Annotated in this window: 46 protein-coding genes, 1 tRNA gene and 4 pseudogenes (1 of these 51 cut by a window edge); 44 read left to right on the forward strand and 7 right to left on the reverse strand. The window is 40.8% G+C overall.

All coding sequences use genetic code 11. The annotated features are described in order from the left end of the window. The first annotated feature begins 100 nt into the window (after positions 1 to 100). The 13 genes and pseudogenes from CSV67_RS00825 (at position 101) to CSV67_RS00890 (ending at position 15,673) form a co-directional block, all read left to right on the forward strand. Complete coding sequence (locus CSV67_RS00825) at positions 101 to 973, forward strand: sensor histidine kinase (protein ID WP_233192513.1); 873 nt, start codon at positions 101 to 103, stop codon at positions 971 to 973. Between the two features lie 37 nt (positions 974 to 1,010). Next, a complete protein-coding gene (locus tag CSV67_RS16595; protein ID WP_099629737.1) occupies positions 1,011 to 1,217 on the forward strand; it encodes a hypothetical protein in 207 nt (68 codons plus the stop codon). Between the two features lie 779 nt (positions 1,218 to 1,996). Continuing rightward, a pseudogene (locus tag CSV67_RS16505) lies at positions 1,997 to 2,708 on the forward strand (HAD-IC family P-type ATPase); the annotation flags it as partial. A 378-nt stretch (positions 2,709 to 3,086) separates the two neighbouring features. Beyond that, positions 3,087 to 4,253 (forward strand): CaiB/BaiF CoA transferase family protein, encoded by a 1,167-nt coding sequence (locus CSV67_RS00845; protein ID WP_199173109.1) that lies wholly within the window; start codon positions 3,087 to 3,089, stop codon positions 4,251 to 4,253. A 65-nt stretch (positions 4,254 to 4,318) separates the two neighbouring features. Beyond that, positions 4,319 to 5,497, forward strand: a complete 1,179-nt coding sequence (locus CSV67_RS00850) for a lipid-transfer protein (RefSeq protein WP_099629740.1) — start codon at positions 4,319 to 4,321, stop codon at positions 5,495 to 5,497. 162 nt (positions 5,498 to 5,659) lie between these two features. Beyond that, positions 5,660 to 7,735, forward strand: a complete 2,076-nt coding sequence (locus CSV67_RS00855; RefSeq protein ID WP_099629741.1) for a sigma-54-dependent Fis family transcriptional regulator — start codon at positions 5,660 to 5,662, stop codon at positions 7,733 to 7,735. Positions 7,736 to 7,760: 25 nt separating this feature from the next. Further along, entirely contained in the window at positions 7,761 to 8,213 is a 453-nt protein-coding gene (locus CSV67_RS00860) for a MaoC/PaaZ C-terminal domain-containing protein (protein WP_158232852.1), read from the forward strand. 125 nt (positions 8,214 to 8,338) lie between these two features. Then, a complete protein-coding gene (locus tag CSV67_RS00865) occupies positions 8,339 to 9,922 on the forward strand; it encodes a long-chain-fatty-acid--CoA ligase (RefSeq protein ID WP_099629743.1) in 1,584 nt (527 codons plus the stop codon). 539 nt (positions 9,923 to 10,461) lie between these two features. Continuing rightward, the gene (locus CSV67_RS00870) at positions 10,462 to 11,991 is read left to right on the forward strand and encodes a class I adenylate-forming enzyme family protein (protein WP_099629744.1); all 1,530 of its coding nucleotides are present in this window, start codon (positions 10,462 to 10,464) and stop codon (positions 11,989 to 11,991) included. A gap of 8 nt (positions 11,992 to 11,999) precedes the next feature. Continuing rightward, on the forward strand, positions 12,000 to 12,809 hold the full coding sequence (locus CSV67_RS00875; protein ID WP_099629745.1) for an enoyl-CoA hydratase: 810 nt from the start codon (positions 12,000 to 12,002) through the stop codon (positions 12,807 to 12,809). Between the two features lie 118 nt (positions 12,810 to 12,927). After that, positions 12,928 to 14,038, forward strand: a pseudogene (locus CSV67_RS00880) (acyl-CoA dehydrogenase family protein). 38 nt (positions 14,039 to 14,076) lie between these two features. Further along, a complete protein-coding gene (locus CSV67_RS00885; RefSeq protein WP_099629746.1) occupies positions 14,077 to 14,847 on the forward strand; it encodes a 3-hydroxyacyl-CoA dehydrogenase in 771 nt (256 codons plus the stop codon). A 49-nt stretch (positions 14,848 to 14,896) separates the two neighbouring features. Further along, entirely contained in the window at positions 14,897 to 15,673 is a 777-nt protein-coding gene (locus CSV67_RS00890; protein ID WP_099629747.1) for an enoyl-CoA hydratase/isomerase family protein, read from the forward strand. Positions 15,674 to 16,080: 407 nt separating this feature from the next. Here the strand turns inward: CSV67_RS00890 and CSV67_RS00895 are convergent. Beyond that, positions 16,081 to 17,119, reverse strand: a pseudogene (locus CSV67_RS00895) (IS630 family transposase). A gap of 338 nt (positions 17,120 to 17,457) precedes the next feature. On the opposite strand from CSV67_RS00895, the gene CSV67_RS00900 reads away from it, so the two are divergent. Together CSV67_RS00900 and CSV67_RS00905 are read left to right on the forward strand one after the other, a co-directional pair. Next, on the forward strand, positions 17,458 to 17,637 hold the full coding sequence (locus CSV67_RS00900) for a hypothetical protein (RefSeq protein ID WP_099629748.1): 180 nt from the start codon (positions 17,458 to 17,460) through the stop codon (positions 17,635 to 17,637). Positions 17,638 to 17,664: 27 nt separating this feature from the next. Beyond that, positions 17,665 to 17,955 carry a MerR family transcriptional regulator gene (locus tag CSV67_RS00905; RefSeq protein ID WP_158232853.1) on the forward strand — a complete coding sequence of 97 codons (291 nt, stop codon included), beginning with the start codon at positions 17,665 to 17,667 and terminating at the stop codon, positions 17,953 to 17,955. A gap of 432 nt (positions 17,956 to 18,387) precedes the next feature. On the opposite strand, the gene CSV67_RS00910 is transcribed toward CSV67_RS00905, so the two are convergent. Together CSV67_RS00910 and CSV67_RS00915 are read right to left on the reverse strand one after the other, a co-directional pair. Further along, complete coding sequence (locus CSV67_RS00910; RefSeq protein ID WP_099629750.1) at positions 18,388 to 19,701, reverse strand: sigma-54 interaction domain-containing protein; 1,314 nt, start codon at positions 19,699 to 19,701, stop codon at positions 18,388 to 18,390. Beyond that, positions 19,702 to 20,121 (reverse strand): transcriptional regulator, encoded by a 420-nt coding sequence (locus CSV67_RS00915; protein ID WP_143560668.1) that lies wholly within the window; start codon positions 20,119 to 20,121, stop codon positions 19,702 to 19,704. A gap of 109 nt (positions 20,122 to 20,230) precedes the next feature. On the opposite strand from CSV67_RS00915, the pseudogene CSV67_RS00920 reads away from it, so the two are divergent. Further along, positions 20,231 to 20,584 (forward strand): annotated as a pseudogene (locus CSV67_RS00920) (steroid 3-ketoacyl-CoA thiolase); the annotation flags it as partial. Positions 20,585 to 20,882: 298 nt separating this feature from the next. Here CSV67_RS00920 and CSV67_RS00925 read toward each other — a convergent pair. After that, a complete protein-coding gene (locus CSV67_RS00925; RefSeq protein ID WP_099629752.1) occupies positions 20,883 to 22,691 on the reverse strand; it encodes a helix-turn-helix domain-containing protein in 1,809 nt (602 codons plus the stop codon). 272 nt (positions 22,692 to 22,963) lie between these two features. On the opposite strand from CSV67_RS00925, the gene CSV67_RS00930 reads away from it, so the two are divergent. The 14 genes from CSV67_RS00930 (at position 22,964) to CSV67_RS00995 (ending at position 36,864) form a co-directional block, all read left to right on the forward strand. Beyond that, the gene (locus CSV67_RS00930) at positions 22,964 to 24,103 is read left to right on the forward strand and encodes an acyl-CoA dehydrogenase (protein WP_099629753.1); all 1,140 of its coding nucleotides are present in this window, start codon (positions 22,964 to 22,966) and stop codon (positions 24,101 to 24,103) included. A 40-nt stretch (positions 24,104 to 24,143) separates the two neighbouring features. Continuing rightward, on the forward strand, positions 24,144 to 26,111 hold the full coding sequence (locus CSV67_RS00935) for an acetate--CoA ligase (protein WP_099629754.1): 1,968 nt from the start codon (positions 24,144 to 24,146) through the stop codon (positions 26,109 to 26,111). A gap of 98 nt (positions 26,112 to 26,209) precedes the next feature. After that, entirely contained in the window at positions 26,210 to 27,577 is a 1,368-nt protein-coding gene (locus CSV67_RS00940) for an acetyl-CoA carboxylase biotin carboxylase subunit (protein ID WP_099629755.1), read from the forward strand. Positions 27,578 to 27,593: 16 nt separating this feature from the next. Beyond that, complete coding sequence (locus CSV67_RS00945) at positions 27,594 to 27,806, forward strand: acetyl-CoA carboxylase biotin carboxyl carrier protein subunit (protein ID WP_099629756.1); 213 nt, start codon at positions 27,594 to 27,596, stop codon at positions 27,804 to 27,806. A 23-nt stretch (positions 27,807 to 27,829) separates the two neighbouring features. Further along, positions 27,830 to 28,735, forward strand: coding sequence for a hydroxymethylglutaryl-CoA lyase (locus CSV67_RS00950; protein WP_099629757.1), 906 nt, complete (start codon positions 27,830 to 27,832; stop codon positions 28,733 to 28,735). Between the two features lie 13 nt (positions 28,736 to 28,748). Further along, positions 28,749 to 29,531: an enoyl-CoA hydratase gene (locus CSV67_RS00955; RefSeq protein ID WP_099629758.1), complete on the forward strand. Its 783-nt coding sequence runs from the start codon at positions 28,749 to 28,751 to the stop codon at positions 29,529 to 29,531. 26 nt (positions 29,532 to 29,557) lie between these two features. Continuing rightward, positions 29,558 to 31,102, forward strand: coding sequence for an acyl-CoA carboxylase subunit beta (locus CSV67_RS00960; RefSeq protein ID WP_099629759.1), 1,545 nt, complete (start codon positions 29,558 to 29,560; stop codon positions 31,100 to 31,102). A gap of 531 nt (positions 31,103 to 31,633) precedes the next feature. Next, positions 31,634 to 32,026: a VOC family protein gene (locus CSV67_RS00965; protein WP_099629760.1), complete on the forward strand. Its 393-nt coding sequence runs from the start codon at positions 31,634 to 31,636 to the stop codon at positions 32,024 to 32,026. A gap of 97 nt (positions 32,027 to 32,123) precedes the next feature. Continuing rightward, positions 32,124 to 32,552 (forward strand): VOC family protein, encoded by a 429-nt coding sequence (locus tag CSV67_RS00970; protein ID WP_099629761.1) that lies wholly within the window; start codon positions 32,124 to 32,126, stop codon positions 32,550 to 32,552. A gap of 73 nt (positions 32,553 to 32,625) precedes the next feature. After that, positions 32,626 to 33,123 carry an SRPBCC family protein gene (locus CSV67_RS00975; protein ID WP_099629762.1) on the forward strand — a complete coding sequence of 166 codons (498 nt, stop codon included), beginning with the start codon at positions 32,626 to 32,628 and terminating at the stop codon, positions 33,121 to 33,123. A gap of 31 nt (positions 33,124 to 33,154) precedes the next feature. Further along, positions 33,155 to 33,553 carry a VOC family protein gene (locus CSV67_RS00980; RefSeq protein WP_099629763.1) on the forward strand — a complete coding sequence of 133 codons (399 nt, stop codon included), beginning with the start codon at positions 33,155 to 33,157 and terminating at the stop codon, positions 33,551 to 33,553. Positions 33,554 to 33,893: 340 nt separating this feature from the next. Next, entirely contained in the window at positions 33,894 to 34,385 is a 492-nt protein-coding gene (locus tag CSV67_RS00985; RefSeq protein WP_099630008.1) for a DUF2975 domain-containing protein, read from the forward strand. A gap of 15 nt (positions 34,386 to 34,400) precedes the next feature. Further along, positions 34,401 to 34,631 (forward strand): helix-turn-helix domain-containing protein, encoded by a 231-nt coding sequence (locus tag CSV67_RS00990; RefSeq protein WP_099629764.1) that lies wholly within the window; start codon positions 34,401 to 34,403, stop codon positions 34,629 to 34,631. 280 nt (positions 34,632 to 34,911) lie between these two features. Continuing rightward, positions 34,912 to 36,864, forward strand: coding sequence for a hypothetical protein (locus CSV67_RS00995; RefSeq protein ID WP_099629765.1), 1,953 nt, complete (start codon positions 34,912 to 34,914; stop codon positions 36,862 to 36,864). Between the two features lie 195 nt (positions 36,865 to 37,059). Here CSV67_RS00995 and CSV67_RS01000 read toward each other — a convergent pair whose 3' ends face one another. After that, complete coding sequence (locus tag CSV67_RS01000; protein ID WP_099629766.1) at positions 37,060 to 37,914, reverse strand: hypothetical protein; 855 nt, start codon at positions 37,912 to 37,914, stop codon at positions 37,060 to 37,062. Positions 37,915 to 38,307: 393 nt separating this feature from the next. Between CSV67_RS01000 and CSV67_RS01005 the strand changes: the two genes are divergently transcribed. The 6 genes from CSV67_RS01005 to CSV67_RS01030 all read left to right on the forward strand — a co-directional run bounded on the left by CSV67_RS01005 (position 38,308) and on the right by CSV67_RS01030 (position 45,647). Beyond that, positions 38,308 to 39,066, forward strand: coding sequence for a TerC family protein (locus CSV67_RS01005; RefSeq protein WP_099629767.1), 759 nt, complete (start codon positions 38,308 to 38,310; stop codon positions 39,064 to 39,066). A gap of 203 nt (positions 39,067 to 39,269) precedes the next feature. Next, positions 39,270 to 41,030, forward strand: coding sequence for a choline/carnitine O-acyltransferase (locus CSV67_RS01010; protein ID WP_099629768.1), 1,761 nt, complete (start codon positions 39,270 to 39,272; stop codon positions 41,028 to 41,030). Positions 41,031 to 41,055: 25 nt separating this feature from the next. Then, a complete protein-coding gene (locus CSV67_RS01015; RefSeq protein WP_233192515.1) occupies positions 41,056 to 41,706 on the forward strand; it encodes a DUF3885 domain-containing protein in 651 nt (216 codons plus the stop codon). 121 nt (positions 41,707 to 41,827) lie between these two features. Next, complete coding sequence (locus CSV67_RS01020) at positions 41,828 to 42,226, forward strand: SET domain-containing protein (protein ID WP_099629770.1); 399 nt, start codon at positions 41,828 to 41,830, stop codon at positions 42,224 to 42,226. 61 nt (positions 42,227 to 42,287) lie between these two features. After that, positions 42,288 to 42,361, forward strand: a tRNA-Arg gene (locus tag CSV67_RS01025). 829 nt (positions 42,362 to 43,190) lie between these two features. Beyond that, entirely contained in the window at positions 43,191 to 45,647 is a 2,457-nt protein-coding gene (locus CSV67_RS01030) for a penicillin acylase family protein (RefSeq protein WP_099629771.1), read from the forward strand. 307 nt (positions 45,648 to 45,954) lie between these two features. Here the strand turns inward: CSV67_RS01030 and CSV67_RS01035 are convergent, their stop codons facing one another. Further along, positions 45,955 to 47,031, reverse strand: coding sequence for an LCP family protein (locus tag CSV67_RS01035; RefSeq protein ID WP_099629772.1), 1,077 nt, complete (start codon positions 47,029 to 47,031; stop codon positions 45,955 to 45,957). Positions 47,032 to 47,054: 23 nt separating this feature from the next. Further along, on the reverse strand, positions 47,055 to 47,690 hold the full coding sequence (locus tag CSV67_RS01040; RefSeq protein WP_099629773.1) for a DUF1232 domain-containing protein: 636 nt from the start codon (positions 47,688 to 47,690) through the stop codon (positions 47,055 to 47,057). A 228-nt stretch (positions 47,691 to 47,918) separates the two neighbouring features. Here CSV67_RS01040 and CSV67_RS01045 point away from each other — a divergent pair, with 228 nt between their 5' ends. The 8 genes from CSV67_RS01045 to lon form a co-directional block, all read left to right on the forward strand. Then, entirely contained in the window at positions 47,919 to 48,119 is a 201-nt protein-coding gene (locus tag CSV67_RS01045) for a peptide-methionine (R)-S-oxide reductase (RefSeq protein WP_233192534.1), read from the forward strand. 438 nt (positions 48,120 to 48,557) lie between these two features. Continuing rightward, complete coding sequence (locus CSV67_RS01050; protein WP_099629775.1) at positions 48,558 to 49,184, forward strand: HD domain-containing protein; 627 nt, start codon at positions 48,558 to 48,560, stop codon at positions 49,182 to 49,184. A gap of 411 nt (positions 49,185 to 49,595) precedes the next feature. After that, a complete protein-coding gene (locus tag CSV67_RS01055) occupies positions 49,596 to 50,225 on the forward strand; it encodes an SIMPL domain-containing protein (RefSeq protein ID WP_099629776.1) in 630 nt (209 codons plus the stop codon). 35 nt (positions 50,226 to 50,260) lie between these two features. Next, on the forward strand, positions 50,261 to 51,220 hold the full coding sequence (locus CSV67_RS01060; RefSeq protein ID WP_099629777.1) for a diacylglycerol/lipid kinase family protein: 960 nt from the start codon (positions 50,261 to 50,263) through the stop codon (positions 51,218 to 51,220). A gap of 78 nt (positions 51,221 to 51,298) precedes the next feature. Continuing rightward, a complete protein-coding gene (locus CSV67_RS01065; RefSeq protein ID WP_099629778.1) occupies positions 51,299 to 52,264 on the forward strand; it encodes a tetratricopeptide repeat protein in 966 nt (321 codons plus the stop codon). A 244-nt stretch (positions 52,265 to 52,508) separates the two neighbouring features. Continuing rightward, positions 52,509 to 53,795: a trigger factor gene (gene tig / locus CSV67_RS01070; protein WP_099629779.1), complete on the forward strand. Its 1,287-nt coding sequence runs from the start codon at positions 52,509 to 52,511 to the stop codon at positions 53,793 to 53,795. 209 nt (positions 53,796 to 54,004) lie between these two features. Then, complete coding sequence (gene clpX, locus CSV67_RS01075) at positions 54,005 to 55,273, forward strand: ATP-dependent protease ATP-binding subunit ClpX (protein ID WP_099629780.1); 1,269 nt, start codon at positions 54,005 to 54,007, stop codon at positions 55,271 to 55,273. A gap of 130 nt (positions 55,274 to 55,403) precedes the next feature. After that, positions 55,404 to 57,671, forward strand: partial view of an endopeptidase La gene (lon, locus tag CSV67_RS01080; RefSeq protein ID WP_099629781.1) — the 5' portion only. The gene runs 54 nt beyond the window's last position; 2,268 of the gene's 2,322 nt are visible here — the first part of the coding sequence; its start codon is at positions 55,404 to 55,406; its stop codon lies beyond the right edge, outside the window.

Consider the following 57,671-nt stretch of genomic DNA (forward strand, 5'->3'; position numbering starts at 1 on the left):
CTATAATACAGCCTGTTCTCTGGTAGCTGGAGTGGGAGATCTAGATGGCAGGACCCAACAGCGATTTAACAGTACACTTCTAAATTACTTATGGATATTCATGATTGCTGCTGCTTTTGTGGGAAGTTTACTACATTTTTATTTAATAAAACGCTTAATCAAACCAATCCGAAGCTTGATTCAATCTACAGAAAAGCTGAAGCTCGGAGATTACCCGGAACCCGTGCAAGTTAATAAACAAGATGAAATTGGTCAATTGGTTACACAATATAATGGGCTTATTGCACAGTTACAAACGAATGAACAACAACGAAAAAAACTAGTCTCCGATCTATCCCACGAAATAAGAACTCCTTTGTCAAACTTAAATGGTTATCTGCAAGCATTGAAGGATGGAGATATAGTCGGCGATAAAGTCCTGTTTGCATCCCTTCATCAGGAATCAAACCGATTATCACAAATGATTGAGCAACTTGAACAATTAAAGGAATGGGATTACTTATCCACCCAATCGGTTGTAAAAAAAGAAATGTATGAAATAGAAAGCCAATTAACTCAATGTGTTGCAATGTTTGATAGGGCTTTGATGCAGAAAAATATACCGATACAAGTAGAAGTTGAATCATGTAAACTATATATTAATATTGAAGGTATACAACAAGTCATCAGCAACTTGCTGGAAAATGCTATGCGATATTATGAAGGAATCGGGCCAATTTTAGTAACAGGGAAAAAACAAGGAAAAGGTTATTGTATTTCCATAACAGGACCCAGTAATCCTATACCAGTTAACGAAAGGGAAAAGGTATTCATGCGGTTCTACCGACTTGATTCTTCTCGTAGCCGATTGACTGGTGGTTCAGGATTAGGACTTGCGATTTCAAAGGAAATCGTAGAACGCCATCATCAAGGCGAGATAGGAATTGAAACGACTGATAATAGTAATACATTTTGGATTGTTTTACCGAGATGATAAAGTGAAATAGAAGGAATAGAACAAATCAATAGAGGTGGCGAACATCGCGATAATAATTCCATCCAAAACGAAACACCAATTGGAAACAGAAAAGGCAGGAAGAGTTATGCGCGAGTGGAAATCCTACTTAGAATGGGAAGAAGCAAATAGGCACCACATAATAGAAAGAGAAACAGAAGAACAGAGCTTGTCACGGGGCGAATTCGAATGGCTGAATGAATGGATGAGCGAAGAAAAATGATTAACATAGAAGTTGATCAAAAAAAGCTAAAAGAGCTTTACTTTCAGAAAATAGATGATATTGAAGAAGAAGGGTGGAAGTAGTCATACTTTCCTCTCTTCTTTTTGATTAAAAATAGGTAACTAAATATGATGAATGATAAAAGAACAATTGAAATGTTACTACAAGTACTTTCAGTTTTTTGAAAAAGTAGTGAATAAAGAAATTGATTATATCTACTTCAAAGATGGTTCTTACCATGAACTTGTTTTTAAATCGCAAATGTTTAATATTATGCACTTGTGTGGTATGGAATACCAAGATCCAAAGAGTAAGAATATGGTGAAGCCATCGCAGATTTATGTAGCTCTCAAAGCAAATTAGATATCAACGGAAGGAATTTTATGGAAATCATTCACTGTTCAGAAGTTGCAGATTATCAATTGTCTAGAGGATCTTACAAAATACACTGTTAGTATAAGCGATGGGAGTACTGTTTATTTGAATCTGTCATTCGAAAAAAGTAAGTCATTATAACAATGCTCGTCAAGAAAAGACTTTACACATATTATACACATTGAATAGAAGAAACGCAGGTGTTTTAGGGTTTAAAGACTCGTAAAAACGTCCTCCTGGGACGTTGGCAAGAATATGTTAATGGAATAAGAAATAAAAAAAGACCGTAAACATTGAAATATAATGTTTACGGTCTTTTTTTAGTATTGAAGCAAAAATTATTCACAGCGAATATATGTATTTGGCTTTGTCTAGGTTTCATTGAACTGGAGAGGCCCTTAAATCTTCAGGCGGTTGTCAGTGGAAGAGTAGTGTTAGTTGGAACGAGAAAACCGATGAACGAACATAAGGTTTCGATTTTGGATTCAGTATCGTCTATGGAAAGTCTAGAAAGAGATGGAAAAATCAGCAATGCTAATTGCTGTAGATCAAAAGCTTGCTGGTGTCGTCGCAATAGCCGATATGGTGAAAGAAACTTCCAGAGAAGCGATTGCCAGAATGCAAGATTTGGGTCTTGAAGTGATTATGCTGACAGGTGATAACTAACGCACTGCGGAGGCCATTGTTCGTCAAGTCGGTTTATCTTATGTCATTCCGGAAGTGGTACTAGAACAAAAAAGCGATGAAATTAAAAAATACAAGACCAAGGTAAGAAATTCGCTATGGTCAGGGACGGGATCAATGATGCACCCGCCCTTGCAATGGCAAACATTGGATGGCGGTTGGAACAGGTATGGATATCGCTATTGAAGTGGCAGATATTACATTGATGAGTGGAGACTTAAATAGCGTTGCAGATGCCATTTTATAAGCCGTGAAACGATGTGCAATATTAAACAAAACTTGTTTTTTGCTTTCTTCTACAACACGGTCGGAATTCCAATTGCGACAATCGGTCTATTAGCCCCTTAGGTTGCCGGTGCAGCAATGGCGTTCAGTTCGGTATCGCTCGTATTGAATGCATTGCGCCTCCAAAAAATAAATTTAAAAAATTAATGAGAAAAGCCTGTGGCAACTCCTTTATGGGTTGTCAGAGGCTCTTTTATTTAGTACATAGGTACGATTTGGACTCTGAAGAAGTAAAAGAAGAAAGAAATGTTCATTTGCATAAATTCATATAAATAGTGTCCGAAATAAAGACGCTGTCTTCTAATAGTGTGTGAAGTACATACACATAATGCTTCCATGTAAGTGAAGTACGACCTTTTGAGCAGCGCTTGCTAAAATATTTACAAGATAAGTATTGGTATATGTACGAAAAAGGGTAGATGCTACTAGAATTACTAGTAATATCGACCTTTTTTCTATAATTTTGATTGATGGCATGAATATTGCATTATGTAATAGGTGTAAAGAAAAAGTAAAAGGGGTGTGATTGATTTGTTACGTAATTTGAAGATATTAGATTTCTCAGGATTACTACCTGGACCTTATGCGACGATGATGCTCGCTGACTTGGGGGCAGAAGTCTTGCGGGTAGAGTCACCAACGAGGCCCGATTTAATTCGAACATTTGGAGGAAAGAATTTTGCGGCACATGGTTTCCTAAATCGTTCCAAACGTTCAATCGCACTCGATTTAAAGAAAGTGGAGTCTATCGAAATCGTCAAGAATTTGGTGAAGGAATATGACATTGTGTTAGAACAATTTCGCCCCGGCGTTATGGAGCGACTAGGGTTAGGTTATGAAGTACTGAAAGAAGCGAACCCACAACTAATCTATTGTTCACTTACAGGGTTTGGTCAGACGGGTCCATATCGTAATCGTCCGGGACATGACATTAATTATTTATCGATTGCCGGATTGGCAGATTACTCTCGACGCAAAGGGGAGCGTCCAACCCCTCAAGCTGTACAAATTGCGGATGTAGCTGGGGGCTCTCTACATACTGTCATTGGAATATTGACAGCTGTATTGCACCGAGCGCAGACGGGAGAAGGGCAATCTATCGATGTTAGTATGACGGATGCCGCATTTGCGCTCAATGCTCTTTTTGGACCGGGTTATCTTGTTGATGGAGTGGAACCCAAGGCAGAACGAATGATGCTGAATGGCGGAAGTTATTATGACTATTTCGAAACAAAAGATGGTCGCTATTTTTCAGTTGGGAGTGTTGAGCCTGCATTTAGAAAGCAGCTATGTGAGGCGATTGGTCACCCCGAGTTACTTTCGGTTGCGATGAGTCAAGCACCTGCTGATATGCATTCGTTTACGGAGAGATTAAAAAAAGCTTTCCTAAGCAAAACCTATGATGAATGGTTACCCATTTTCGAAGAATTTCAAGCGTGTGTAGAACCCGTATTACCGTTTAGCGAAGCGTGTGGGCATCCACAAATTAAGGCAAGGGAAATGGTGATCGAAGTACCTAAGTCTGATGGAACTTCACAATCGCAAATCGCTCACCCGATTAAATTCTCAAAAGGAAGTCCGAGCTATAAACACGTGGGTGGGAAGCTCGGGGAAGATACAGTCGATGTATTTGAAGCATTGGGTTACAGTGAGGAACAAATTGCAGAATTGAAAGAAAAGGGTGTCTTCTAAAAGACTGAAAATATCAATTTGGAGTAGTGCAATGCTAGATGGATAGCTAACTAGAAGGGAGAAATATGACGATGAAAGCGAAAGTACTTGGCGTAAATATGGTGAAATTTAAAAAGCCTGGGTTGAGTGATCCATATGAAATGATGGCAGCAAAAGCGGTTCAAGGTGCATTAGAAGATGCAGGAATTGAGTATCACGATATTGAACAAGCATATGCAAGTTACGTTTTTGGGGACAGTACTTGTGGTCAAACTGCATTATACCAAGTAGGGATGACAGGAATTCCAATTATTAATGTTAATAATAATTGTTCATCGGGCTCCACTGCTTTGTACATGGCTCGCCAGGCAGTCGAATCCGGTGAAGTAGATTGTGCTTTGTCAGTTGGCTTCGAAGAAATGAAACCTGGTGCTTTAGGAAGTATCTGGAATGATCGCACGCCCCCAATGGGGTGGGCAGTAGAGCGATTGATTGAATTGAATCCTGACTTACCGGAGGCTCCTCTTGCTTTGAAAATGTTTGGAGCGGGTGGAAAAGCATATTTGGAAAAGTACGGAGCCAATCCGAATATTTTTGCCAAAGTAGCAGTGAAATCCAGAAGTCATGCTGTGAAAAATCCGTATTCAATGTTCAATCAGACATTAACGGTTGAGGAAGTAATGAATGCGCCGACGCTATTTCCAACGCTCACTCGTTTGATGGCGTGCCCACCAACTTGTGGAGCCGCCGCAGTCATTGTATGTAGTGACAGTTTTGCTAAAAAGCATGGGATATCCAACGCAGTAGAGATCCTGGGTCAGGCAATGACTACGGATACAAACGTTAGTTACGATGATCCGATGACCCTTATTGGAACTGAAATGACGAAATGTGCCGCACAACAAGTGTACGAAAAAGCGGGGATAGGTCCTGAAGACGTGGATGTTGTTGAACTTCATGATTGCTTTACCCCCAATGAAGTGGTTACTTACGAAGGATTAGGACTTTGCGGTGAAGGGGAAGCAGAACAGTTTATCAATGATGGAGATAATACGTATGGCGGGAAGTATGTCATCAATCCTTCAGGCGGATTAATGTCGAAAGGACATCCCCTTGGTGCAACTGGTCTTGCCCAATGTACAGAGCTTGTATGGCAATTACGTGGTCAAGCAAATCAGCGTCAAGTTGAAGGTGCGAAAATTGCACTCCAGCATAATCTCGGTCTTGGAGGAGCCTGTGTCACAACGATGTATCGCTTAAACTAATGGATGGCAATTTCACTCGAAATGTATTGGTAGGCATTCATTTTCTATCTAAATATTCACAAGAAAAAGTTAACTCAGGTTTCCTTTGCTATAATAGAAGTAAGTTATTTTTTATGAATAGAAAATAGCACTTCAATAGTAGAGTAGAAGGAGCCGAAAATCATGTTCGAATTGCAGAATCTGATAACCCCAGTAAGGCACTATCTTTTACCAGAAAGTACACTCCAACAAGCAATAGAATCAATGAAGCAAGCGCAGTGGAACACGATTCCTGTTATTAATGACTCCGATCAAGTTGTCGGTGTGTTTACGAGAACTAGCCTCTATGATGCACTGCTTGAAGGAAAACCAATGGATACAATGGTTCGTACTTTGATGAAAAAAGACGTAATTACGTTCCTTTATGACTCGAGTAACGAACTAATGCAAAATAAGCTTCAAAATTCGAAGGTAGGTATGGCAATTGTTGTCGATGAAGAAGGAAAAGTAGTTGGTCAGGTCACTAAAACTGACATTATCTTTTCATTGCTGGAAACAACTAAATCGCTTCAAAAGCGACAGGAGGAAATCCTGGATATTTCAGGGTTAGGTGCACTCGTTATCGATCGACATCATCGAATTATTTATAGCAACCCTAAGTTTTGTCTGATGAGTAATTATAAAGAATCCGAACTACTTCACACGGACATTACGACAGTCATTTCCAAAATTCAATTGGAAAGCATGCTCCAATCCAAGCATTATCGGCTACGCATTGGAGAATTTAACACGTTAGCCCGTATTTCTGTACACGAGATGTCTCAAGATGAAACGGGGCATATTATTCTTTTTCAAGACATTACGGATGTAGAGAAAATGGCTCAGGAGTTACAGACTGTATTGAAATTGAAAAGTATTATGCAAACTGTTATTAATAACACCTACGATGGGCTCATTATGATTGATGAATTTGAATTGATAACGTTTATTAGCCCGTCTTTGCAAGAACTATTTGAATTGGAAGAGGAACAAATACTCCATCGGTCAGTGAATGATATCTTTCCTCAATTGGAATTATCAAAGGCAATAAAATCAGGTATCTCTGAATTTAGCGACATGATGGAGATAAATGGGATTCGTTATACAGTGCATCGCATTCCAGTTTACCAGGATGACGAGATGATTGGTGTCATTGGAAAGATTTCATTTCGTGGATTAAATGAAATGGAAGAAGTGTTTAAGCGATTTGAGAAAAGTGAAATGAGTAAGCAGAAAGTAGCAACAAAACAACGAGAAACAACAAAGTTTACGGTTGACCAAATTATTACACAGGACGAGCAGATGGAAAAAATCATTCGCTCCATTTTTAAAATGGCGAAAGGAACGTCTACAGTCCTTATCCGCGGAGATAGCGGGACAGGAAAAGAACTGTTTGCTCATTCTGTTCATAGTAGCAGCGCAAGAAAAGACAAGCCATTTGTCATTGTGAATTGTGCTGCCATTCCAGAACATCTACTGGAGTCTGAATTTTTTGGATATGAAGAAGGTGCTTTTACTGGGGCGAAACAAAAAGGGCAAAAGGGGAAGTTCGAGCTAGCAAACGGCGGTACTTTGTTTCTGGATGAAGTGGGTGATATGTCATTGCAACTCCAAACAAAGATGCTTCGAGTCCTACAAGATAAAGAATTTTACCGAGTAGGTGGAGTGGAGCAGATTCAAGTAGATGTAAGAATAATCGCGGCAACAAATCGTCCTCTTGAAGAAATGGTGGCAAGTGGTGAATTTCGAGAGGATTTATTTTATCGTTTAAATGTTATTTCATTTGAGATTCCTCCATTGAGACAACGGAAAAATGATGTTTTATTGCTAAGTAAATCGTTTATCAAAGATTTAAATCGTTTAAATGGGGTCAGCATTACTGGCATTGATCCGTTGGCTGAACAAGTGATGATGGATTATGATTGGCCTGGAAATGTTCGTGAACTTCGCAATGTACTAGAACGAGCAACGATTTTTGCAGACCATGGAAAAATTGAACTCGAGGACTTACCACAATATGTTGTGAATAAAGTCGGGATGCCAGCAGGAATTGAACATGAAGAAACAAAAATATCGTTATTAGAAACGGCCGAAAGAAAAACGATTGTAGAGGCGCTAGAAAAAACAAACGGTAATAAATCACAAGCTGCAATCCTTTTAGGTATGAGTCGATCCGTCCTTTATAATCGAATAAAAAAGTATCAACTTGATGGTTCTTAATCTTTTCGGAGGAGGGGATGAAAGTATGTATTTCGATGAGTTTACAGTCGGGTATGTGTACACGACAGATTCCTATTTAGTATCAAAAGAAGAAATTATAGCTTTCGCGTCTCGCTATGATCCACAGGATAACCATATGAATGAGCAGAAGGAAAAAAATGGCCCTTTTAAAGGAATTATTGCATCAGGTCTTCTTACATTAGGTATTGCTACAAAATTGGGCATTAAATTACGGAGCATGACGGAGAATTTCATTTGTGGTGTTGGGTGTGATGATGTTCGATTTTTACAACCGGTTTATCCTTCTGATATGTTGACAGCACATATTGAAGTCGTCGAATGTACCCCTCACAGCCCAAAAAATGATAGAGGATTTGTTTCATTTTTGTATAAGATTAAAAATCAACGTGGAAAAGTAGTCCTGACCTTTCGTTTAACAGGTTTACATGAGCGTGATCAATCTTTATTGCATGCCTAAATAACAGTCTAGCAATCAATTTCTCTATCTACATTACTTGAAGAATTTAAAAATGTTGCTAAGCCGGTCGGTGCTAGCAAGGAATATTTTTAAAAAATGTATTCAAATATGAGGAGGGTGTAAAGATGATATTCACTAAAAGTTTACTATATGCGGCCAGGACGTATCCAGAAAAGTTAGCTATTATTGACGGTAAACATAAATTTTCCTACCGTGAATTGATTAATCGAACGGCAAAACTTAAACAATCACTTCAAGGGAAGGGTATAAAAAAAGGAGATCGTGTAGGCATGTTGATGCTGAATGATTTTCGCTATATCGAGTTAATGTATGGGGTAACTGCACTTGGCGCAATTGTAGTACCACTTAATATTAGATCGAATCCCGAGGAACTTGCATTTATCTTAAATAATGCGGGTGTAACTATTTTATATATCCATAAAGAATTTCTACCCGTTGTTCCTTATTTGAAAGGAAATGTATCTGGAGTTCGCCATTTCATTCTTGCTGAAGATGCCAAACTGATGGAATCGATTGAGTCTGATGACATTGAATCCTATGAAAAGTTAATCGATGCACAGCCCGATGGAAAGTTAGCGTATGAAGGAGTCGATGACGAGGACATTGTTGGTATTTTCTATACAGGTGGAACGACGGGACGACCTAAAGGAGTTATGCTTACGCATAAAAATTTAACGGTCAATTCCTACCATATGCTGGCTAATATAAAATGTGCCGAAGATGATGTTTATCTTCATGCTGCGCCTATGTTCCACTTAGCAGATCAAGCTTCAACAAATCTATTTACGATGTTAGGGGCAACGCATGCAATCATTCGTATGTTTACACCACAAGGCGTACTTCAAGCGATTCAAGATGCAAAAGTAACTGTTTGTACGCTTGTGCCAACGATGCTAAATTTTCTTTTTCATGATCCTGAATTTCAAAACTACAATCTTAGCTCACTTCGAAGATTGACTTATGGCGCGTCTCCGATGTCGATTGCTTTGCTAAAAAAGTCACAAACCATGATGCCACACGTAAAATTTAACCAAGCATTTGGAATGACGGAAACAGCTCCAGTTCTCACGATATTGAAAGAAAAGGATCATATTATAGGCGGTACAGAGAAAGAAGAGAAACGACTCACTTCCTGTGGGCAAGCGGTGCAAGGCGTCGAAATAAAAGTAGTGAATCCCGAGGGAAATGAAGTCCCAAATCATCAAGTCGGAGAGCTTATCGCAAGAGGTGCGAATATTATGAAAGGGTATTGGGATTTACCAGAAGAAACAGCACATGCGATACGAGCCGGTTGGTATTATACGGGGGATCTCGGTTACAAGGATGAAGACGAATATTATTATATTGTGGATCGGGCAAAAGACATGATTATTACAGGTGGCGAAAACGTGTATTCGATTGAAGTAGAAGAAGTGCTATCGAGCCATCCGGCTATATTAGAGTGCGCAGTGTTCGGTATTCCAGATGAACGTTGGGGGGAAACTGTAAAAGCTTGTGTCGTCTTAAAAACGCCTGATTTAGTTACAGAAGAAGATATTATTTCATTTGCCAAACAACATTTGGCAACTTATAAAGTTCCGAAAACAGTTGTTTTGTTAGATGAACTGCCGAAGAGTGGTGCGGGTAAGATTTTGAAACGAACATTGCGTGACCAATTCTGGAAGGGTTCTAGGAAACTTGTCAACTAATTTTGGCAACGTAAAGGGCATTTACAGTGGCAAAAAACATATATGAAGCGGGAGCATCCTATCTTCCCGCACGGCTAAGTAGCGCCTCCAACATAAGTGATTGTTGGTAGGTGTTTTTTTGCGTAAAAACTTATGTGTAAATGTAATATTCATATGTAAGTGAGCGACTTTATTAATCAGCTGATACCTAATCAATCATATTGTATGAAATTCAAACACTGTCTTTTCATATTGCACGAAATTCAAACGCATTTTATAAATATTGAAAAAGAAATATCTGAAAATACATAAAACAATTAGGTGGTAATAAAATATGATTTTGGACTAGCTGCTAGTAATCAATAGTTTCTAGCCTTTATTTTGATCGATTCTATCAATAGTGTTTTTTATGGCACGAATATTGCATTATGTATTAGGTGTAAATAAAAATAATAACTGTGAAGGGGGCATAAAAAAGTTTTGAATATCTAATGAGAAATATGCCAGCATTTACGTGAATCACGGGAAAACGACAATTAACGAAAAGGACGGTGTGCGTAATGAAGGTTAAAAATATGCAGATGGGTTTACAAGTGTTTGCTGACGAAAAACCTCATGAAGTCGCTATTGTCTGTTATGAGCAAGCATTAACATTTCTAGACTTGTATCACCGTGTAAATGCTATAGCAAATTCTCTATTGGAATTAGGGGTAACAAAGGGAGATCATATCGCTGTCTATATGCGAAACCGACTGGAAATGCCAGAGATTTACTACGCAATTTCAGTTGTAGGTGCTGTATGTCTACCCATTAACTACATGCTAGAAGGAGATTCTCTATCAGGTCTGCTGAATGGATCCGATGCTAGATACGTTTTTGTAGAAGGAGAGTTACTTCCAAAAATTGAGGTCGTTAAAGACCAGCTATCGTACGTATCCAATAAAACAATTATCGTACTAGATGCGAAGCCGGAAACACCCTTTAGCAATTACGAATCAATGCTTCAGCATGGTTCTACAGAGGACCCGACTGTCTTGGTAAATCCGGATGACACATTTAACATTATGTTTACCTCAGGGACAACTTCTTTGCCGAAGGGAATCGTAATCGATGGCGGAACAACATTTAAGCGTGTGCATTGTTTCACAGAAGAATGGGAAATGAATTCTTCGTCGGTCACATTGATAACGGTTCCCCTCTATCACAGTGTAGGTCTTACCTTCAGTTGGCTCTTACCTTTGTTGGGTTCCAGACTTATCATTATGCGTGAATTTAACCCTAAACTTACGCTGCAATGGATAGAAGATCACCAAATTACACATGCCTTTTTTGTACCGACGCAATATCATTACTTACTACAAGTGCCAGAATTAGAAAAATTCCAATTCTCATCCTTGCAATTATTAATCGCAGCTGCCGCACCTTTATCCGCAGAAATGAAAAAGCAGATTGTTGGCAAATTCAGATGTGACTTGACTGAGTTCTTCGGAAGCTCGGAGACATCGGCTTATATTACTCTAAGACCTGAAGATGTCATAAATAAAGCAACAAGCATTGGGAGGAAATTAAAGGAAAAGGAAGTGGAAGTCAGGCTGATTGATGCGGATGGCAACGATGTTGGTCTAGGGGAAGATGGCGAATTTGCGATTCGCAGCCCGTATCTATTTAGTGAATATTATAAATCTCCTGAGCAAACCGAAGAGACCTTCCTTCCAGGCGGTTGGTATTGCACGGGAGACATGGGCAGAATAGATTGCGATGGCTTCTATTATCTTCTTGACCGGAAAAAAGACATGCTGATTAGCGGTGGCGTGAATATCTATCCAAAAGATATCGAAGAGGTTGTACAAAGGCATCCAGCTGTAGAAGAAGTGGCTGTTATAGGGATTCCAAATGAACGATGGGGAGAGGCAGTTAAAGCCTATATCGTGTTGAAAAAGGATCAGTCATGTAGCGCAGAAGATATGATGCTCTTTAGCAATGAGAAATTGGCCAACTTCCAAAGAGTTAAAGAGGTGGAATTTATTGATGCATTGCCGCGTAATCCATCGGGCAAAATACTCAAGCGTCAGTTGAGAGAAAGAAAGTAACTTTTTAGATGGGATATAGGGAGGGGAATTTCTTGTCAATCACACCGTTGTCGAAAACAAAGTACATGACGGTAGCTGTTAAAGGCAGAGTAGCAACGGTTTCTTTTAACAGACCTAAATCGATGAATGCTTTTACCCTGGATATGTTTGTGGAATTTCATCAGTTATTAAAAGAACTGCGCGTTACTAAATCAATTCATATTATTATTTTCAAAGGAAATGGAAATGCTTTTTCTTCGGGTGCGGATATTAAAAGTATGTCCCCGGACTTGGATCTTGAAACAATGATGGATTTGGTTAGTGAAATTGCTGTAGCCTTATACACGCTTCCGAAAGTGACAATTGCAGCGATTCATGGTGCTGCTGCCGGCGGCGGGTTAAGTTTGGCACTGGCTACCGACTATACAATCGCCCAAACAGACAGTAAAATAGCAATGAATTTTAACGGCATTGGATTAATACCTGATGTTGGGGCTCATTACTTTTTACTTAAAAAACTGGGAGAAGCGAAGGCGAAACAAGTCATTTGGAATGCGAGCGTACTTTCCGCCAGCGAGGCTTTTGACATTGGGATGATTGATGAGCTCGCGGATGATTTGCAAGGAGCTGTCGAAAGGCAAGTAGAAAAATGGCTAGCAAGTCCTATACAACCTCTAATTCAGTCAAAACAAATTTTCACTGAAGTGAACTGTGAAGAGTTGATTCACATTTTGAAACTTGAAAAAAATGGTCAGATTAAAATGAGACAAACATCTGATCACTTAGAGGGCATACAAGCATTTATAGAAAAAAGGAAACCAATATTTAAGGGTGAATGAATTCTTGGGAAATAGGAAGGGGAGATGAGCGGTGTCTACTAAAAAGGCTATTAAATTTAAACCAGCTTCTTTTAATCTATTTAGAAAAGAAAGGCCTTTTTACAATGAAGAGCAAGAGATGTTTCGGATTTCCCTACGTAATTTTATCGAGCAAGAAGTTACGCCTTATTTTAAACGATGGGAAGAAGATTGCATTGTGTCTCGTGAATTGTATAAAAAATGGGCGAACAAGGTTTTCTTTGTCCACAAGTAGATCCTAAGTACGGCGGGTTAGGACTTGATTTTGGATTTAACTTGATTTTATCGGAAGAGTTGAGTCGAATCGGGGGAGGGACTGCTGGGGCAATTTACATAGCTCCATTGTCGTTCCTTACTTGGAAAGATACGGTACGGAAGAACAGAAAAACAAGTATTTGCCGAAATGTGTGAGTGGCGATCTAATTACCGCCGTTGCCATGTCAGAACCAGCCGTGGGATCTGACTTGTCAGGTATAAGTACAAAAGCGGTACGGGATGGAAATGACTACGTTATTAATGGGCAAAAAACATTTATTACAAATGGTATTAACGCGGACTTAATTTTCCTTGCTGTCAAGACGGATCCAAAAGCAATTCTTGCTCATAAAGGCATAAGCATGATACTTATTGAAGGAGATACACCCGGCTTTTAACGCGGACGCAATTTGAAAAAGATGGGTGCATATTCTCAAGATACGGCGGAACTGACTTTTGAAGATGCTCGTGTCCCTGTTGCCAATCTACTCGGTGAAGAAGGTAAAGGGTTCTATTATTTGATGGATAAGCTACAACAAGAGAGATTGATGTGTTCGAATGGAGCATTAGTCGTCGCACAAGAAATGCTGCAGACAACGATGAATTATGTGAAGGAAAGGCATGCTTTTGGGCAGCCGATTAGTTCATTCCAAAACACGCAATTTGAAATTGCAGAAATGGCAACAGAGCTAACTGTGGCACGAACGTTCTTGGATGACTTATCAACCCGGCATATGAACGGGGAAGCAATCGTAACGGAAGTTTCTATGGCGAAATGGTGGGTTACGGATATGGCCAGACGAATGTCCGCAAGGTGCCTGCAACTTCACGGTGGCTATGGATATATGGAGGAATCCGACATTGCTCGTCGTTATCGCGAAGTGGCAGTCATGCCGATTTATGCAGGTTCAAATGAAATCATGAAAAATAGCATTGCAAGAAATCTTGGACTGTAACTTATTTTTAGTAAACTTATACTAGGGAGAGATGAAAAATGGAAATTACAAACAGTGTTGCTGTCGTTTCAGGTGGATCTTCAGGTTTAGGAGAAGCTACGGTAAGAGGTATTGTTGGACAGGGTGGAAAAGCAGTTATTCTTGATTTAAACGAGGAACGCGGAAAGAACTTAGTTGAAGAACTAGGAGAAGACAATGTACATTATGTACAAACAAACGTAGCAGACGAGGAATCGGTCCAATCGGCTTTAAATCAAGCGGTGGAACAGTTCGGGAAAATCACTGCGACCATTAACTGTGCAGGAATTGGCAGTGCTCAAAAAACATATGGTCGAAAAGGTCCGTTCGCATTGGATGTTTTCAAGAAAACGGTTGAAGTGAATTTGATTGGCACATTCAATGTCATTCGTTTAGCAGCAGAAAAAATGGCTCAAAACGAACCGAACGAAAATGGAGAGCGAGGCGTCATTGTCAATACAGCTTCCGTCGCTGCATTTGAAGGGCAAATTGGGCAAGCGGCATACAGTGCGTCGAAAGGAGGAATCGTTGGGATGACGCTTCCGATTGCAAGAGATCTAGCAGAATACGGCATTCGTGTCTTGACGATAGCACCGGGTTTATTCGATACACCATTACTTGGCAGTGCTCCTGAACCAATGAAAGAAGCTTTAGGAGCAATGGTTCCATTCCCGAGTCGCTTAGGTCACCCAAGTGAATACGCTCGTCTTGTTAACAGTATTATTGAAAATCCGATGTTAAACGGTGAAGTCATTCGTTTAGACGGCGCGATTCGCATGCAACCCAAGTAATTAGATGAAAAGATGCGTAGACCAACAAAAAAAGATGGGGTGATTAGTAATGTCTGTTGTAAAAGTTGAAAAGCAAGACAAGATAGCGATTGTAACAATTGACAATCCGCCGATGAATACAATGAGCGAAGAAGTGATACAAGCACTAGGAGAAACATTCGCTAAACTGAACGCGGATAGTGAAGTACTAGCCATTATTATTACAGGTGCTGGAGAACGAGCATTTATGGCTGGGGGAGAGATCAAAGATTTCCCAGAAAAAATGGGTAATTCGAATTTAGTACCAGAATTTTTAAAAACACATAAGATCTTAAATAGCATTGATTTCTCACCAAAACCAACGATTGCCGTCTTAAACGGGTACGCACTGGGGGGCGGCTGCGAACTTGCACTAACTTGTGATTTACGCATTTCGGAAGAGCAAGCATTACTTGGCGTACCGGAATCGACGCTTGGCTTGCTCCCTGGTGGAGGTGGAACACAACGTTTACCTCGACTCATTGGAGAAGCAAGAGCTAAAGAGTTAATGTTTACGGGAGAACATATTACGGCGGAAGAAGCTTTACGCATTGGATTGGTCAATCGAGTTGTTCCAAAAGGTGAAGGATTGGACGCAGGGCTCAAATTGGCGAAAAAAATCTGTCGGAACTCACCTACTGCGGTGAGAAATATTAAAAAGGCGGTAGATGAAGGTCTTGAATTACCGTTTAACAAAGCAATCGAAAGAGAAGCTGAACTGTTTCAAGAATTGTTTCTCACAGAAGATGTAAAAGAAGGCGTGCAAGCATTTTTAGAAAAGAGACGACCTGAATTTCTAGGGAAATAAAGCATCATAAAAAATGGATTGACAAACATATCTTATAGTATTTTGTCACTAAGTATAAGGCAATTCCAATCGTAGCGATGGCGTTCAGTATCAGTCGTATTGAATGCATCACGCCTTCAAAAAGTAAATTTGGGAAATTAACGAAAAGAGCCCGTGGCAACTCCTTTATGGATTGCTACAGGCTCCTTTTTATGGAGTTTTGTTATTTAAAATCTCGTGGAATATGTAAAATTTTCTTGCCAAGTAGATTTATTATTCATGGAATCGAACTAACTTATGTACATCAATACGAACCCCTGTGTGTCATTATTCTGGAGTAACCCTTCGTATATTGTTTAAAAGATATCGATAAATCCTCAACTTAGGAAAATAAATTTAGTATATAAGTTGAATATATGAATCCGGTTTTATAATCTCACACAAAGACGAATAATAACATCGTCGTGTCGTTGGTTGACATCACGAATAAATTCCCAAACCTTTAAAGTGATTTTTTGAACACTTGGGAAAAAGATATTATTAAAAACAGATTCCTTCAACCATTTCCATAAGCCCTCTACAAGATTTAGTTGCGGGCTATAGGGAGGCAGAAAAACAAGTTCAAGTCGAGATTGATTCTCTTTGAGAAAAGGTTGCAGGTACTTCGCATGATGAATGCGTGCATTGTCCAGAGTCATAACGATTTTTCCTGAAGGATAATGCTCAAGAACTTTAGTTAGGAAGCCTAGAAAAGCGACTGCGTCATACTTTTCTTCCTCGATGCAAAATATTTCACCGGTTTCATAATCTAATGTGCCAATCAATTTCACGCCTTTATGCTGCCCATATGTTGGGATCAGTCGTTGCTTTCCTTTTAAGAACCAGGTCCGCTGAATCGCTTGGTAATCACGAATCATTGATTCGTCATCAAAAAGAAGGTGGTCAATTTCTTCATTTATAAGTTTTTTTTAGCGCAGGGAATGTTTCTTCTACAAATAGCCTCTGCTTTTCCGAATCTGCCTTTTTGAGGGTATAGGTAGGACGTGTATAGCTGAGTTCAAGCTGATGTAAATCGCCGGACATCCCGCGTAATGAGTAGGAAATACTCCATTCATTTTTAACAAATTCAACGATGAGCGCAAGCGTCCAGTTATATCAGGCTGTAAAACCAACATCCATAGGGACTTGAGTCGATACAATTTTTATTAGAATGGTCTTTTGTTCCTCCGATAAATTTGATGGTTTGCCGGTGGAATGTCCAAGGTTAAGTCCATCAATCCCACTTTCTTTATAATTCGCAATATAGATCCCAACGGTTTCGAAAATTCGGCCGATTAATCTGGCAATCTCTTTCATTTTATAACCGCTTAAATAAAGAAAGATTGTTTGGTAGCGCTCAAAATGGCCACGATCCTTAGTGGTTCGCATAGCTTCTTTAATTTCTACAATTTGATTTTGGACATTCATAAGTCATCAATCCCTTCAGGGTGTTTTTATCCCTATACCCGTTTAGGAGATGTAGGAATCTTTAATTCAACTTATATAGTCGGATAAAATATGTACATAGACTCTAAAGTAATTATGGCAAATAATTTTGCAAAGATTGCAGTTATAATAGCCAAAGTTATTTTTGAATCGAATACAGGAATAGTTATTTTCCAAAAGGTGCTACGGCTGCAATAAATCATAATAAATATATATGCTCTCCCGTTAATTATTGTAAAATTTTAGTGAGGACCTTTTGATTCTTTCGATTTGAAATTTTATAATAGAAGAAACAGATCTCATCGGAAGAGGTGGCATATATGGCGATAATAATACCTTTCCAAACTAGGCAGCAACTAGAAACAGAAAAGGCAGTTAAGGTTATGCGTGAGTGGGAAACCTACTTAGAACGGGAAGAAGCGAATTGGCACCAAGTAATAGAGAGGGGAAACAGAAGAAAAAGACAGCTTGTTACAGGAAGACATCAAGTGGCTGAATGAATGGATGGTCGAAGAAAAATGATTACCATGAAAGTTGATCAAGAAAAGCTAAAAGGGCTTTATCTTCAGAAAATAGATGAGCATTTAAAAGAACTTGAATCAGTAGTATTTTTCGTGAATTCAAAGCAACTAGCTACATATTTAAACATGTCTTGGAATACGATTGTAACCCACATTTTATACGATGAAGAATTTCCGAAGATACGCCTAGGGAGCAAGTGGCTGTTCTATAAAAAAGAAGTTGGTAAGTATATGGAGAGGTATAATAATGAAGTTCGTAAAAATGGTGGAAGTATCGTATCTTATATACGAAAGTGAAGATGAAAAAACATTGAGATTATTATACACAAGAAAAGAACTCACCATTATCAGTACAAGGGTAAGGGGGTATTGTTATATGTCCGCTGAGGAAACTAGAAATTAATCGTATCAAAGCTTGTCGAAGGAAATAGGGCAAGTCTGTCCAGAATAGAGTAGAGGCTGGGACACAACCTCAAAAGGTATGAAGGAGAAGACACTTTCATAGCTTTTTTAATTCACTGAAACGTATTTATAAAGTTTAATTCGTTAGTAATCAAGAGTGTACCGAAGCGGAAAAAGGCCGACTCCTGCGGGATTCAGCGCGAATGTTGAGACCCCGCAGGAGCGCCAGCGACGAGGAGGCTCAAGCGCGCCCCGCGGAAAGCGTGCCTTTTGTAGCGTAGGGGAACGGACTGTTTTTTAAGTTTTGTCCCAGCCTCTACTCTGTTTTTATTCCATTATTTGATATTTTTTAATTTTGGCATAAAGCCATGTTCGACTGGCGCCAAGAATCCGACTTGCTTGTGATTTATTTCCTCCAGCTTCCTGAAGAGCCGTTTGAATAAGTTCTTTTTCAGTTTTTTCCATCGAACTGATATAGGATTCGCTTGTAATCTTCTTGGGGGTAGACAGTTGATGCTCCGGTTGTTCGTTATACACATGTAATCGTGCATGGATGGAATCAGGAAGTTGTTCAATATCGATATAGTGATTCTGTGTTAAGTTAGCTGCCCTTTCTAATAGGTTTTGAAGCTCACGGATATTCCCGGGCCAATCATAGTTCAACAGTTTCGTCAGTAAGGAATGGGTGATGCCATTTAAATGGAACCCGAATTGATTGAGATGGAAAATTATGGAGTCGACGATGTCAGGCATGTCCTCCATCCGTTCACGTAAGTGTGGAATTTCAATCCGCATGATATTTAATCTGTAATAAAGATCTTCCCTGAACTTTCCTTCCGCAATGAGCCTTTCCAGGTTCTGGTTAGTTGCAGCAATGATTTTAGTGTCTAGCTGAACAATTTGGTTGCTGCCAATTGGTTCATACTCTTTTTCTTGCAGTACCCGCAACATTTTTGTTTGAAGTTCTAACGGCATATCACCGATTTCATCGAGAAATAAAGTGCCGTTTTGAGCCATCGCAAACTTCCCTTTTTTTCCGCCCTTTTTTGCACCAGTGAAAGATCCTTCCGCGTAGCCGAAAAACTCAGATTCGAGCAATTCATTCGGGATGGCCGCACAATTTACTTGAACGAACATACCTGTCTGTTGGGAGGCCGCATGGATGCCATGTGCAAATAACTCTTTCCCCGTTCCGCTTTCGCCAAGTAAAAGCACGGTTGAGCGGCTGCGCGATGCTGCCAGTGCCTCCGTTTTTGCCCGGCGAATCGGCTGCGAGTCGCCAATGATGTCAGCCAAGGAGTATTTAGTTCCCCTAATTTCATTCAATTTCTTTTGATAATAGGTGATCTGCTGTTCTAGCTTATTCACTTTTTGTAGCGCTCCCTGTAATTGAATCAATCCTTGGTAGGTGATTTTGCAAATGGCTCCGACATTTATGTTCTCATCTTTTATTGGTAATACAGTAATTAACGATTGCGTTTCTCCAATCAGCTTTGGAACATTATTCAATACCACCCCTGTTCGTACGACCTCTTCTAGACCAAGATTCGGAAAGGTTTCGGTAATGGATTTTCCCAACAAATCATTTCCTGTCATGTTATAAAGATCGCAAAATCCTTTGTTGACCATTGTGATTTCCATCTACTTATCCACAAGAATAATGCCGTCATATGCTAATTCCACGACGGATCGCAGTTTTTCCTCCCATTCTTTTGAAAACTCTAATTCACTTGCCGTTTCCTCGAGCTTTGTCATGTCTTCCATCAAGACCACTAATCCGGTCAATTCATTATTTTCTATTATTGGATAACATTTGATAAATAGGCTATGTCCGTTTAATTCTAATTTTGTTTTTGCTTCAACTTCTTTATTTAGCAGAACACGATTCAATAGTTTGAGAATCGTTTCGTCAATATCCCGTTCACCAAATGTGTAATTATCCGCGGACAATTGTAGAAAAGAATTGGCCAACGGATTGATGGAGATGATATTAAAATGCGTATCGACTGAAAAAAGCCCGAAATTCAAATTATGGAAAATCAACCCCAATTCTAATTCCATTCGACCATAAACTTTATCGTACAAATAGAGGATTTCGGAAGTGGACATGATACCAATGGGTTCTCGTTTTTCATTCAGGACAGGCGCGTGTCCTAACTGATTTTCTAAAACACGCTCCGTTGTCGGTTCGGACCCGACGCTTATGCTGACAGGTCCAATCGAAGCGACCAGAAAAGTATTGAAAAAAGCTGGTCTATCTATAAAGGACATCGATACCTATGAAGTAAATGAGGCTTTTGCTCAAGTTCCTCTAGCCTGGTTAAAAGATGTTGATGCTGAATATGAAAAGTTAAATGTTGACGGGAGAGCCATTGCTTTAGGGCATCCACTCGGAGCGACAGGAACAAAATTACTTGTTACGTTGTTGAATCGTTTAGAACGGAAAAACGAACGATTTGGTTTGCTTGCCATCTGTGAGGGAATGGGGATGGCGAATGCCACTGTTATTGAAAGATTGGAGTAGGACCGCTTTTAAATCATTCCAATTTCAAGTATATTATTTTAAATAAGATAGGAAAATATAATACTTAAGACTGCCACAATCAATAAGATTGTGGCATTTTTCACTACTGTGGCATAACTCACGACTGAAATCTCAGTCATTAATGCATTGGTCAGTCTTGGGGATTGCCGTTCATAATTCCTATAAAGATTCTCCTTTGAATTTGTTATTGCTTACAAATTTCATTTTGTGAAGGAACCGGGATTTTATGCAGCCCAACTTTTTGGATGAAAACAGTGACAGGGATCCAATCCCCTTGTCACCGTTTAATATAGTGGTAAATATTCCCCGCCAGCTGAATGTTAAATAATTGTTGGCCATCTGTCAGGTCGGTTGAAAGAATTTCTTCAATACGTTTCAGGCGATAATTTAGCGTATTCGTGTGGACGTGAAGGGCGACGGCGGTTCGTTTGATGTTTTGGTTTTGACGCAAATAAGTAAGTAGTGTTTGCAACAAGTCTCCTTTTCGGGCTCGTTCGTATTGAATGAGCGGGCCGATGACTTCGTGGACGAAATCGAGCAGTTCTTCTTCTGAATTCCGTAAGATGAAACGTTGGATGCCAAGATCTGTGTAGGACAGGGCGCGTTCTTCGAAATGGTAGTTTTTCATGAATGTAATGCATTTTTCAGCTTCTTTGAATGATTCGTGGGCAGCGGCGAGGTTTGGTTTCATTCTGCCGATGCCGATGGTGATGTCGAGTTCGCTGTATGTTTTATCGATTTCCTGCTGCAAATGCAAGGCGAGTTCTTTAATGCTGCCTGCCGGGTTTGCTGTCTGCAGTTTGGCAGGGTAGGAGAATAAGGCGGCGAGCTTGTTTTGGTCGATAAGCGCGGCGCCTTGCGAGTTTTTTCCTAGGAAGTTATTATTCGTCATATAGAGCAGATTGTTGATGACGTTTTCGCTTATAGCTCCGCGCTGCAATTTGTCTTTGTTTTCGACGCTAATGATGACGGCGATGTAGTTGCGGTTCAAGTCGAATTGCAGATTTTTTGCCTGCTTCATTAATGTTTCATCAATTGCCTGGCCGGATAAAATTTTTGTCATGAATTCGTTCCGCAGACGCTGCTGTATTTCGTAGACAGCTTGTTCTTTGACGAGCACGAGCGTGAGGAACGTGCAGATGTGTTCGAGCGCGTTGATTCCGACTTCTCCTATTGGGTCTTTTGAGATGATGATGAGTGTGCCGAGCGGCTTTATTTTCGATTGCAACGGCAGCGCGATGACTTGATATTTTTCAAGGCCTAGTGTGATTTCAGAGACGCTGTACGGGCTGTTGAGCGACTGGTCATTCAGTTGCACAAAGCGTAGTAGTTCGCTGTTCATCTCTATTGAAACGGGCGCGCGGCAGGCAGAAGCCGTCAGTTCGCCTATCTCATCGAATAAGAAAATATGCTCGCCGATTGTTTTGTAAATATAGTCGATAATGGACTGAATTCCTTCCCCGTTGACGACGAGATTGGAGATGTTGCGCTGCGTTTCGATCGAGCGGGACAGCAGCTGGACGGTCTTTTTCTCTTTATGATAAATATTCGATTTTTCGAGTGCGATAGCGGCTTGCTGGGCAATCGCCTCTAACAGCTGCATATCTTCTTTTTTGAAATGAAGCGATTTATCGAATGAATCAAGCGTAATGACGCCGATGCAGGTTCCTTTCAATAAAATCGGTGATGAAATGACTGAAGTGAAGTGGAAGTTATTCGAAATAGATTCATCGAGCAGCGTCCGATTGCAAGGAGTAAGTGTATCAAGCGCCTGTTTGATTTCTTCTTCATTTTTAAACACAAGCCCTTTTTCCGCTTGAAACGTCATGCCGGTCATCGATTCGCCGCTGCTTAATTCAATCGATTTAAAGATTTGCGGATAAAACAAGCCGTGCGCGGATTTGGCCACCAGGCGCTGTTTCTGCAGGTCGAAAACCCAAATGGAACCGCCTCCTGCTGCGTCTACTGCGGAAATCGCTTCACCTATAATCAAATCGAAAATCGTTTCGATGTCTAATGAAGAGTTAATGACAGTGGAAACATGTACAAGAGATTTGAGCTGCCGGTGAGTTAACGTATCTTGCATAATCTATCATCCTAACTCTATAGTATTTTGTGTTTTTTGTGTAAAACACACAAATTCTTTCGGATAATTACACATAGAATTGTTTTTTTTTATTGTTTATAATTATAGATGAATTGGAAATAGAATGAAAGTGGGTTGGTTTAAAGTACACGGATAGATGAAAGTGAGTCGGTCTAACGTGCACGGATAAATGAAAGCGTTTGCAGCTTGATTGTTGGCGCAATGATTTTCGGCAATGACGGAATGTAAAAGAAGAATGGAGGGTATTGGATATGAATTTTGATTTGACGGATGAACAACAAATGGTGCGCAAGCTGGTTCGCGATTTTGCAGAAGCGGAAGTGGAGCCGGGTGCGGATGAGCGCGATCGTACAGGGGAATTCCCGAAAGAGATTTTTGAAAAGTTTTCGGAGCTTGGCTTGATGGGGCTACCTTTTCCGGAAGAGTACGGCGGTGGCGGAGCAGATACGACGAGTTTTGCTATCGTCACGGAAGAATTAAGCCGAGTCTGCGCATCGACAGGCATCACGTATTCTGCGCATATTTCACTTGGCGGAGCACCGATTCATTTGTTCGGCACACCGGAGCAGAAAAAGAAATATTTAATGCCGATTTGTACGGGTGAATCGTTCGGGGCGTTTGGATTGACGGAGCCGAATGCGGGGTCGGATGCGGGCGGGACAGAAACGACAGCTGTTCTTGATGGCGATGAGTGGGTCATTAACGGTTCGAAGTGTTTCATTACGAATGCAAGCTATGCGAAACATCTTGCTGTGACGGCAATTACAGACCGCTCAAAAGGAATGAACGGCATTAGCGCATTTATCGTGCCGACCGATGTACCAGGATTTACGGTCATCGCAAACTATGAAAAAATGGGACTTCATTCTTCTAACACGACGGAATTGATTTTGGAAAACGTCCGGGTGCCGAAAGAAAATCTTCTAGGCGAAATTGGAAACGGTTACAAACAGTTTTTGGCGACGCTTGACGGCGGACGGATCGGCATCGGTGCAATGGCTGTTGGCGTAGCGCAAGGAGCGTACGAGAAGGCGTTGAATTACGCGCAGGAGCGAAAGCAGTTCGGCAGAAGCATTTCGAACTTCCAGGCGATTCAGTTCAAACTCGCGGATATGGCAATGAATATCGAGCTGGCACGCAATATGGTGTATAAAGCAGCGTGGCTAAAAGATCAAGGGCGCCCGTTCAAAAAAGAAGCGGCGTTTGCAAAATTATTCGCTTCTGAAATGTGCATGCGTGTCTGTGATCAAGCAGTGCAGGTTCATGGCGGCTACGGCTATATTAAAGAATACCAAGTTGAACGTTTCTTCCGCGATGCGAAACTATTAGAAATCGGTGAAGGTACGTCTGAAGTCCAGCGCATGGTCATTGCAAAACAGATCGGCTGCTGATTTTGAAAGTGTTTTAGTGAATTGACAAAGGGGCGATTGAATGGATATTGAACGAGTTTTACAAGTAGCGGCGAATAGTAAACTTATTTATCCTAGTGAAGAAAAGGCGCGCTCGACTTCGATTGGTAGCGCAGAAGCTTTCCAAGAACTTCTCCGGCAGTCCCAGGAAGATCCTGCTGCATTTTGGGATCAGCAAGCCCGTGAGCTCGAATGGTATGAACCGTGGACAGAGACGATCAGCGGCAAACTCCCTGATTTCAAGTTTTTCGTGAATGGCATTACGAATCCTAGCATCAACTTACTAGACCGGCATATACATAACGGTGCCGGTAACCGGACAGCGCTCATTTGGGAAGGTGAGAACGGCGATTCGAAGTTTTACACGTATTCGATGCTCCTTGCAGAAGTAAACCGTTTTTCTAATGTGCTTCGATCGTTCGGTGTGAAAAAAGGCGATTGTGTCGCGATCTATCTTCCGAATTTGGCGGAAGCCGTCATAGCGGTGCTCGCGTGTTTCCGTGTCGGGGCAATTTACAACGCAGTCTTCTCAGGCTATTCCGAGCGTTCTTTGTCCGACCGATTGGCAAGCTTTGAACCGAAAGTCATTATCACAGCGGATGCGACAATGCGCCGCGGCAAAGAAATTCGCTTGAAAGAAAAAGTCGATCAAGTCGCGCCGTCCACTTCTTCAGTTGAAGCGGTCATCGTCGTCAATCGCATGGGCATCGATATCGACATGCAGAAAGGCCGCGATTACTGGTGGCATGAGCTGACGGAAAAAGCGAGTATCCATTGCGAACCGGAGCGCCTTGAAGCGAATGAAAGCGGGATCGTTTTCTATACGAGTGGCACGACGGGAAAGCCGAAAGGAATCGTACACTCAGGTACGGCATTCGTCGTGCAAAACTATGTCTATGCGAAATACCATCTCGACCATCGCGATGACGACGTATTTTGGTGCACGGCGGATATCGGCTGGCTGACGATGCATATTTGGGGTATCGTCGGAGCCCTTGCGAACGGCGTTACGACAGTCATTTGCGAAGGAGCGATCGATTATCCCGAGAAAACACGTTTTTATAAAATCATTGAAAAATACCGTGTCAATAAATTATTTACCGCTCCGACAGCGCTACGCATGTTGAAAAGCATGGGTCAGGAGCCAATCGAGCAGTTTGACTTGTCATGCCTTGACGTGATCGCACTCGTCGGCGAGCCGTTCGATGCGGAGACGTGGCACTGGACATATGAAGTGCTAGGCAAGAAAAAAGTCTATATTAACAACACTTGGGGGCAGACCGAAACGGCCGGCTCGCCGATTGCAGGAGCAGCATGGCTGACGCCGATGAAACCCGGGTCTTCGGGCACGCAGTTTTTAGGCGCAGTATTCGATGTCGTCAATGAAGCCGGCGAACCTGTGAAAGCCGGGCAGCTTGGCAACTTGATCATTAAAAAGCCATTCCCGATGCTATGCAGGACGATTTGGAGAGAGCCGGAACGTTACTACGCTTCATACTACAGCCAAGTCGACGGTAGCTACTACGCTAGTGATCTCGCACTGATCGACGAAGACGGCTATATTTGGGTAGTCGGCCGTTCAGACGATGCATTCAACGTCGCAGGCCACCGTTTGAGTACGATGGAAATGGAAAGCGCTGTGCTCGAAAGTGCAGGCGTGGCGGAATGCGCGGTCATTGGTGTGCCGGATGAAATTAAAGGAGAAGTGCCTATCGTTTTCGTCCGTCTTTCAGAAAATGTAACAGACGGGGAGGAAGTCGCAGGGCGGATTAAAGAAAACATCATCCGCCAGATCGGAAAAATCGCCCAACCGAAAGAAATCATCATAACGGACTCCCTGCCTAAAACGGTGAGCGGAAAAATAATGCGTCGCCTGATTAAAGAAATCGTTACGACAGGCAGTGTCGCAGGTGATGTGACGGGGCTTGAAGATCCGTCGACTGTTGCGGAACTTCAGAGCGTCATTAAAGCGAAAACTGCGAGCAAATAAATGAACAGTGGAGCCGGTCTTTTTATGGCCGGCCCTCCTTTTCCTAAATGGATGGACACGAAAGCTTGATTACACGATAAATTGAAAGGGTGAATATCATGTTTAAAAAGATTTTGATTGCGAACCGCGGGGAAATAGCGGCCCGTGTCATGCGTACATGCAGGGCTCACGGTATTAAAACAGTTAGTGTCTATTCGGAAGCGGATGCGGAAGCTGTCCACGTCAAACATGCGGATGAAGCATATTTGCTCGGCGGACCGCGCGTAACGGAAAGTTATATGAAAATCGATAAAATTTTAGAAGCGGCGCATCAGTCGAAAGCGGAAGCGATCCATCCAGGCTATGGTCTACTCTCTGAAAACGCTGAATTTGCACGCCGCTGCGAAGAAGAAGGATTCGTGTTCATCGGGCCTTCGCCGGAAGTCATTTCTGAAATGGGCAGCAAAATTGCAGCGCGCAAGGCGATGGAAAAAGCCGGTGTTCCGGTCGTGCCGGGTATCACCCGTGCGCTTGCAGACGCTGAAGAAGCGATCGAAGCGGCGGAAACTATCGGCTATCCGGTTATGCTGAAGGCGTCTGCGGGCGGCGGTGGAATCGGCATGCAAGTCGTCTACAGCGCTGACGAAATTCACAAAGCGTTCGAAGGCAATCAAAAACGAGCAACTGATTTCTTCGGTGATGGCGCGATGTATATTGAAAAATTCGTCGAGAATCCGCGCCATATCGAAATTCAAATCTTAGCGGACAATAGTGGAAATACAGTGTACTTATGGGAGCGCGAGTGCTCAATCCAGCGCCGCCACCAAAAAGTCGTAGAAGAAGCTCCGTCTTCATTCATTTCAGAAGAGACACGAAGAAAAATGGGTGAAGCAGCGGTTAAAGCGGCGAAGTCCATTGGCTATAGAAATGCTGGCACGATCGAGTTTTTAGTCGACGCAGACCAAAACTTCTACTTTCTTGAAATGAATACACGGCTACAAGTTGAGCATCCGATTACAGAAGAAATTACGGGGCTCGACTTAGTGAAAGAGCAGCTTGATATCGCAGCGGGAAAAACACTTACATTTGCGCAGGAAGACGTCAAACGCGACGGACATGCAATTGAAGTACGTATTTACGCTGAAGATCCGAAAACATTTTTCCCTTCACCGGGGACCATCACAAAACTTAAGTTGCCAGAAGGACCGGGCATCCGCCACGAATTGGCAGTACACGGTGAGTCGATTGTCACACCGTTTTATGACCCGATGATTGCGAAACTTGTCGTCAAAGGTAAAGACCGCGACGAAGCGATCGACCGCCTGCAGGAAGCGCTTTCGACCTACCATATCGAAGGCATCAAGACGAATATTCCAATGCTTCAGGAAGTAGCAGCACATGAAGCATTCCGTATTGGGGATACGACAACGGAATTCGTAGAAAAATATTTGACGAAGAAGAAGAAAAAACAAAAACAAACGAAATGACTTTGGGGGGATTACTATGACAGAAATTACTGCAAGCATGGCAGGAAGCGTTTGGAAAGTACTCGTGAAAGCAGGAGATGAAGTAGAAGAAGATCAAGACATCGTCATCTTGGAATCGATGAAAATGGAAATACCGATTGCAACTGATTTTGATGGTGTCGTAAAAGATGTAAAAGTGAACGAAGGCGAATTCGTCAATGAAGGAGACGTCATCGCAGTCATTGAATAATTCCTGTAGAAGGAGATGAAACGATGAAATGGCCTAAAACAATTACGATTAAAGAAGTCGGACCGCGAGACGGGCTGCAGAACGAAAAAATCTTCATTCCGACAAAGGACAAAATCGCCTGGATTAATGAGTTGTCTAAAAGTGGCCTGACTTCGATTGAAGTGACGTCTTTCGTCAATCCGAAATGGATTCCGGCGCTCGCGGACGCAGCTGAAGTAATGGCGGGCATTAATCGGGAGCCGGGCGTCTCTTATTCGGCGCTCGTCCCGAACCGTCAAGGGCTTGAACGGGCTTTTGAAGCACATATCGATGAAGCGGCGGTGTTCATGTCAGCGAGCGAAACGCATAATATGAAAAATATTAATAAAACGATCAAGGAAACACTGCCTGTATTAAAAGAAATTGTCCAAGGCGCGAAAATGGCAAACAAGAAGACGAGAGGCTATGTGTCTACAGTGTTCGGCTGTCCATACGAAGGCGTAGTCGATACGGAAGCGGTCGTCCGCGTGTCGGAGTCGCTGTTTGATATGGGCATTGACGAATTGTCGCTTGGCGATACGATCGGCGTTGCGAATCCTCGGCAAGTCCAGGAAGTGCTTGACGTACTGCTGAAACGTTTTCCGGCAGACAAATTGGCAATGCATTTCCATGACACACGCGGGACAGCTTTAGCGAATGTCCTGGCGTCACTTGATATGGGCATTACGGTGTTCGACAGTTCTGTTGGCGGGCTCGGCGGCTGTCCATACGCACCGGGTGCTTCAGGCAATGTAGCGACAGAAGATTTATTGTATATGCTGCATGGAATGGATATTCATACCGGCGTCGATGGTGAGATAATTTTAGCAGCGTCCGCGTTTATCCAAGAAAAAATCGGCCGGGCGCTTCCAAGTAAGAACTTGCAGGCTACCGGTGCGCATGATAAGTGAAGGACGTGAGTAAATGGGCAATAATGTGGTATTAGAGAAGCGCAACGACGGAATTGCGGTCATTTTATTGAATCGTCCGGACGCGGCGAATGCATTGTCAGTTGAGATGCTGGGCGGGCTTTACAATGCACTGCAGGAATGCCGCTACGACCGGGAAATCCGCGTTGTTATTATAACGGGCGCTGGTGAAAAAGCTTTTTGTGCAGGCGCTGATTTAAAGGAACGCCTAGGAATGAATCCGGTCGAGGTGCGCAAGACGGTTTCGTTGATCCGTCAGACAATTAACGGCATTGAATCATTGCCGCAGCCGGTCATAGCTGCAGTCAACGGCGTTGCGCTCGGCGGCGGGACAGAACTGGCCCTGGCATGCGACATCCGGATTGTAGCGGAGACGGCAAAGTTTGGATTGACGGAAACTTCGCTCGGCATTATTCCGGGAGCTGGCGGAACGCAACGACTGCCGAGATTGATCGGCAAAGGACGTGCGAAAGAGCTTATTTTCACAGCGCGCAAAGTCGAAGCGACAGAAGCATCGGAAATCGGGCTTGCTGAATACATGGTGGCGCCTGATCAGTTGATGGATCAAGCGCTTACTGTCGCGGGACAAATCGCTGCCAACGGTCCGCTCGCTGTCGCGCAGGCGAAGTTCGCAATTGACCACGGCTATGATGTAGAACTGCAGACGGGGCTCGCAATCGAACAAAATGCCTATGAAGTGACGATTCCTTCCAAAGACCGGCTCGAAGGACTGCAGGCATTCAAGGAAAAACGCAAGCCTATATATACTGGCGAATGATGAATGATGATAAGGGAGGCAGGACTATGACAACCGATACGAAATCTTTGCAGCAAGCATTGAATGAAAGAGTTGAGCAGATTAAAAAAGGTGGCGCGCAGAAATACCATGAGAAAAATGCGGAACAAGGGAAAATGTTCGTCCGGGACCGCTTAAGATTATTATTCGATTCGGATCTTGAAATCGAAGACGGCCAATTCGCGAACTGCATGGCGGGCGATCTTCCTGCTGACGGAGTGGTAACAGGCATGGGGAAGATTAACGGCCAAGTTGTTTGCGTCATGGCGAATGATTCCACAATCAAAGCAGGCTCATGGGGCGCGCGAACAGTGGAAAAAATTATCCGAATCCAAGAAACCGCTGAAAAATTGAATGTGCCGCTCGTTTACTTAGTCGATTCTGCGGGTGCACGAATTACGGATCAAGTCGAAATGTTCCCAGGTCGCCGCGGTGCGGGGAAAATTTTTTACAATCAAGTGAAATTATCCGGTCGTATTCCGCAAGTCTGCGTCTTGTTCGGTCCGTCAGCTGCTGGCGGCGCGTATATCCCAGCGTTTTGCGATATCGTCATTATGGTCGACAAAAACGCTTCGATGTACCTTGGATCGCCGCGCATGGCGGAAATGGTCATCGGTGAAAAAGTAACACTTGAAGAAATGGGCGGCGCACGAATGCACTGCTCAATTTCAGGATGCGGCGATGTGCTCGCAAAAAACGAAGAAGACGCAATCGCAGCGGCGCGAAGATATTTATCGTATTTCCCGGCAAACTTCTCGGAAAATCCGCCTGTACGTGATGCAGTGGCGCCGATACAGCTGAATAAGGCACTGGAAGAAATCATTCCGAAAAATGAAAACGCTCCGTTTAATATGCACGACTTGATCAAAGGGATTATCGATGAAGGTTCATTCTTCGAAATTAAGAAGCTATTTGCAGGCGAGCTCATTACTGGTCTTGCGCGCATCGATGGAAAAGCGGTCGGCATTATCGCGAACCAGCCGCGCGTTAAAGGCGGCGTGCTATTCCACGACACTGCTGACAAAGCGGCAAAGTTCATCAACCTTTGCGACGCATTCCATATTCCGCTGCTGTTCTTAGTCGACGTGCCTGGATTCATGATCGGAACAAAAGTAGAACGCGCAGGCATCATCCGCCACGGCGCAAAAATGATTTCTGCGATGTCAGAAGCGACTGTGCCGAAAATTTCCGTCATTGTTCGCAAAGCATACGGCGCAGGTCTGTACGCCATGGCAGGCCCGGCATTTGAACCGGATGCGTGTTTAGCACTGCCATCCGCTTCCATCGCGGTCATGGGGCCTGACGCAGCTGTCAACGCAGTCTACGCAAACAAAATTGCTGCGTTGCCCGAAGAAGAGCGCGCAGCTTATATTGAAGCGAAACGCAGCGAATACAAAGAAGATATCGACATTTACCATTTAGCTTCCGAAATGATTATTGACGGTATCATCCCAGCAGACTCACTGCGCGATGAGCTGATTACGCGCTACGAAGCGTATGCGACGAAATATATCCAGTTTACGGAACGTAAGCATCCAGTTTATCCGGTGTGATGGAAGCAGACAGGTCCCGCGTCACCGAGAGGGACTTTTAATTAACTATTTACGTGTCAGATTCAGCAATTTTCCATTTTGAGAATGGATATACAAAACGTATACACACAGCGCGCAAACAATTGCTACTATTGCATTTTTCATGTCTTTTTGGAACGTAATAAAGTGAAATCTAGATATGATCTAAAGAAGCACGGTAGCATTGTTAAATCAATGTATACCGTGCTATTTGTATGAGACTTCAAATAGCAACATTAAAATTCCAAAGTCTTCCATACGAAAGTCATACAAATTCTTAGCTTATTACCTTTTCTAAATTTAATCGTAATATACTTTGTGAAATGCTGCACTTTGAGAGGAGTGGGGGATAGAAGGCGCACGAGGAAGACATACTCATTACTACTGACAAATCAAAAATGAGAATATATCGCACACTAGCCGTTTTTAATTAATGGGATTAGAATAATTGGATATAAACAGTGAAACATGTTTTGTCCTAAAAGGAATGGAATAAAAAGGAAAAGGAAAAAGATGGGAAGAGTAGTTCACTTTGAAATTCACGTAGACGACATGGAAAGGGCACAAAAGTTTTATGGAGATGTATTCGGATGGACCTTTCAGGACTGGAGTGAGTATGCAGGGATGCCTTATTGTGGAGCAGTGACTGGTGATAGTGAGCTTGGAGTGGATGGAGCATTGATGCAACGTCAAGGTCCGCGTCCAGAACGTAACCAACCATTAAATGGTTATGCTTGTACTATAGGAGTCGATGAGTACGATTCGACTGAAGTGAAAATTCTTGATGGTGGGGGCAGCGTTGCAATACCCAAATATGCGTTGCCAGGAATGGCATGGCAAGGCTATTATTTGGATACCGAGGGTAATATTTTTGGAGTTCATCAACCAGATGAAAATGCAAAATAATAAGGTTGTTTTGTGAGGGATGTAATCTTAAACTAAAGAGACATTTTGTTTTGTAATAATTTTACTAGGTTTGATTATTTTAAAGGAGTGATGCACAATGGCTGTCGATATTTATTTAACGTTTAATGGGAATTGTCGTGAAGCGGTTGAGTTTTATGCAGAAGTTTTTGAAACCGAAAAACCTAACTTTATGACTTTCGGTGAAAAATCTCCAAATCCAGAATACCCTCTTCCAGAAGAAGCAAAAAACTTAATTATGCATACTCGTTTAGCTATTGAAGGAAGCACTGTAATGTTTTCAGATACGTTCCCTGGTTCCCCTTTCACAGTTGGAAACAACATTAGCTTAGCCTACCAATGTGTAGAAGCGGAAAAGTTACAAATGGTTTATGATAAGCTAAAAAAAGAGGGAACCGTTGGGATGGAACTTCAAGAGACTTTCTGGTCAAAACTTTATGGTCAGGTCACTGATAAATTCGATGTAATTTGGCAATTGAGTTTAATCAACGAAGACGAAGTTTCTTAACAGCAAACAATCCAAGTCGTAAGGTTTTAAATCGGCAGACGGCATGGAACCATTAATTAAAAGAGGTGTAGGTATGAGTAAAGTTTCATCTACGACTTTGAACATGATAAGAAATTTTAATGTAGCACCTGAAAAAGTATTTGATGCGTGGCTGAACCCAGAAATGATGAGAAAGTGGTTCTTCACATTGGAAGGGACAAATAAAGTGACACGAAATAATCCCAAAGTAGGCGGTACTTGGGAAATTATTGACCATAGAGGAGGACAAGATTACCGCGCGATTGGGGAATATCTAGAAATTGATCCTCCGAAAAAAGTGATGTTCACTTTTAAAATGCCAGAAATGAGCGATTTAGAAGATACAATTACAGTTGAGCTAAAAGAGCTCGAGCAAGGTTGCAAGATGACATTCACACAATTGATCCATGTTGCTCAAGAAGTGAATTGGACAGAGTCCGAGATCGAAAAAGCACTTACAGAAATGCATGATGGCACTGAAGTTGGCTGGAATTATATGTTTATGGGATTGAAGGAATTAGTGGAAACAGGTAGAGTTAGCTATACAGGGTAAAAAAGTTTAAACAAAGAGAGGAAAGTAGAATATGAAGGACGTTAAACCATTTTTAATGTTTCAGGGCGGAACCGCAGAAGAAGCTATGAAATATTACATCTCACTCATCGAAGACTCAGAAATTAAAAGCATTACGCGGTACGGGGCTGAAGGACCTGGTGAAGAAGGTACAGTGGTACAAGCGGTATTCTCGTTAAAAGGACAAGAGTTCAAGTGTATCGACAGCCATATTGATCACGAGTTTACATTTACTCCATCTTTTTCTATTTATCTAACGTGTGATACTGAAGAGGAAATTGACAGTCTTTATGAAAAAATGATGCAAAACGGTACAGCTCTCATGCCTTTAGATAACTATGGATTCAGTAAAAAATTCGGATGGCTGAATGACCAGTTCGGCATTTCTTGGCAGTTGAACTTACCAGAGTAATGTAGATGCAAAAAAAATCGAGATATTTTACCATCGGATGCCTAACTGAAAGCATGAGCGCATTTTTAAAATTTTACAGACAAAATAATAAATAGTAAAATGCTGATCCCATTTATATTTAATAAATGGGATCAGCATTTTTGAATTGGCGGTATTATTAGAACCTCATGAAATTTGTTCCATTTTCCGGATTTTTTCCACGATGATGATTCCTAGAAGAAGATATTTAGGCATATTTAGCGGAATGAATACATTAGTAATCAACATATATTTATTGATATTCGATAAATTTGGTGTTAAAGTGAAATTTATAATATTGAAGCTAAGAGAGGTGCTTTTCATGAAACGAGGAACAACACTATTTTTAAAGATAGCTGTCATTTTAATTGGTATTCCAGTTCTTGCTGTGTGCATATTTTTGTTGCCGCAGTTAGCTATTGAGGCAAAAGAAGCTACGGAAAGAGGTTGGGATTTTGCTTATGCAATATATAGTATTTTAGTAGTCATCTATATTTCGGTGATTCCATTTTATTTTGCCTTGTACCAAACCTTTAACCTATTAAACTTTATCGACGGAAATCAAGCGTTCTCTGAGTTGTCTGTAAGGGCGTTAAAGAAAATCAAATACTGTGCGATTATAATTAGCGGCTTATATGTAGTAGCCCTTCCATTCGTCTTTATCATGGCAGAGATAGACGACGCCCCAGGTCTGGTAATAGTCGGAATGATTCCTATTTTTGCTTCCATGGTGATCGCGGTCTTTGCTGCTGTTCTCCAAAGGCTTTTAAGAGAAGCAATCGATATAAAAGAGGAAAATGATTTAATAGTCTGAGCAGAGGTGAATAACATGGTAATTATCATCAATATTGATGTGATGTTAGCCAAAAGGAAAATGAGTGTTACGGAACTATCCGAGCGAGTTGGGATTACAATGGCGAACATCTCCATACTGAAAAATGGAAAGGCGAAGGCGATTCGACTATCGACTTTAGATGCGATTTGTAAGGCTTTAGAGTGTCAGCCTGGGGATATATTAGAATACCAAGTAGAAGAAGACACGGAAAATCCAGCAGAGTAGAAAACGAGTCAATGCAACTGTAAGGCATTTCATTCAACACGATATAATAAAAAAAATATAAATATAGAGCATTTCCTCAAGGACTGGAATGCTCTATATTTTTGTCTAAACTAAAATAAATATATTTACCTGTTGGGGATCCTTTTTCAAACTATAATTCTAGGTAGAGAAAAAAGAGTAATCGCGATATGATAAGGATAGCTCAAACTTTATTATTTTTAGTATAAAGTTTGTTATTCGTACAGATCAACGCGTTGTCAGATGTTAAGGGGGAAATAGTTTGGATATTTATCAGGAATTTTCAGCCCGACATTTTGGGGCTTATTTAGATTCGGAAGAGTTTTTGGATTATATGTTGCGTCAGTGGTTGCTTAAAGGACGGCATTTGGATGTTTGTCATGTCATCGACCATCCTTCGTTTACAAAAGTGATGAATGCATGTAGGAATGATGAACGGTACGCATTACTCGTAGAACTGTCAGACTTGTATGAGAGTGAAATTACACTAGCGAGTCAATACAATGAAACATTACTAGCGTTGGCTTATGGTGAAGATTTCGATCCGTTTGAGCTGGATCAGGATACTAGGGCCAAAGGGGATTGGCGATACCATCTTTGGTTCTATTTCTTTAATAACGAAGGACATGTGGCGGAATCCTGGCAACTATTCAATACAAAAATTTATTCGCTATGTGCCACGTTAAATAACGCGCGTGCCGATCATATGCAGACGCTAGCTAGGTACTTTAATGAACTAAGTGTACTAATGGATAAAACGCGCGATCCGGATATTTTAGAGAGTGTGACGAAAAAGACCATCATGAATCTGTATGATTTGTTTTTACAAGTGGCTTATAATGATACAATGATCGACTTTGCAACGAAGCGAAGTTTTTGTGAACGCTTGATTCATATGATGAAATATAAAGAGATGCATAGGGTTGGTCTGGAATTCTATATCACATTCAATGATCTATTCGATTTGAATGATATTCCCACTGTCATTAGCTTGGTGAATCTATCTAAGTCTGCATATGATTATCATGCAGTGCATGTTCTGCATGGTGATATTCAAGCAATTCAATATCGCATCGAGAAATATAAAGGGGATATCGTTTCGCAATTAACGAAAATTTCCGAGTACATATTACGAATGAAGAATGTTATCGAAGAGCAACATGGTGGAAAGATTCATGAAGACTCCTTTATACAAGCTGATTTCAACTTTTTCTTTTATGAATGTGGAATTGAAGAAATGTGTACAGCTAATTTCTCTGAGTTGCCGTTTGAAGATCAAGATAGTATAGTAAGAAATTTATTGAACGCAATGATTTGCTTTTATAAAGCGGATAAAACATTAACATCAGAAGAAGGCAAGGTAAAAGAACCAGCATTGAACTTATTGATTGGCTGGGAATTGGGTAATGAAGGTATGAAGTTGAGAAACCGTGTTCTCTCTTTGGTACCTGATGTAGGAATCGAATACCGCGAAATCATGACTTCAGATGCATTGATTCAATTAGATGAATGTCTGACAGAGTTCTACTTGCATGACCTATCTCCAAAAGTAGAAGCAATCATACAAAAATCTGAGCAATATGATCTAGAACCAATCGACCCTAAACAGGCGTTGACGCTGCTGGAAGAGACCTTTACATCACTTCATCACCATAGTGCGCTAATTTTCGGTGAGGAAGAAAAAGAACGCTTTGAAAAGTCGGCCAAACAATTACCTCGCTTGTTAAAATCTAATGAAGTGAAACGACTCTTAACGATTGCTGAAGTGAAATGGCAGGAATTAGAAAATGCCAATAAGCCAGAAAGTCAACAGTCCAGTCAAAAAGCCGCTTTTCTTATAGCGGATTATGTAAAGGCAGTGGAAGAGTACCTCAGTCATATCTTAGTTAGTAAAAGAGTAACCAAACAGACGATGCCTTTAATAGATGTGGCGATGCCTGAATCAGGACTAACTTCTGTCGAAATTGGCAGTGAAGAGTACTATCACTACGCCACTCTTGGTAGTTTCTATCATTATCTTAGCGCAAATGGTACTAGTCTACTGAAAAGAAATGTAGATAAAGTACAGGTTGTAGAGTACCTGACACATTGGGTGAACAGTATTCGCACATCTTCGTTTGATCAAAAGAATGAGTTGAAAATCGAAACAGCACAAGTCTTACGAAGAGAAACCATTGTCTTACTAAGACGTTTGGTTGCAGACTTGGCGGATTAATCATCAAGCTGTAAACAAATGAGATACTTAAATAGAGTCAGTTTCTATTTACCTTGAGAGTTATCAAATTTATTTAACTTAGGCTATTAAATAAGGAAATGGCGAGATGAAGGTCGTTGAATTAGTAGTTATTGCAGTGCGAAAGTTTTAAAAATGAAAGAACACACAAAACCTCATTGGTTTTGTGTGTTCTTTCTATTGTACTTCTAAATAGGCATTTCGGATCGTCAAATATTGACCATTCGATATATTGATAGATGTTTCACCTTCCACTACGTCACTTATGAGAAGATCCATCATATCTTGCCGGCTATTTTTGCTGATTTCATAAAATCCTATATCGCTTTGATCATCTACCAATAATGTATAGGAACCAGCTGGTAGATCTGTACCCACTTTGTATTGGCCATCCTTATATATTCCATTAGCGGGTTTTATACTAGGTGCGAAAGCTACGGGATACATTTCTCCACCTTTTAAAGTAAAGTTTTCTCCTTCGCGTAATGTGACATACGTGTGGGAATGTCCATCCAATGCAACGTTAAATACAATACTGTCAGGATTTCCTGATTGATCTTTTGTATTTTCCAGAAGCGTAAGACCATTTGAGAAAACTAAATATTCTCCCGGTTTGATGTCAGTTCCCACCAGATATGTGCCACCATTTATGGAAGCCGAAGTTGACGGAGCAGTTTGTTTTTCTGGTTTAGCTGGCTTGGGTACGGTTGTTGACGGCTGTGTCGAAGATGCATCTGAAACGGTGTTGGGTGGTTCTGTAGCCGGTTTCGTTGATGGTTCTTTTATTGCTTTTTCAGGTTCTCTTACATCTTTTTCGGTTTCATTCATTTTAGGCTGTTCTTTCTCGGGGTATTCTGTGAGTGTTGTTTTAGTAGTTGGTTCCGTTGTTGTATCCTGTATCAATGTTTCTGATGATGCTGGCTTGTCTGTTGTAGTTTCGGGTGTTTCTTTGTTGCTCGCAATGGCAATAATTAGCGCTATTAGCAATATGATTGCACTAGCTACGGTCCACCGCAATTGTTTTTTGTTCATATAGTATGTAACCTCACTTTTTTCATTATATCTATATGATACATGATAGTACTTTACAGAATCTACCTATTAGCTTTCTTGTTATATAGGAAATTTGATTGTTTATCAGTTGAGCTATACATAATAAAGTGTATAGTTGCTATTGTTTAGTTTTATTTTCTTTAAGTAGTATATTACTTTGCAAATGACTATTCACGTGCTAAACTACAAGTACAACTCAATAGACTTTGACTTTTTGTCAAAGGGGAGTAGCTATAGGGAAACCTATTTCACAATCGTCAGTACATGGTTTACTACCATCGGTTGTGATAGCAAAATTTTGCTTAGCGAGACCTTTGCCTTTTATTAGGCAATGGTCTTTTTTTGTTGGCAAAAATTAGAGGAGGAAAATGAATGGAAGCAATTTTATTGGAGTATGCATGGGTTTTGTTAGTATTGATCGCGTTGGAAGGATTATTAGCTGCAGATAACGCGGTAGTCATGGCGGTTATGGTTAAACACTTGCCGAGGATGCAACAAAAGAAAGCGTTGTTCTATGGATTAATCGGGGCATTTGTATTCCGGTTTGCCGCGCTGTTCATGATCACATTGTTAGTTAATGTATGGCAGATCCAAGCACTTGGGGCGGCGTACTTATTGTTTATCGCAATCAAACATATTTACGATCAGAAAAAAGGAAAAGAGCATTCCATCGAACCGGAAGCAACTAAGGGTTCTGGTTTTTGGATGACTGTATTGAAAGTAGAATTAGCGGATATTGCTTTTGCGGTGGATTCAATGCTCGCTGCAGTGGCGTTGGCCATCACATTGCCTCCATTAGGAGATATGGTGATAGGTGGAATTAACGGAGGCCAGTTTAGCGTCATGCTGGCGGGCGGATTAGTCGGGCTCGTAATTATGCGATTCGCTGCTCATAAGTTCGTCCAGTTGCTAGCTAATTATCCGCAATTAGAGACAACGGCTTTCGTTATTGTCGGATGGGTGGGAGTCAAGTTGACCGTCCTAACGTTAGCGCATGAAAAATTAGGATTCTTACCATTAGATTTTCCACACTCCACTGAATGGAAATTAATTTTCTGGGGAGTTTTAGTGGCAATTGTAGTGATAGGTGCCTTAATAAGTATTAAGGAAAAACGAGCTCTGAAAAAATAACGTCAAGTTCTGACAATATATTACGTATCCACGATAAATAAGCGATTTCGCGAATAAGACAAGAATCTCCCATTAAAATAGATGGGAGATTTTTTTATGTGATATTCTTTAGTAGACAGTTTATATATTAATTAACACGAAAATATGAATAGTATGTACAAAAAAGTGTAGACTTTCTAATCGAAAGGGGGTTCCTCTAACTATTGATAACATTCAAATTCCAAGAACATTTACCCTCCGTACCAATTCCTGAGCTTGAAGATACGAAAAGGAAACTGCTGGAGGCGATTGAACCATTAATTAGTAAAGAAGAATTCGAAGAGACAAAGAAAGTTGTTCAACAGTTTTTTGAAGAAAGCGGAGAAGCGCAACTACTTCAAGAAAAGCTTCAGATGTGGCAAGAAGATATCGCAGGCAGTTGGCTAAAACCATTTTGGGATAATGTCTATCTGACATCCCGCGATTCTTTACATACAGGTAGTAATTTTAATGTTTTACTCGACAATCAGCAATATCCACTGCGGACAATTGCAGAGTTAGCTGGTAAAGTGAGTCGATCGGTAGCGAAGTTTTATCATACGATCATTGATGAAAAAGCCGTCCCTGAAATGTCGCGGGGAATGCCGCTCGACATGAGTCAGTTTCCTAACTTCTTCCGATCGGTTCGAATTCCTAAAATTCACCGGGATGGTCATTACATCGCGGAATACTCGAAAGTGGAAAATCATATTAGCTTGTTGACTAATGGTAATATCTACTCCATTCCTGTCACCAATCAACGAGGTATAATGTATTCCAGTGAGGCATTGTCGAGTGTAATTGAATCGATTCTTTCATTGAGGGAGCCAGCGGGAAAAAACGTAGGGATTTTCACTACTACAAATAGAAATAAAGCAGCGGATATTTATCAACAACTTTCAGTAACTACAGTCAATGCCGAAAATCTACAAAGCATAGCGGATTCCCTAGTCGTCCTATCCATAGATAAAGAAAGTACAAATTCCGATGAAGCAATACAAAATTTATTACTGGGCGGCAAAAATAAATACTTTGATAAGACATTGCAAATCGTCATTACTAAAACGGGCGAGGTTGGATATAGTGTGGAACATACGGGGGTGGATGGAACTACGAGTTTCGCTGTAATACAATATGTACAAGACCAGCTCACTTCAACGGATACAGAAAATATCGAAACGAAAGAGCAGCCTGTAGCAGAAAAGTTGAATTGGATGCTATCGGCTGAATTATTGAATGAGTTCAGAAAATTGGAAATAGAAAATGAAAAAACCGTTCAAAATTATTTTATTCATGTACAAAATTTTGATACGTTTGGTACCGATGAAATAAAACAACTTGGATTCAGTCCGGATTCATTTTTCCATATGGCGCTGCAAGTTGCTCAATATAAAACATTCGCTACGATGCGCAGCACATATGAAGCGGTGTCGATGCGCTTATTCAAGGAAGGAAGAACGGAATGCATACGTCCTTCAAGCACAGAAAATCTGGCATTGGCTAAAGGGATAGTAGAGGATCTACTAGAACCCGCGATAGTATATCAATTAATGCACCATGCAAGTACTGCACATTCTGCTCGTTTAAAAGAAGCACGAAAAGGGTTTGGTGTGGAAAGACATCTATTTGGATTACAAGAAATATTTTCACAGTTTGAAGATGAGCTTGAGATAGAAAAATCACCTGCACTATTTTCTGATCCTGGCTATTTAAAAATGCGTCATGATTTTATTTCTACTAGTAATATGACACATCCCGAAGTAAAAAGTTGTATGTTTGGACCAGTAGTAGAAGATGGTTATGGAATTTTTTATGTCCTACTGAAGAATCGATTGATAATAAACTATTCTAGTTTTAGCCGGAATGAACAGGATGCTAAGCTCCTCGTAAGAAACCTTGATGGGTCACTGAAAGAATTGAGAGATATCGCATTAGCTGTCAAGTAAGGCATGTACAATGGAGAGTGAAATAATGAAAGCTGTAGAACTATATTTAGCGAATTACTTCCATGGAATTGAACTGGCACCCGCTTTATTTTATGAAACTAATAAAGCTATACGCTTTGAAATTTCAGAGTTTATTGCACATGATGAACCGGATTTTTTAAAACAAGCATTTTACCGCTCCATTACTCTATTCGAGGCGGTATTTGGAGACGAGGATGACATCATACTAGTCACTGATGTTCATACAAACAATGATTTCCTACGTGCAAAACCGTTACATGTCTATTCCAAATATGTAAAACGAAAAGATTTGTTATATAAATTGCGGTTTTCGACGGTTCCTAATCTCTATGGCGATGAGGAAGAACTTGTAACGCATCGTTTTTCGCTTTCTTGTAAGAAACGGGATGTTCGGTATAAGCAATTGCTGAAAGCGATTTGTTATGAAGATTTCGCCGATCCGACAACGATTTTAAAACATAATCCTGAAAGTAGTTATGATATATTCTTTATTAATCAATCGATGAATATCATTTATCACCTATATGATGATCGCGGGTGTGATATCATAGCGTCTGACAGGGAATCCATTCGATTTCTCTACGAACAATATACTGACTGGATTCTTGATTATGATAAGCAGGAAGTGGATAAAGACTTTTCGTTAAATAATTAAAGCTAAACTCTATTCCTAGAAGGGTAGATTTCAGCTTTTAGTAAAAGAAAAGAAATCAGCAATCTGGTTGAATTAATGGTATACTTGCCAAGTATAATTTACAGGCGAGTAGGTGAAAGATGTGATAGAAGTAAAACTTTCTCCAATTGGCGAAGGGGAATTCAATAGAGGCGTATTCGCAACATGCGATATTAAAAAAGGACAGCTGGTACATGAGGCGCCAGTTATTCCCTATCCAAATGAGCAACATCAACATATTGAAAAAACCGTTCTAGCTGACTATGCTTTCGAATATGGAGAAAACCATACGGCTGTCCTGCTTGGCTACGGAATGTTATTTAATCATTCCTATGAACCAAATGCGACCTATGATATTAATTTTGATCATCATACATTTGATTTCTTTGCCTACAAAGATATTAAAGCTGGAGAAGAGATTTTGATCAATTATAATGGTGATGTGGATGATGATGAGCAATTATGGTTTAATGACGATTATAATGGCACAGCTAACGATTAATCATAAGCATGAGAACACTTTGAATCAGTTTATGGATTAAAGTGATTCTCATTCCTATCATGTCCTAGTAGCTCAGCTGGATAGAGCAACGCCCTCCTAAGGCGTAGGTCGGGGGTTCGAATCCCTTCTAGGACGTCATCAAGCCAGTTGAGAAGAAGGTTAGAATTTTAAAAAGCGCTACACATGTTGTACAAACAACATGTGTAGCGCTTTTTGTTGTTGGAGAAGGCATTATAAAAACTTAGGAAATGAAACCATACGTGAGTTCTGATGTTAATCCGAGCAACAATAGGTAAGGTGTTATCTTCTGTCCTTTCCAAGCCTTGCGAGTCAGAACGTTAACTTTTTTGGAATTTTTACAATTGGATTTTAATAAAGAAAAAAGGGGTCTAAAGCACCTCTTGTAGTAATGGGAAATAATACAAAAATGGTAGAGGGGTTTTCAGATATAGTAGTTTTTATTAAAAAATTTGATGAGGTAGGAAGTTTTACTGTTTTCGAAAAATGACATAACATCAGTCATTTACCTAAAAGTTTACCAGAAATAGTTTTACTTTACGTCTCTTTAATTTTAAAGTGTATATCCAATGTATAGGGAGCAGTCGAAAGTGATGTTAAGTACTCTTTTGTACCTATTTTTGTTGGAAATATTAATTATTTAATATTTGAATATTTTTAATATTGTTGACATATAAAGGTGGGTGTCTATAATGTAAAACACAGTTGTCGTTTGAAAACTGTTATATTAATTGGGTATTTTATCCACTCTGGGAAAGTAGTGATTGGATGGAGAATAGGAAGGGGATGTAGGATTTTGCGATATGAATCTCTCTATAAATGATAGCGCTATCATTTGGTGAAAAATTTATTGAAGTATTCGTATTTGAATGTAGTGATCTACACTAGTAGAACACACGCTGTTTGAATGAATTTGTAGCATACTAATTGATAGGGTGGTTATGTAATGAAGCGTTCAACGAAATTATTTATGCATATGACACTTATTTTAGTTCTGATTTTCTTATCTGCCTGTTCAAAAAAGGATGTAGTATTAAATGAAAAAGTGCAAAGTGTTTCCAAAGCTGTTGAAGTCCATCGCGATGAATTTGGAGTTCCACATATATATGCAGACTCGATGGAAGACTTATACAAAGCTTATGGTTATGTGATGGCACAAGATCGACTATTTCAGCTAGAGATGTTTAAACGGGCAAATGAAGGTACAGCTGCGGAGGTATTTGGGGAAGAGTATCTAGCACATGATGAAAAGATACGACGTGATGGACACACTGATGAGGCGATTCAAAAAATGATCGATACAATGGATCCTTTTGCGAAAGAAATCATTGAAAACTTTTCAAGTGGGATTGATCGCTATGTCCGAGAGGCCCTTGAGGATCCCGAGAGTAAATTATCAAAGGAATTTTCTGAGTATGATTTGAAACCTGAAAATTGGACAAGTGTAGATGTTCTTCGCTTGTACATGGCTTCTATGACGGCCTTCATGGATCAAGAGCAGGAGCTTGAAAATGCTACTATTTATGCCAAATTGTTAGATGAATACGATGAAGAAAAGGCTCAAGCAATTTTTAATGATATGGTTTGGATAAACGATCCGGACGCACCAACAAGTTCGGAAAGCGATGCTTCGATTGGTGAAGGAACGCCATTTGCAAATGTTAAAACGCTAGAGCAAGTCGCGTTCGCGGGCGAGACTGTCTCGTCGATGCGAGAAGATTTTATTGAGAAACGGCAAGAGCTGGGGGTCCCATTAAAAGTAGGTAGTAATGCCGCGATTATTGGCGCTTCAAAATCTACATCTGGTAATCCAATTATGTTTGGTGGACCGCAAGTAGGTTTTACAGCACCTGGCTTTATTTATGAAGTCGGACTTCACGGGCCAGATCTTGATATTCAAGGTTCATCATTTATTGGCTATCCCTTCATTATGTTTGGTGCGACGAATGACTTTGCCTTTACAGCAACTGCTGGCTATGGTGATGTGTCTGATATTTTTGAGGAAGAGGTAAATCCCAATAATCCGAATGAGTATAAGTTCAATGGAGAATGGGTGGAATTTGAAAAAAGAACGGAAAGTATTGATGTGAAAAAAGATAATGGAAAGATCGAAACTGTTACTCGGGAATTTCACGAGAGTATTCATGGTCCCGTTATATTTAAAGATGATGACAATCATATTGCTTACAGTAAAAAATGGGCATTTCGAGGAACTGAAGCAGACAGTTGGGCAGCTTATGTAAAGATGAACTATGCAACGAATCAAGAAGAATTTGCGAAAGCTGCAAGAGAGTATACCCTGTCATTGAATTGGTTTTATGCTGATAAAAACGATGAAATCGCTTACTATCATGTCGGTCAAATACCTGAGCGGGATGAGCGAGTAGATTGGCGTTTCCCCACACCAGGAACAGGTGAATATGAGTGGAAAGGTTTTCTAGACACAGCGGATAATCCACACGAGATCAATCCTGAACGTGGCTTTGTAGCGAATTGGAATAACAAACCTGCGCCAAACTGGAATACGAATGAACAAAACTATATGTGGGGAACAGATCACCGGAATCATCAATTTATAGATAGAATTAGTGCACGAAATAAGTTATCGATTGAAGATGTAAATGAAGTCAACTATGAAACGAGCTTTGTCAATTTGAAGACACGTTGGTTCAAGCCATTTTTGCTAGATGCTCTTTCAACGAAAGTAGATAGCCACCGTAAATATGAGAATGCTATCTCCATTCTAGAAGATTGGAATAATTTAAATGAAGATAAAAACAATGATGGCTACTATGATTCACCTGGCGCAACAATTATGAAGGCTTGGTGGGATCAGTTCTTTGTTAATGTTACAGAGGAAGACATTGGTAAATTTTACGAAGAGATGAGACCGTTCGTAGATCATCGATCAGGTGGTTCAGGCTTATTGTCCCGCCTCGTTCAAGGAGATAAAGCGGCATTACAAGTAGAAAATGATTGGTTAAAGGGACGTAACCTTGAAGAAATTGCACGTGAAAGTTTCGATCAAGTTGTAGTGGATCTGGAAAAAGAATATGGTGCATCAATGAAGGAGTGGATCATGCCGATTGAGACGATGACATTCGGCGCTGAATCCCTTATAGGAGTGCCGCATGGACTAGGATATCAGCAACCCATTATTTTAATGAATCGCGGAAGTGAAAATCATTTTGTTGAAATGACAGAGAATGGCCCTGTAGGCATGAATGTTACACCACCTGGCCAGATCGGTTTCATTAGACAAGACGGTGAGTATTCTCAACATTATAAGGATCAGATTGAAATGTTTAAAAACTTTAAGTATAAACAAATGCTTTTTGAAAAAGAGGATGTTCTAGATAATTCCGTTGAGACATTTGAGATTGATTTTCAAGAAGAGTCATAGGGTGAGTGAAGTATTTGCTATGAAAGAACTGTAAGGAGGACTGAGAAGTGGGTGTGGATCAGTTTTAAGTATGACGTGGATAGTCCATACTCTTTCTGATTAAGGTTTCGCATAATAGAATATGTACAAATTGGAGATTCACGACTAACAATAGGTGGTACATTTGATTTGGAAGTAGCAACAGAAGTACAGCGGCAATTGCAAAGTAGAAAGACGATGGGGAAATTAGTATTGACAATGTAAAAATAAGCTGTTCCGGTCGGTTGAATGACTGGAACAGCTTATATTTCTGTGAGATTATATCGTTCTAGTATTGTTGATTTTGACTATCTTCAGGATCTGTTGCATATTCTCCATATTGTTCACTTTCGTCGTTTACTGATTCATCCTCTACTGATAAAAACTCGCGTAATGCTTGTTTGTTTTGTTCTAGGTTAATCTCGAGAACAGCACCAACTTCTGTGCGCAAGTCCCCAAATGATCCTTCTACCGGAATACGCAGTGATTCCATTTCGTTATCCTTTCCACCAGTCAACATACCTTTAGCAATTGTAAAGATCGTTTTACTGTCGATGTTCGTATCAATGTATGGATCAATAACGCCCATTAATTTCGGTATATTGACGAGTGTCTGTAAACTCATCGCTTCGTCTTTTAGTTTCCCTAACGCTTCTTGTTGACGTTGCACGCGACCGTAATCACTGTGGATGTCGTGGCGGAATCGTACGTAACCGAGTAATTGATCCCCGTTCAATTTTTGTTGTCCGGGATAGAGAGTTAAACCTAGGCCGTGTGACATCTCATATGGAATATCGACTTCAATACCGTCAGGAGCGATGACATCGACGATTTTTGAGAAACCTTCGAAATTAACAATCGCATAATATTGTACATCAACATCAAAATTTTGCTTGATCGTTTGTCGTACTAATTCAGGTCCTCCAAGTGCATAAGCGGCATTGATCTTTTCCATACCGTGACCCGGAATATCGACGTATATATCACGCATCAACGAGATTAATTTCACTTTGTTTGTTGTTTGATCGTAGTGACCGATCATCAAAGCGTCTGAACGAGTGTCATCTTCGTCGCCTCTCGCATCATCACCGATCAACAATACGTTAATTTCTCCAAATTGTGATTCGCCACCTTCAAAGTCGTCAAAAGCGGAATCGCTAGTAGAAAAAGTATTACTACTGTCGCTAAGTTCTGTATGTATTTCATTTGTTTTGCCGCCGCTCGCAAACGATAAGCCGTTTGAATATTGTGCAGCGACGTATCCGCCACCCGCTAACAGTAGCAAAGTGAATACCATGAATATTAACCGTTTATATTTTCTTTTAAGTTTTTTCTTACGACGCTTTCCAGTCTCTCTGTTTTCCATTAATGTCACACCTACTCATTTAATTATGAATTCTTTGTTAGTACGCTTGAAGCAATTTGGACCGCGATCGCATCATCTAGATACCCGACCGCAAAAATGTAGTCCGGGATGACATCTACAGGAATGATAAAGTATAATAATGCGCTGCCGATAATGGCTAGATCACGTTTTGCAACATCTTGCATTTTAAACCGTGTAAATAATTCTTTCATTTGATCGACGAATGGACCTACTCCGCCAGCCAGTTTTAACTTGTTATCGAAGTCATGTAGAATTCTTTCTCTTCCTTCAGTGCTTTGAACATATGCTTCGTAACTTGCAAGTTGATGTTCGACTTTTTCAATAGAGATATCCGCAGATAGAAGTTCTGATGTTTCGACCAGTTGTTGAATCGTTTCATCGTATGTAGAATGGATCACATGTTTATGATCAACCGGATAGCCTGCCGCGTGAAGTAACTTGGCTAATGGAATTTCTAAAATTATTGCGAATTTCTCTAAATGATCCAGTGTTGCTTTGCGCTTTTCATTAATGATTCTGGAGATGGTTGAAGTGTCAATATCTGTAAGCTCGCTTAGTTTGCGCATGGACAATGAACGATCTTCTAAAACATCACGCAACAACTGCCCGACAGACAGACCAAGACTACTTTCTGACATGACACTACCCCTCCAATTCTACTACACCAGTAAAAATATGTACTTCTCTCAAAATAATAAATGTTTGTTGGCAAATTGTCAACGGTTATAAGCAAGGATCTTTTTTTGTCGAAAAACGTCTGTCGCTAATTATAGTAAAGCTTGACCGAATCACAATCCATAGGCTTTATCGTATGGTTATTTTCACGTTCTGATCAGTATGGCCCTCAGTGCGGTTGGCCAAGTATCATGCAGCCAATCGTTCCGGAAGTAATGACGGAACATATAGAAAAAAGTTTCAATAGGATCCGAACTGAAGTGAGAAGTTTTGCAGGTGATAGGCATTTGGGATATATATTCGAAGATGGACCAAAAGATCACAGGGGATTACGGTACTGTATTAACAGTGCATCGATTGAATTTGCACCGCTTAAAAGAAATGGTAGCTAAAGTCTATCTGACAATTTACGTAAAATAATAAACGACGAATACAATAGAAGGAAAGGCGAGCGGCAGTGGCTTTCTTTTCTTTTTAACATGATTAATATAGCAAATCGTGGACTAACACGACAAGCTGTATGTAGAAGCCGTGCTGTTGCTGAATGGAATAACTTGCATGGATCATTGAAGACATGGAAAAAGGATTGATAGGGTTGCCTACACAGCATATAGTACGACAAGGCAGTATAAGTATTTAAAACATCGGTATGCATGTTAAACTCAATTATGGTGAGAATACGAAGCCCCAGTAAATTCTGCTTTAACATTGGGATGACTGTAACGATTTGTCTCGGTAATTCAACGAAATGAATTTCATTCGTCAGGAAAAGAACTGATTTTCTGGGCTGTATTCGCATATAACTAATGGAAAAGAGGGGAAGGGATTCAATGCAAGAAATGATAGCGAAATGTAGAATGGAAGTTAAAGGTATTTATAATAAATTTGATGCGAGTCATGATCTTGATCATATTGATCGTGTAATGAAAAATGCAGAGAAAATTTTAGCGACAGAACCCAGTGCTGATGAACTAGTCGTCCGTTTAGCAGTTCTATTGCATGATGTAGAAGATGCAAAATATGAAGAGATGCATGAAGTCACTACGAAAGAGTTGCTTGAAAAAATAGGTGCGTCACCACAGATTGCAGACAATGTGATGTCCGCGATTGAAAGTGTTTCATTCAGTGGTGGCAATGCAAAAGATATTACATCCATTGAAGGCGCAATTGTCAGAGATGCTGATCGTTTGGATGCCATAGGCGCGGTCGGCATTGCGCGGGCATTTGCATTTGGCGGGGCACGCGGCAGGAAACTGTACGATCAACAAGAAGAAGCTCGAATGGATATGTCTGAGTCAGAATACCGTATAAAGGAAACGGCTACCGTTACACATTTTCACGAGAAGTTATTATTACTTAGCGAATTGATGGTCACAAAGGAAGGTACGCGTTTGGCAAAAGAACGACATGAATTCATGGTAAGTTTTTTACAGCAACTACGGAAAGAAGTTGATTGAAAAATAGATTGCTAATTCTGAACTCGCTAGGATAGAATGAGGTAACTAATAATAATTTATCCGATAGAGAAAAAGGTGACGTCTTGGACAGAAATAATCGATTATTCATCATTACACTCGTTGTCATCGCCTTGTTTACATTAGGTGGATTCGCAGTACAAAAAGGATTCATCACATTTTAATACTGAAACGAATATTCAGAGCTCATCGGTCATAATGGATCGGGAGCTTTTTTGTTTGGATTGGACGAATTGTTTTACATTTTCACTCATAAGACCCCCTAGGCCAGTTACTTTACGTTTGGGATTAAGTATTTTTACACGTTCAAGTGCGTGAGTAAACAAAAATGGGTATAAATTGGTTCGAGTGCTGCATAGAAATGATAATACTGTAAAAGGGAGAGTGTTCTATATGTTTAAAGAACAGGAAACACGAATGATAACTGTATTTGGTGAAGGGGCAGTGAAAGTCTCGCCTAGTACGGTTCATATTGTATTATCTGTAGTGTCAAGAGGAACCGAACTCGGAGAAATCCAGCGAGAAAACGCTAGACGCATGAATCAAGTAATCCAGTCGCTACAAAAAGCGGGTATTGCAGAAACATCCATTCAAACGATTGATTTTCAAATTCGTCCAGTCTATGAATACGTGAATGGAGAACAGCGCTTTCAAGGGTATGAAGTGATTAATTCCATCCGCATTACAAGTAACGAACTTTCACGAACAGGTGAACTGGTTGATCTTGCGGTCAAAAATGGTGCGAATCAAATTGGATCGATCGAATTCACGATGCCCGATCAAGAAGAACAATATCAGCAAGCGCTGGTGCTAGCCTTGCAAGATGCAGAGACTAAAATGATTACGATTGGAACTTCGTTGAAATTACAGAACCGGCCAATTCCATTAAAGGTTGAAGAGCAGCATACATCTCAACCAGTAGCGTTCCGCGCGATGGCTATGGCAGATGCCGGTAGAACACCCATCGAGTCGGGTACGATTACGATCAGCGCAAGCCTGCAAGTGAAATATCAAATAGTCTGACAATGATCTAGTAAGTTAATGGGCAGTCTGCTACTATGATGAAAAGGCTTTTGAAAGAGGCGGTCCGTATGGATGTACATTTCATCATTAATGAACAAGCTGGAGATGGTAAAGGGGCCAAGTTGTGGGCAAACTTGCGACTGAATACCAGCTATCCATTTCATCTGACCGAGCGACGTAATCATGCGGAAGAACTTGCATGGCGACTTGCTAAACAAACCACTGTGTCATTATTGATCATCGTAATAGGCGGGGATGGGACAATCCATGAAGTGCTAAATGGTGTTGCAGGTTATCCTCATGTAACAGTCGGGGTCATGAAAGCGGGGTCCGGTAATGATTTCGCAAGGACGTTTCCAGCATTTAATAGTTTGCAGGAAGTGGAATCTTATATCGCAATCGAACCGGCTAATAGAAAAACTGTAGACTTTGGCTCCGTGAAATTGAGCGCCTCACATCAACGTTATTTTGCAAGCAACTGTGGTTTCGGCTTAGATGCAGATATTTCATTGGCAGTTGGACAATCTACTATTAAAAAGACGCTAAATAAATGGAAGCTTGGTAGCATAGTGTATGCACTGACCGTAGCGCGCAGTTTATTAGCCTTCAAACCATTTAACGCGACCATTCAAATGGACTCGGATACACGGATATTTGAGAATGTCTGGATGATCACTGTCAGCAATCAAAAATACTACGGTGGCGGTATGAAAATTTCTCCTCATTCTATTTATGATGATGGAGAGTTTGAGCTGACAATCATCCACTCTATTTCTGTGCTCAAATTTCTTGCAGTATTTTTAACGGTATTCAATGGAAGCCATACGAAGTTAAAAGGAGTTTCTACTTATAAAAGTGACCAATTCATTATTGAAACGGATCGAGTAGTAGGTTGTCATACCGACGGGGAATATATTGGGACAACTACAAACCAGTCTGTCATTTGCGAAGTCGATCAGCGTAAGTGGTTTGTAGCGGATAAATCGATAGTGTAATCGCGTCATGGTGTCAAGGTGGAATCGGTTTAGAATGCTGTGCTATAGTGAAAGTAACAAAGCGGGCAGGTGATTACGGTGCAAAAAAAGCACAGAAAAGTCATTAGAATAGGGAATGTGGTCGTCTTTCCTGGAACACTCGAACGTCTTCATCGTGAAGGTAGACAGGCATTGGAACGTGACCTTCATGAAGAAGCGGCACGGAATTTCGAATCTGTATTAGAAATTGATCCAGAAGATTACACAGTTTTTGATGGTTTGGCTATTTCTTTATATGAAATGAAAGAATATGAACGAGCAAAAGAATTCGCACTTCTTGCTATGCAAAACCAAGCTGGCGATTACATAGAATTACTTGAGCTTTATCTTTCGATTTCGATCCAATTACAGCAATACGATGAGGTAGAGCTGACGATACAAGGTCTGTTGGAGAAAGAAATCATTCCAGAATATAGCTTGCAGAAGTTTCAATACTTGCGAGAATTGAATAGTCGATTATCTGATCGTTATGAAGAACCTTCTATTGAGGAGCCTTCTATTACAAGCGAGCAATTTCACCAAATGGGACCGATGGAGCAACAGGAATTCTTACTTTCATTGCAACATCAGAAATTACAACCGTATATTCCAGTGTTAGTAGATGTAATTGAAACAAAGGAAGCGTTACCTGTTGTGAAGACCTATGCGTTGATGTTATTGCAACAAATAGGCTATCAAGAGTCACTAGCTGTACGGAAATACCACTTTGAAACAAAAGCTAATCCATCGAGACTAGTTTCACCCGAAGAAGATCAATTTGTTCAGGAAGTGCAGTTTCTCGCAAAAGCGCAATTTGAAAAAGATCCTACGGCTAGTGAACTGGTTGTCAATCTGATCCTTAAGTACAGTGTCTTACTGTTTCCATTCCACTGGGGGCCTTACACAGCGGAAGAGGTAGCCAGCGCGTATGTTGCGTATACAAAGCAGTTATTATATGGTAAGCAGACGGAGGATTCTTCATTGCTATCGTTCATACGTTCGGTGGATGAAGAAATGGAGCGTTGACAGTGATTAATTCTTGAAAGATGAATAGACTATGTTATACTAAAATGGTTGTCAACTGCTTACCTGTCCTCAGCAGTGTTGTCGCTTCTTACAGGCGGAACAAATTGAGCCGATTCAGGTAAAGCCTTCAAAGAGTGTCGAAGATTTTTTAGGATGTACAGAAAAAATTCAGATACAATCATGCGAAGGTATAATTGATTAAAATAAAAATAAAAGTATTGCAAATGATTTGGAGGTCATACATATGACAGTTAAATGGGAAAAATTAGAGGGTAGCGAAGGGAAACTTACGTTTGAAGTTTCCGTAGATCGTTTCAACGAAGCATTAGATGAAGCGTTCAAAAAAGTAGTAAAGAAAGTACAGGCACCTGGATTCCGTAAAGGGAAAATGCCACGCAAAATGTTCAATAAAATGTACGGTGAAGAATCACTTTACAACGATGCTATCGATATCGTACTACCTGGAGCATATTCTGCTGCAGTAGACGAAGCGGACGTAGATCCAATCGCAGCTCCTGAAATCGACATTGAAAAGCTAGAAAAAGGCGAGCCTGTTGTTTTCACTGCAATTGTAGCGCTTAAGCCAGAAGTAAAGCTTGGAGATTATAAAGGTCTTGAAGTAACTCGTCAAGCAGTTGAAGTAACAGACGAGGAGGTAGACGCACAGCTTCAACAACGTACTGAAGCACTAGCAGAAATGGTAGTCAAAGAAGATGGCGTTGTGGAAGACGGCGATACAGCTACAATCGATTTCGAAGGATTCGCTGATGGTGAAGCTTTTGAAGGTGGACAGTCAGAAAACTACGAACTTGTAGTAGGTTCTGGTTCATTTATTCCAGGATTTGAAGAGCAAGTAGTAGGCATGAAAACAGGAGAAGAAAAAGAAATTGAAATCACTTTCCCTGAAGAATACCATGCTGCTGAATTAGCTGGAAAGCCTGCTACATTCAAAGTAAAAGTGAACGAAATCAAGTCTAAAGAAGTTCCTGAACTTGATGATGAGTTGGCAAAAGAAATCGACGAGAGTGTATCTTCTGTTGAAGAGTTACGCACGAAGTTGAAAGAAGAAGCTGAAGAACTGAAAAAGAATGATTCTGAAACAGCACTTCGTGACGATTTAGTAGAACAAGCTGCAAGCAACGCTGAAATGGACATTCCACAAGCGATGATCGATTCAGAAACGGATCGTATGATGCAGGACTTCGAACAACGTCTACAAATGCAAGGCATGAACTTGGATCTTTACTTCCAGTTCTCTGGTCAAGACGAGCAAACACTTCGTGATCAGATGAAAGACGACGCACTAAGCCGCGTACGCGTTTCATTGACACTTGAAGCAATCGGCGCTGCTGAAGAAGTAGAAGTGCCAGAAGAAGAAGTACAAGCTGAGCTTGAAAAAATGTCTGAGCAATTCGGTATGGACGTTGAGCAAATCAAGACTACTCTTGGTGGTACATCTGTACTGGAGAACGACCTTCGTTTCAATAAAACAGTACAACTACTTGTTGACAACGCAAAAATCATCGACTAATCTTTCTATATGAACGCAACAAGGTACGGGTTGTCCGTACCTTGTTTTTCTTAAATAAAAGAACTCATGTATAGTCTTCCGGAAACTCCACAAGCTAGAACACAAATAACCATACATATCTGGCTGGTTGTAATCGGTCATTAAGTTCTAAATAGTTGATTAAGTCATGGTAATCTTGTAGTATATTGACTTGAATAGGGGTGAGCATAATGTTCAAATTTAATGATGAAAACGATAACCTTAGCTGTTCTTTTTGTGGGAAATCTCAAGAGCAAGTCCGCAAATTGGTAGCAGGTCAAGGTGTTTATATTTGTGATGAATGCGTTGAACTTTGTGCGGAAATCGTGGAAGAGGAAGTAGGTCTTGAAGAAGGCTTCGAGCTAAAAGATGTTCCGAAACCAAGAGAAATCCAAGGTATCCTCGATGACTATATCATCGGGCAAGATCGCGCAAAGAAATCACTCGCTGTAGCAGTGTACAATCATTACAAACGGGTAAATTCAAGCAGTAAAATTGATGATGTCGAGCTAGCTAAATCCAACATCGTCTTAATCGGTCCAACTGGTAGCGGTAAAACATTACTGGCACAAACGTTGGCTCGTATTTTGGATGTGCCATTTGCGATTGCAGATGCGACTTCATTAACTGAAGCAGGATACGTCGGGGAAGACGTAGAGAATATTCTCTTGAAATTAATTCAAGCAGCAGACTTCGATATCGATAAAGCTGAAAAAGGTATTATCTACATTGATGAAATCGACAAGGTAGCTCGTAAATCTGAGAACGCGTCGATTACTCGTGACGTATCGGGTGAAGGTGTGCAACAAGCCTTGCTGAAGATTCTTGAAGGAACGGTTGCGAGCGTTCCACCACAAGGCGGCCGTAAGCATCCTCATCAAGAGTTCTTGCAAATCGACACAACGAATATCTTATTCGTTGTAGGTGGAGCATTTGATGGAATTGAAGATATCGTTAAACGCCGTATCGGACGTAAAGTCATCGGCTTTGGTTCTGAATCCAAGCAAGAAATCAATGAAGAAGATAGCCTATTGGCTAAATTGATTCCTGAGGATCTTCAATCATACGGTTTAATTCCAGAATTTATTGGTCGTTTGCCGGTAATCGCAACGCTCGATACATTAGATGCAGATACATTGTATCAAATTCTAACAGAGCCCAAAAATGCGATCGTCAAACAATACCAGAAGATGGTCGAACTTGATGATGTAGATCTTCAATTTGAAGATGATGCATTGATCGAAATCGCAAAAGAAGCGATTGCTCGTAAAACGGGTGCACGTGGACTTCGTTCCATTATTGAAAATATCATGTTGGATGTAATGTACGATCTACCTTCACTTGAAGAAGTGAAGAAATGTATCATTACGAAGGACTCTGTTCTTGGTAAGTCTACTCCGATCTTGCACCGAGAAGACGGATCTGTATACGAATCAGATAACGAAAAAAATACCGCATAACGCCGAAAAGGCAAAAGGGCCGGCTCCACCGATGCGTATCTTATACGTTCGGCAGTCGGCCTTTTCTTACATAGGATTTTATTTACGCATTATACATACATATACATAACTTATTTGGAGGTGGCTATTCATGCCGACGATTCAAAAACAGAACATCCCATTATTGCCACTTCGCGGAGTGATTGTTTATCCGACGATGCTATTACATATTGATGTAGGCCGTGAACGCTCGGTTTTCGCTATTGAACATTCATTAGCAGGTGATAGTCAAATTTTCCTTGCAACTCAGAAAGATCTAGGCTTGGAAAACCCTGAAATAGATGATTTATATGAAATAGGTACACTGGCGACTATCAAATCAATGACTCAATTACCAAATGGTACGTATCGTGTATTAATCGAAGGCATACATAGAGCAGCGTGGAGCAGTTACCAAGAAGCTGACCTGTATCCAGTTGTCAATGTCACATGTTATAAAGAAAGCGAAGAAAAAGACGCGGAAGCAGAAGCGCTAATGCGTTCACTTGTTGCACAGTTCAAACGATATGCGAAGAACAGCAAAAGAATTTCCGACGAAACACTGGAGACGGTTGAAAGCATTCAAGAACCCGGTAGGTTAGCAGATATGATCGCATCAAACTTGCCGTTAAAATTAACAGCAAAACAAGAAGTGCTTGAAATACTGGACGTGCCTGAACGTTTGGAATGGCTAATCAGTCGAATGTATAATGAACAGGAAATCATGGAGCTAGAACAAAAAATTAATGAACGCGTGAAAGATGCAATGGAACGCACGCAAAAAGAGTTTTATTTACGCGAACAATTAAAGGCGATTCAAACAGAGCTAGGCGATAAAGATGGTAAAGGTCTTGAAGTGTCCGAACTAAAAAAGAAAATTGAAGAAGCGAATATGCCGCAATCTGTTAGAGAGACAGCAGAGCGCGAGTTGGAACGTTATGAAAAGATTCCTTCCGCTTCAGCTGAAAGTGGCATTATTCGTAATTATATTGAGTGGCTCATTATGTTGCCATGGACTCATGCGACAGAAGATCAACTAGATTTGTCTCGGTCAGAAAAGATTTTGAATCGTGATCATGAAGGATTGGAAAACGTTAAAGAGCGAATTCTAGAGTATCTCGCGGTGCGTCAGATGACAAATTCTCTGCGTGGTCCGATTCTTTGCTTAGATGGTCCACCAGGAGTGGGTAAAACTTCTTTGGCCCGTTCTATTGCGGAGTCACTAGGACGTGAATTTGTCCGCCTATCTCTAGGTGGTGTCCGTGATGAATCTGAAATACGTGGTCATCGTCGAACGTATGTAGGCGCGATGCCTGGGCGTATTATCCAAAGTATGAAAAAGGCCGGCACTGTCAACCCAGTCTTCTTACTCGATGAAATCGATAAAATGTCTAATGATTTCCGAGGAGATCCATCGTCTGCTATGCTGGAAGTACTGGATCCTGAACAAAACAGTACTTTTAGTGATCATTATATAGAAGAGCCGTATGACCTTTCGAGTGTTTTATTCATTGCGACTTCAAATGATCTGGGGGCTATTCCCGGTCCATTGCGTGACCGTATGGAAATCATTTCGATTCCCGGTTATACAGAACAGGAAAAACAATCGATTGCGATCAATCATTTGATTCCGAAACAGATGAAAGAACACGGCCTCAAGAAGTCACAACTTCGTTTCCAGGAAGAAGCAGTTCTCGAAGTCGTACGTTACTATACACGTGAAGCTGGTGTCCGTTCACTTGAGCGAGAAATTGCCAGCATTTGTCGTAAAGCCGCGCGTCAAATTCTAGCAGGTGATAAAAAAAGTCTAACAGTGAGTCCGAAATCTTTAGAAGCCTTACTTGGCAAAAAGCGTTTCCGTTTTGGACAGGCAGAAACAGTCAATCAAGTAGGTATGGCAACTGGGCTAGCCTATACATCTGTGGGTGGAGATACATTGCAAATTGAAGTTTCATTATCTCCAGGTAAAGGTAAGTTATTACTGACAGGGAAACTTGGGGATGTTATGAAGGAATCCGCACAAACCGCTTTGTCCTATGTGCGTTCCAAAGCCATGACATTTCAAATAGATCCTGATTTCCATGAAAAATGGGATATTCATATTCACGTTCCTGAAGGCGCCACGCCAAAAGATGGACCTTCCGCGGGTATAACGATCGTAACGGCACTAGTATCCGCATTGACGGAACGCCCGATTCGCCGTGAAGTCGGTATGACAGGGGAAGTGACACTGCGTGGACGTGTATTGCCAATTGGTGGACTAAAACAAAAAACGCTGAGTGCGCATCGTGCAGGATTGCGAACAATTATCATCCCGTCAGATAATGAACGTGATCTAGATGATATTCCAGATAGTGTAAGAAAAGAATTGACATTTAAA

The organism is Sporosarcina sp. P2 (assembly GCF_002743255.1).
Lineage (GTDB): Bacteria > Bacillota > Bacilli > Bacillales_A > Planococcaceae > Sporosarcina.

What these genes read in the sequence shown, in the direction of transcription:
- CSV67_RS00865 (WP_099629743.1), top strand. Translation starts at nt 8,339, where the DNA reads ATGATATTCACTAAAAGTTTACTATATGCGGCCAGGACGTATCCAGAA.
- CSV67_RS00900 (WP_099629748.1), top strand. Translation starts at nt 17,458, where the DNA reads ATGGCGATAATAATACCTTTCCAAACTAGGCAGCAACTAGAAACAGAA.
- CSV67_RS01045 (WP_233192534.1), top strand. Translation starts at nt 47,919, where the DNA reads ATGCAGCCAATCGTTCCGGAAGTAATGACGGAACATATAGAAAAAAGT.
- CSV67_RS00925 (WP_099629752.1), bottom strand. Translation starts at nt 22,691, where the DNA reads ATGCAAGATACGTTAACTCACCGGCAGCTCAAATCTCTTGTACATGTT.
- CSV67_RS00975 (WP_099629762.1), top strand. Translation starts at nt 32,626, where the DNA reads ATGAGTAAAGTTTCATCTACGACTTTGAACATGATAAGAAATTTTAAT.
- CSV67_RS00970 (WP_099629761.1), top strand. Translation starts at nt 32,124, where the DNA reads ATGGCTGTCGATATTTATTTAACGTTTAATGGGAATTGTCGTGAAGCG.
- CSV67_RS00905 (WP_158232853.1), top strand. Translation starts at nt 17,665, where the DNA reads ATGAAAGTTGATCAAGAAAAGCTAAAAGGGCTTTATCTTCAGAAAATA.
- CSV67_RS01015 (WP_233192515.1), top strand. Translation starts at nt 41,056, where the DNA reads ATGAAAGCTGTAGAACTATATTTAGCGAATTACTTCCATGGAATTGAA.
- CSV67_RS00935 (WP_099629754.1), top strand. Translation starts at nt 24,144, where the DNA reads ATGGATATTGAACGAGTTTTACAAGTAGCGGCGAATAGTAAACTTATT.
- CSV67_RS00985 (WP_099630008.1), top strand. Translation starts at nt 33,894, where the DNA reads ATGAAACGAGGAACAACACTATTTTTAAAGATAGCTGTCATTTTAATT.
- CSV67_RS00955 (WP_099629758.1), top strand. Translation starts at nt 28,749, where the DNA reads ATGGGCAATAATGTGGTATTAGAGAAGCGCAACGACGGAATTGCGGTC.
- tig (WP_099629779.1), top strand. Translation starts at nt 52,509, where the DNA reads ATGACAGTTAAATGGGAAAAATTAGAGGGTAGCGAAGGGAAACTTACG.
- CSV67_RS01055 (WP_099629776.1), top strand. Translation starts at nt 49,596, where the DNA reads ATGTTTAAAGAACAGGAAACACGAATGATAACTGTATTTGGTGAAGGG.
- CSV67_RS00850 (WP_099629740.1), top strand. Translation starts at nt 4,319, where the DNA reads ATGACGATGAAAGCGAAAGTACTTGGCGTAAATATGGTGAAATTTAAA.
- CSV67_RS00870 (WP_099629744.1), top strand. Translation starts at nt 10,462, where the DNA reads ATGAAGGTTAAAAATATGCAGATGGGTTTACAAGTGTTTGCTGACGAA.
- CSV67_RS00930 (WP_099629753.1), top strand. Translation starts at nt 22,964, where the DNA reads ATGAATTTTGATTTGACGGATGAACAACAAATGGTGCGCAAGCTGGTT.
- CSV67_RS00990 (WP_099629764.1), top strand. Translation starts at nt 34,401, where the DNA reads ATGGTAATTATCATCAATATTGATGTGATGTTAGCCAAAAGGAAAATG.
- CSV67_RS00965 (WP_099629760.1), top strand. Translation starts at nt 31,634, where the DNA reads ATGGGAAGAGTAGTTCACTTTGAAATTCACGTAGACGACATGGAAAGG.
- CSV67_RS01035 (WP_099629772.1), bottom strand. Translation starts at nt 47,031, where the DNA reads ATGGAAAACAGAGAGACTGGAAAGCGTCGTAAGAAAAAACTTAAAAGA.
- CSV67_RS00890 (WP_099629747.1), top strand. Translation starts at nt 14,897, where the DNA reads ATGTCTGTTGTAAAAGTTGAAAAGCAAGACAAGATAGCGATTGTAACA.
- CSV67_RS00875 (WP_099629745.1), top strand. Translation starts at nt 12,000, where the DNA reads ATGGGATATAGGGAGGGGAATTTCTTGTCAATCACACCGTTGTCGAAA.
- CSV67_RS01040 (WP_099629773.1), bottom strand. Translation starts at nt 47,690, where the DNA reads ATGTCAGAAAGTAGTCTTGGTCTGTCTGTCGGGCAGTTGTTGCGTGAT.
- CSV67_RS00860 (WP_158232852.1), top strand. Translation starts at nt 7,761, where the DNA reads ATGTATTTCGATGAGTTTACAGTCGGGTATGTGTACACGACAGATTCC.
- CSV67_RS00940 (WP_099629755.1), top strand. Translation starts at nt 26,210, where the DNA reads ATGTTTAAAAAGATTTTGATTGCGAACCGCGGGGAAATAGCGGCCCGT.
- CSV67_RS00910 (WP_099629750.1), bottom strand. Translation starts at nt 19,701, where the DNA reads ATGGAAATCACAATGGTCAACAAAGGATTTTGCGATCTTTATAACATG.
- CSV67_RS00945 (WP_099629756.1), top strand. Translation starts at nt 27,594, where the DNA reads ATGACAGAAATTACTGCAAGCATGGCAGGAAGCGTTTGGAAAGTACTC.
- CSV67_RS01030 (WP_099629771.1), top strand. Translation starts at nt 43,191, where the DNA reads ATGAAGCGTTCAACGAAATTATTTATGCATATGACACTTATTTTAGTT.
- clpX (WP_099629780.1), top strand. Translation starts at nt 54,005, where the DNA reads ATGTTCAAATTTAATGATGAAAACGATAACCTTAGCTGTTCTTTTTGT.
- CSV67_RS00885 (WP_099629746.1), top strand. Translation starts at nt 14,077, where the DNA reads ATGGAAATTACAAACAGTGTTGCTGTCGTTTCAGGTGGATCTTCAGGT.
- CSV67_RS01000 (WP_099629766.1), bottom strand. Translation starts at nt 37,914, where the DNA reads ATGAACAAAAAACAATTGCGGTGGACCGTAGCTAGTGCAATCATATTG.
- CSV67_RS00950 (WP_099629757.1), top strand. Translation starts at nt 27,830, where the DNA reads ATGAAATGGCCTAAAACAATTACGATTAAAGAAGTCGGACCGCGAGAC.
- CSV67_RS01060 (WP_099629777.1), top strand. Translation starts at nt 50,261, where the DNA reads ATGATGAAAAGGCTTTTGAAAGAGGCGGTCCGTATGGATGTACATTTC.
- CSV67_RS00915 (WP_143560668.1), bottom strand. Translation starts at nt 20,121, where the DNA reads ATGGAATTAGAATTGGGGTTGATTTTCCATAATTTGAATTTCGGGCTT.
- CSV67_RS00980 (WP_099629763.1), top strand. Translation starts at nt 33,155, where the DNA reads ATGAAGGACGTTAAACCATTTTTAATGTTTCAGGGCGGAACCGCAGAA.
- CSV67_RS01050 (WP_099629775.1), top strand. Translation starts at nt 48,558, where the DNA reads ATGCAAGAAATGATAGCGAAATGTAGAATGGAAGTTAAAGGTATTTAT.
- CSV67_RS00960 (WP_099629759.1), top strand. Translation starts at nt 29,558, where the DNA reads ATGACAACCGATACGAAATCTTTGCAGCAAGCATTGAATGAAAGAGTT.
- CSV67_RS00825 (WP_233192513.1), top strand. Translation starts at nt 101, where the DNA reads ATGATTGCTGCTGCTTTTGTGGGAAGTTTACTACATTTTTATTTAATA.
- CSV67_RS00855 (WP_099629741.1), top strand. Translation starts at nt 5,660, where the DNA reads ATGTTCGAATTGCAGAATCTGATAACCCCAGTAAGGCACTATCTTTTA.
- CSV67_RS01005 (WP_099629767.1), top strand. Translation starts at nt 38,308, where the DNA reads ATGGAAGCAATTTTATTGGAGTATGCATGGGTTTTGTTAGTATTGATC.